This window comes from Thermococcus sp., assembly GCF_015523185.1.
GTDB lineage: Archaea > Methanobacteriota_B > Thermococci > Thermococcales > Thermococcaceae > Thermococcus.
The window spans coordinates 1-49,136 of record NZ_WAKV01000046.1; the positions used below are offsets into that span (position 1 = coordinate 1).

At 51.4% G+C, this 49,136-nt stretch carries 51 protein-coding genes and 1 other RNA gene; 15 read left to right on the plus strand and 37 right to left on the minus strand.

What is annotated here, in order from left to right:
* Nucleotides 1-49: 49 nt before the first annotated feature.
* On the minus strand, nucleotides 50-1,240 hold the full coding sequence (locus F7B33_RS04875) for a class I SAM-dependent rRNA methyltransferase (protein ID WP_297073537.1): 1,191 nt from the start codon (nucleotides 1,238-1,240) through the stop codon (nucleotides 50-52).
* 90 nt (nucleotides 1,241-1,330) lie between these two features.
* Between F7B33_RS04875 and F7B33_RS04880 the strand changes: the two genes are divergently transcribed.
* Nucleotides 1,331-1,636 carry a DUF5748 family protein gene (locus F7B33_RS04880; protein WP_297066351.1) on the plus strand — a complete coding sequence of 102 codons (306 nt, stop codon included), beginning with the start codon at nucleotides 1,331-1,333 and terminating at the stop codon, nucleotides 1,634-1,636.
* Here the strand turns inward: F7B33_RS04880 and F7B33_RS04885 are convergent, their stop codons facing one another.
* Genes F7B33_RS04885 through F7B33_RS04895 form a run of 3 tightly spaced genes read right to left on the minus strand, consistent with a single transcriptional unit; the run spans nucleotide 1,637 to nucleotide 4,697 of the window.
* Complete coding sequence (locus F7B33_RS04885) at nucleotides 1,637-2,761, minus strand: tripartite tricarboxylate transporter permease (RefSeq protein WP_297073491.1); 1,125 nt, start codon at nucleotides 2,759-2,761, stop codon at nucleotides 1,637-1,639. It lies immediately after the preceding gene.
* Nucleotides 2,740-3,903 (minus strand): hypothetical protein, encoded by a 1,164-nt coding sequence (locus tag F7B33_RS04890; RefSeq protein ID WP_297073493.1) that lies wholly within the window; start codon nucleotides 3,901-3,903, stop codon nucleotides 2,740-2,742. The genes F7B33_RS04885 and F7B33_RS04890 overlap by 22 nt, the downstream gene beginning before the upstream one ends.
* A 41-nt stretch (nucleotides 3,904-3,944) precedes the next feature.
* A complete protein-coding gene (locus F7B33_RS04895) occupies nucleotides 3,945-4,697 on the minus strand; it encodes an ATPase domain-containing protein (RefSeq protein WP_297064203.1) in 753 nt (250 codons plus the stop codon).
* Between the two features lie 203 nt (nucleotides 4,698-4,900).
* Between F7B33_RS04895 and priL the strand changes: the two genes are divergently transcribed.
* From priL to F7B33_RS04910, 3 genes are read left to right on the plus strand one after another with little or no spacing between them, the layout of a single operon-like run.
* On the plus strand, nucleotides 4,901-6,109 hold the full coding sequence (gene priL, locus F7B33_RS04900; protein WP_297064200.1) for a DNA primase large subunit PriL: 1,209 nt from the start codon (nucleotides 4,901-4,903) through the stop codon (nucleotides 6,107-6,109).
* Nucleotides 6,102-7,136: a DNA primase catalytic subunit PriS gene (gene priS, locus F7B33_RS04905; protein ID WP_297064197.1), complete on the plus strand. Its 1,035-nt coding sequence runs from the start codon at nucleotides 6,102-6,104 to the stop codon at nucleotides 7,134-7,136. The genes priL and priS overlap by 8 nt, the downstream gene beginning before the upstream one ends.
* A complete protein-coding gene (locus F7B33_RS04910; RefSeq protein ID WP_297073496.1) occupies nucleotides 7,118-7,978 on the plus strand; it encodes a DMT family transporter in 861 nt (286 codons plus the stop codon). The genes priS and F7B33_RS04910 overlap by 19 nt, the downstream gene beginning before the upstream one ends.
* Before the next feature lies 1 nt (nucleotide 7,979).
* On the opposite strand, the gene rnpB is transcribed toward F7B33_RS04910, so the two are convergent.
* The 4 genes from rnpB to F7B33_RS04930 form a co-directional block, all read right to left on the minus strand.
* Nucleotides 7,980-8,301, minus strand: an RNA gene (rnpB, locus tag F7B33_RS04915) — RNase P RNA component.
* Nucleotides 8,302-8,339: 38 nt separating this feature from the next.
* A complete protein-coding gene (locus tag F7B33_RS04920) occupies nucleotides 8,340-9,947 on the minus strand; it encodes a hypothetical protein (RefSeq protein WP_297073498.1) in 1,608 nt (535 codons plus the stop codon).
* 34 nt (nucleotides 9,948-9,981) lie between these two features.
* A complete protein-coding gene (locus F7B33_RS04925; RefSeq protein ID WP_297064189.1) occupies nucleotides 9,982-10,266 on the minus strand; it encodes a hypothetical protein in 285 nt (94 codons plus the stop codon).
* The gene (locus F7B33_RS04930; RefSeq protein WP_297064185.1) at nucleotides 10,266-10,670 is read right to left on the minus strand and encodes a DUF61 family protein; all 405 of its coding nucleotides are present in this window, start codon (nucleotides 10,668-10,670) and stop codon (nucleotides 10,266-10,268) included. Before F7B33_RS04930 ends, F7B33_RS04925 begins: the two co-directional genes overlap by 1 nt.
* A gap of 223 nt (nucleotides 10,671-10,893) precedes the next feature.
* On the opposite strand from F7B33_RS04930, the gene glnA reads away from it, so the two are divergent.
* A complete protein-coding gene (glnA, locus tag F7B33_RS04935; RefSeq protein ID WP_297064182.1) occupies nucleotides 10,894-12,216 on the plus strand; it encodes a type I glutamate--ammonia ligase in 1,323 nt (440 codons plus the stop codon).
* On the opposite strand, the gene F7B33_RS04940 is transcribed toward glnA, so the two are convergent.
* The 8 genes from F7B33_RS04940 to F7B33_RS04975 all read right to left on the minus strand — a co-directional run bounded on the left by F7B33_RS04940 (nucleotide 12,207) and on the right by F7B33_RS04975 (nucleotide 21,544).
* Nucleotides 12,207-13,058 (minus strand): EamA family transporter, encoded by an 852-nt coding sequence (locus F7B33_RS04940; RefSeq protein WP_297064180.1) that lies wholly within the window; start codon nucleotides 13,056-13,058, stop codon nucleotides 12,207-12,209. The genes glnA and F7B33_RS04940 overlap by 10 nt on opposite strands.
* Nucleotides 13,059-13,067: 9 nt before the next feature.
* Nucleotides 13,068-13,832, minus strand: coding sequence for an NAD+ synthase (locus F7B33_RS04945; RefSeq protein WP_297064175.1), 765 nt, complete (start codon nucleotides 13,830-13,832; stop codon nucleotides 13,068-13,070).
* Nucleotides 13,829-14,302, minus strand: coding sequence for a hypothetical protein (locus F7B33_RS04950; RefSeq protein WP_297073500.1), 474 nt, complete (start codon nucleotides 14,300-14,302; stop codon nucleotides 13,829-13,831). Before F7B33_RS04950 ends, F7B33_RS04945 begins: the two co-directional genes overlap by 4 nt.
* A 27-nt stretch (nucleotides 14,303-14,329) precedes the next feature.
* Complete coding sequence (locus F7B33_RS04955) at nucleotides 14,330-15,337, minus strand: ABC transporter ATP-binding protein (RefSeq protein WP_297073502.1); 1,008 nt, start codon at nucleotides 15,335-15,337, stop codon at nucleotides 14,330-14,332.
* A 10-nt stretch (nucleotides 15,338-15,347) separates the two neighbouring features.
* Nucleotides 15,348-16,307 carry an ABC transporter ATP-binding protein gene (locus F7B33_RS04960; RefSeq protein WP_297064167.1) on the minus strand — a complete coding sequence of 320 codons (960 nt, stop codon included), beginning with the start codon at nucleotides 16,305-16,307 and terminating at the stop codon, nucleotides 15,348-15,350.
* A gap of 10 nt (nucleotides 16,308-16,317) precedes the next feature.
* Nucleotides 16,318-17,862, minus strand: coding sequence for an ABC transporter permease (locus F7B33_RS04965; RefSeq protein ID WP_297073504.1), 1,545 nt, complete (start codon nucleotides 17,860-17,862; stop codon nucleotides 16,318-16,320).
* A gap of 10 nt (nucleotides 17,863-17,872) precedes the next feature.
* Nucleotides 17,873-18,913 carry an ABC transporter permease gene (locus F7B33_RS04970; protein ID WP_366927518.1) on the minus strand — a complete coding sequence of 347 codons (1,041 nt, stop codon included), beginning with the start codon at nucleotides 18,911-18,913 and terminating at the stop codon, nucleotides 17,873-17,875.
* 165 nt (nucleotides 18,914-19,078) lie between these two features.
* Nucleotides 19,079-21,544 (minus strand): ABC transporter substrate-binding protein, encoded by a 2,466-nt coding sequence (locus F7B33_RS04975; RefSeq protein WP_297073506.1) that lies wholly within the window; start codon nucleotides 21,542-21,544, stop codon nucleotides 19,079-19,081.
* Between the two features lie 378 nt (nucleotides 21,545-21,922).
* Between F7B33_RS04975 and F7B33_RS04980 the strand changes: the two genes are divergently transcribed.
* From F7B33_RS04980 to F7B33_RS05010, 7 genes are read left to right on the plus strand one after another with little or no spacing between them, the layout of a single operon-like run.
* Nucleotides 21,923-23,146 (plus strand): dihydroorotase, encoded by a 1,224-nt coding sequence (locus F7B33_RS04980; RefSeq protein WP_297062087.1) that lies wholly within the window; start codon nucleotides 21,923-21,925, stop codon nucleotides 23,144-23,146.
* Nucleotides 23,130-23,831, plus strand: a complete 702-nt coding sequence (locus tag F7B33_RS04985; protein ID WP_297073509.1) for a dihydroorotate dehydrogenase electron transfer subunit — start codon at nucleotides 23,130-23,132, stop codon at nucleotides 23,829-23,831. Before F7B33_RS04980 ends, F7B33_RS04985 begins: the two co-directional genes overlap by 17 nt.
* A gap of 47 nt (nucleotides 23,832-23,878) precedes the next feature.
* Entirely contained in the window at nucleotides 23,879-24,784 is a 906-nt protein-coding gene (locus F7B33_RS04990; protein WP_297062082.1) for a radical SAM protein, read from the plus strand.
* 40 nt (nucleotides 24,785-24,824) lie between these two features.
* Nucleotides 24,825-25,823 carry an ABC transporter permease gene (locus F7B33_RS04995; RefSeq protein ID WP_297062081.1) on the plus strand — a complete coding sequence of 333 codons (999 nt, stop codon included), beginning with the start codon at nucleotides 24,825-24,827 and terminating at the stop codon, nucleotides 25,821-25,823.
* A complete protein-coding gene (locus F7B33_RS05000) occupies nucleotides 25,816-27,132 on the plus strand; it encodes an ABC transporter permease subunit (protein WP_297073511.1) in 1,317 nt (438 codons plus the stop codon). Before F7B33_RS04995 ends, F7B33_RS05000 begins: the two co-directional genes overlap by 8 nt.
* Nucleotides 27,133-27,144: 12 nt before the next feature.
* Nucleotides 27,145-27,810, plus strand: a complete 666-nt coding sequence (locus tag F7B33_RS05005; RefSeq protein ID WP_297073514.1) for a hypothetical protein — start codon at nucleotides 27,145-27,147, stop codon at nucleotides 27,808-27,810.
* A gap of 28 nt (nucleotides 27,811-27,838) precedes the next feature.
* Complete coding sequence (locus F7B33_RS05010) at nucleotides 27,839-28,681, plus strand: 7-cyano-7-deazaguanine synthase (RefSeq protein WP_297073516.1); 843 nt, start codon at nucleotides 27,839-27,841, stop codon at nucleotides 28,679-28,681.
* Here F7B33_RS05010 and F7B33_RS05015 read toward each other — a convergent pair.
* From F7B33_RS05015 to F7B33_RS05085, 15 genes are all read right to left on the minus strand, one after another.
* Nucleotides 28,668-29,882: a DHHA1 domain-containing protein gene (locus tag F7B33_RS05015; protein ID WP_297073519.1), complete on the minus strand. Its 1,215-nt coding sequence runs from the start codon at nucleotides 29,880-29,882 to the stop codon at nucleotides 28,668-28,670. The genes F7B33_RS05010 and F7B33_RS05015 overlap by 14 nt on opposite strands.
* 13 nt (nucleotides 29,883-29,895) lie before the next feature.
* Complete coding sequence (locus F7B33_RS05020; protein WP_297073521.1) at nucleotides 29,896-30,648, minus strand: methyl-accepting chemotaxis protein; 753 nt, start codon at nucleotides 30,646-30,648, stop codon at nucleotides 29,896-29,898.
* 9 nt (nucleotides 30,649-30,657) lie between these two features.
* Nucleotides 30,658-31,425: an MBL fold metallo-hydrolase gene (locus F7B33_RS05025; RefSeq protein ID WP_297073523.1), complete on the minus strand. Its 768-nt coding sequence runs from the start codon at nucleotides 31,423-31,425 to the stop codon at nucleotides 30,658-30,660.
* A 101-nt stretch (nucleotides 31,426-31,526) separates the two neighbouring features.
* Complete coding sequence (locus tag F7B33_RS05030; protein ID WP_297073525.1) at nucleotides 31,527-32,171, minus strand: V-type ATP synthase subunit D; 645 nt, start codon at nucleotides 32,169-32,171, stop codon at nucleotides 31,527-31,529.
* 28 nt (nucleotides 32,172-32,199) lie between these two features.
* Nucleotides 32,200-33,591: an ATP synthase subunit B gene (locus F7B33_RS05035; protein WP_297073539.1), complete on the minus strand. Its 1,392-nt coding sequence runs from the start codon at nucleotides 33,589-33,591 to the stop codon at nucleotides 32,200-32,202.
* Between the two features lie 5 nt (nucleotides 33,592-33,596).
* Nucleotides 33,597-35,354 carry an ATP synthase subunit A gene (locus F7B33_RS05040; protein WP_297063017.1) on the minus strand — a complete coding sequence of 586 codons (1,758 nt, stop codon included), beginning with the start codon at nucleotides 35,352-35,354 and terminating at the stop codon, nucleotides 33,597-33,599.
* 6 nt (nucleotides 35,355-35,360) lie between these two features.
* Nucleotides 35,361-35,669 (minus strand): V-type ATP synthase subunit F, encoded by a 309-nt coding sequence (locus tag F7B33_RS05045; protein ID WP_297063019.1) that lies wholly within the window; start codon nucleotides 35,667-35,669, stop codon nucleotides 35,361-35,363.
* Nucleotides 35,666-36,760: a V-type ATP synthase subunit C gene (locus F7B33_RS05050; RefSeq protein ID WP_297063020.1), complete on the minus strand. Its 1,095-nt coding sequence runs from the start codon at nucleotides 36,758-36,760 to the stop codon at nucleotides 35,666-35,668. Before F7B33_RS05050 ends, F7B33_RS05045 begins: the two co-directional genes overlap by 4 nt.
* A 5-nt stretch (nucleotides 36,761-36,765) precedes the next feature.
* Entirely contained in the window at nucleotides 36,766-37,377 is a 612-nt protein-coding gene (locus F7B33_RS05055) for a V-type ATP synthase subunit E (protein ID WP_297063022.1), read from the minus strand.
* A gap of 35 nt (nucleotides 37,378-37,412) precedes the next feature.
* Nucleotides 37,413-37,898, minus strand: a complete 486-nt coding sequence (locus tag F7B33_RS05060) for a V-type ATP synthase subunit K (RefSeq protein ID WP_297063024.1) — start codon at nucleotides 37,896-37,898, stop codon at nucleotides 37,413-37,415.
* A gap of 3 nt (nucleotides 37,899-37,901) precedes the next feature.
* The gene (locus F7B33_RS05065; protein WP_297073527.1) at nucleotides 37,902-39,911 is read right to left on the minus strand and encodes a V-type ATP synthase subunit I; all 2,010 of its coding nucleotides are present in this window, start codon (nucleotides 39,909-39,911) and stop codon (nucleotides 37,902-37,904) included.
* A gap of 1 nt (nucleotide 39,912) precedes the next feature.
* On the minus strand, nucleotides 39,913-40,224 hold the full coding sequence (locus F7B33_RS05070; RefSeq protein ID WP_297073529.1) for a V-type ATP synthase subunit H: 312 nt from the start codon (nucleotides 40,222-40,224) through the stop codon (nucleotides 39,913-39,915).
* Between the two features lie 138 nt (nucleotides 40,225-40,362).
* Nucleotides 40,363-41,046, minus strand: coding sequence for a TrkA family potassium uptake protein (locus tag F7B33_RS05075; RefSeq protein WP_297063030.1), 684 nt, complete (start codon nucleotides 41,044-41,046; stop codon nucleotides 40,363-40,365).
* Nucleotides 41,046-42,566: a preprotein translocase subunit SecD gene (locus F7B33_RS05080; RefSeq protein WP_297063032.1), complete on the minus strand. Its 1,521-nt coding sequence runs from the start codon at nucleotides 42,564-42,566 to the stop codon at nucleotides 41,046-41,048. Before F7B33_RS05080 ends, F7B33_RS05075 begins: the two co-directional genes overlap by 1 nt.
* Entirely contained in the window at nucleotides 42,563-43,471 is a 909-nt protein-coding gene (locus F7B33_RS05085; protein WP_297063035.1) for a protein translocase subunit SecF, read from the minus strand. Before F7B33_RS05085 ends, F7B33_RS05080 begins: the two co-directional genes overlap by 4 nt.
* Before the next feature lie 314 nt (nucleotides 43,472-43,785).
* Between F7B33_RS05085 and speD the strand changes: the two genes are divergently transcribed.
* Nucleotides 43,786-44,208, plus strand: a complete 423-nt coding sequence (gene speD / locus F7B33_RS05090) for an adenosylmethionine decarboxylase (RefSeq protein WP_297063048.1) — start codon at nucleotides 43,786-43,788, stop codon at nucleotides 44,206-44,208.
* 1 nt (nucleotide 44,209) lies between these two features.
* On the opposite strand, the gene F7B33_RS05095 is transcribed toward speD, so the two are convergent.
* The 5 genes from F7B33_RS05095 to F7B33_RS05115 form a co-directional block, all read right to left on the minus strand.
* A complete protein-coding gene (locus F7B33_RS05095; RefSeq protein WP_297063037.1) occupies nucleotides 44,210-44,755 on the minus strand; it encodes a hypothetical protein in 546 nt (181 codons plus the stop codon).
* 23 nt (nucleotides 44,756-44,778) lie between these two features.
* On the minus strand, nucleotides 44,779-45,522 hold the full coding sequence (locus F7B33_RS05100; protein WP_297063039.1) for a KaiC domain-containing protein: 744 nt from the start codon (nucleotides 45,520-45,522) through the stop codon (nucleotides 44,779-44,781).
* A gap of 84 nt (nucleotides 45,523-45,606) precedes the next feature.
* Nucleotides 45,607-46,110, minus strand: a complete 504-nt coding sequence (locus F7B33_RS05105; RefSeq protein ID WP_297063041.1) for a hypothetical protein — start codon at nucleotides 46,108-46,110, stop codon at nucleotides 45,607-45,609.
* Nucleotides 46,111-46,141: 31 nt separating this feature from the next.
* Nucleotides 46,142-46,582: a hypothetical protein gene (locus tag F7B33_RS05110; protein ID WP_297073531.1), complete on the minus strand. Its 441-nt coding sequence runs from the start codon at nucleotides 46,580-46,582 to the stop codon at nucleotides 46,142-46,144.
* 149 nt (nucleotides 46,583-46,731) lie between these two features.
* The gene (locus F7B33_RS05115) at nucleotides 46,732-47,247 is read right to left on the minus strand and encodes a YkgJ family cysteine cluster protein (protein ID WP_297063045.1); all 516 of its coding nucleotides are present in this window, start codon (nucleotides 47,245-47,247) and stop codon (nucleotides 46,732-46,734) included.
* 93 nt (nucleotides 47,248-47,340) lie between these two features.
* On the opposite strand from F7B33_RS05115, the gene F7B33_RS05120 reads away from it, so the two are divergent.
* Both F7B33_RS05120 and F7B33_RS05125 read left to right on the plus strand, forming a co-directional pair.
* Entirely contained in the window at nucleotides 47,341-47,928 is a 588-nt protein-coding gene (locus F7B33_RS05120) for an HdeD family acid-resistance protein (RefSeq protein WP_297073533.1), read from the plus strand.
* A gap of 6 nt (nucleotides 47,929-47,934) precedes the next feature.
* Nucleotides 47,935-48,708, plus strand: a complete 774-nt coding sequence (locus F7B33_RS05125) for a potassium channel family protein (RefSeq protein WP_297073541.1) — start codon at nucleotides 47,935-47,937, stop codon at nucleotides 48,706-48,708.
* Here F7B33_RS05125 and F7B33_RS05130 read toward each other — a convergent pair.
* On the minus strand, nucleotides 48,705-49,136 hold a 432-nt coding region (locus tag F7B33_RS05130; RefSeq protein WP_297073535.1), incomplete at its 5' end, for a GNAT family N-acetyltransferase. The genes F7B33_RS05125 and F7B33_RS05130 overlap by 4 nt on opposite strands.

Here is a 49,136-nt window from a genome sequence, read left to right on the forward strand (position 1 = left end):
CCGTGGGCGTCTCCTCACCGCTCAGAGGAGGTGCTTTCTCGTCATCGTCCTACTCCATGTCCTCAACGTAGAGGAAGAGGCACTTAAGGTATTCGGTGTCCTTCGAGGCCATGAGAATCGGGTGGTCGGGAGCCTGAGTCCTATATGGCTCGAGCATCTTGAGGAACTTCCCTGCCTTGGCCCCCGCGGCGATTACCATGTCCTTGAAGGCCTGCATGTCAACGTGCTGGGAGCAGGAGCACGTAACCAGGATTCCACCCTCCTTGACGAGCTTCAAACCGGCGTAGTTGACGTTGAAGTAGGCCCTGAGTCCCCGCTGGAGGTCCTTCTCGTGCTGGACGAAGGCCGGTGGGTCCAGGATTACGATATCGAACTTCTCGCCCTTTCTGAGGAGTTCCTCCATGACTGGAAAGGCCGAACCTACTATGAACTTCATCCTGTCTTCCACGCCGTTGAGCTTGGCGTTCTCCTTGGCGGTTTCTATGGCCCTGGGGGACTTGTCAACGGCAACTACTTCCTCAGCCCCGGCAACGGCGGCGTGGATTGCAAAGCCACCCGTGTAGGTAAAGACGTCGAGAACCCTCATACCGGGCCTGACATACTTCTCAAGGGCCATTCTATTCTCCCTCTGGTCGAGGAAAAAGCCGGTTTTCTGGCCACGCATGTCGACGATGAACTTGGCCCTGCCCTCCTCTATTATCGTCCTGTACTTCTCCTTTCCAAGGAGGACGCGCTCTATCTCGGGCAAACCTTCCCTTCTTCTTGAGCGCCCAGTGTTCTTCTCAAAAACGGTCTCGATTTCGGGCTCAACTTCCATTATCGCCTCGGCCAAATCGAGCTTAAAGCGCTCCATTCCAATGCTCGAAATCTGGAGCGATGCAATCTCGTTGAAGCGGTCGACTATGAGGCCCGGAAGGTAATCAGCTTCTCCGTAGACCATTCTATAAGCTTTATCGTAGCCGAGCACCTTCTTCCTGTACTCGTTGGCCTTCCTAATCCTTTCGCGGAATAGCTCCTTCGTTATAGGCGTTTCCCTGTCCTTGATGAGCAGGCGGACCATTATGTTTGAGTTCGGATTAACGAAACCCCTCCCAAGGAACTTGCCCCCGCGAGTGTAGACCTCAACGATGTCACCGGGTTCAAAGTCGCCCTCGGTTCTCACCACACCCTTCTTGAAGACTATCATCGCGCCCTTTCCGATGGCCCTCGCGGCCTGAGCGTCAACTATAACCCTCGCCATTCTCACCACCGGAGTCGCTACGCAAAGGGGTTTAAAAAACCGGCGATAGTTATTTAACCCCCAGAGGTCTATATTAGACCGGTGGTTTCTATGCACTTCGAGGTTATAAAGGAGTTCTTGGAAGAGATTGGCGCCGACTGGATAGAGCTCGACGGCGAAATCCACCTCGAGCCAAAGGTCTTCTACGAGGTCTGGCGCTACGTCGGCCAGCCGGAGCTTAAAACCTACGTCGTTGAGGATGAAGTCGTTGAGCCCGGCTCTTATGACCCGCCTGAGATGAAGTACACCGACGTTAAAAAGGTCAAGGTCAAGAAGGTCTACTTTGAGACCCTCGACGGAAAGAGGATAGTGACAGACTATTCCGAGTTCCAGAAGATTGTGAAGGAGAAATCCTGACTAGCGGAGTAGCAGGGGAACCATCAAAGCTCCCATGCAGTTCGTTCTTTTTACTCCTATAAGGGGGGCAAGATAGCCGACTATTGACGAAGCAATGAGCGCGAGAACCCCAAGAAGGCCATCAAAGGCCAAGGCGAGGAAAATGAGAAAAGCCAAGACAGCACCATTGACAACCCTGTAGTTCACACGGGAGATTGCATCGACAAAGAGGCCCGCGAGAAACTCACCGTAAACAAGAACCGAGAGACCAACGAAGAGTGCCACGAGCAGAAAACCGGGGAGAGCTTTAACACCTATAGGTTTCATCATGGCAACGATTCCGTTTCTCATTCTTCCAGTTTCGAGGAAGTTGAGGAAGGCAAAGAGGAAGTTGGAGGTATTCACGGAGTAAACCACTGTCAAAAACGAACGCTCGTCCTTTGAAATGAAAGAGCCAAGGAGGGCCGCCTGAGAGGCAGTAAAGGCCGGAAGGAGAGAGGCCAGCATTCCGAAGAGCGTCCCGAGAAAGGAAAACAGGATGAGTCTTGAATGTCTTATTCTGAGTTCAGAATCTCCCGGCTCAACGCCAGACACATCTGAGAAAAGTGAAGAAACAATCACGGGGACTCCAAACAGGCCCGTGAAGAGGGCATAAAAAGGTTCTTTCAGATTCAGCGAGAGGATTAGCAGGCCGAGACTTCCAGAGAGGAGGAGTATAAAGAAGGTACCAAGCCGTTTTGCTCCACGTTCGGTAAACACGAGGAGGAAAATAAGAAAAACGACGGTTATTTTTCCAATCTCCGGCCTGTAGTAGGGTGCCAGGAGAAGATACATGGGAATCAGCGGAAGGAAGAAGAGCACCGCCAGAAAGCTTGAAAGGATTGCTATCCTAACTACTTCCATACCCCTTCCGGCTATAACGAGCCTGTGGGACGGCAAAATTCCCAGCGCGGTTCCCTCATCGGGAACGCCGAGAAACGTCGAGGGTAAAGCGTCGAGGAAAGTGTGCGTTAGTCCCATAGCAAAGAGCACGACGGAACCCAAGCCGAAGTTCCTCAGCATAGAGGCTAAGGTGTTCACGTGGATTCCGGGGGTTATTCCGGTTAAAGTTCCGAGTAAAAGGCCTAGCAGTGTCTCTCGGAGCATATATCGTCACCTGAACTAACTTTAAAGGCCGGTCTTCCCCTATAGGTCGTGAAAAACCCGTAGGCTGTAACATTCTCGTTTTTCACAATGGACACCCCAAGCCTTGAAGGGAGCTTTAGGAGAATGGAACAGCTCCCGTTCGTGACGTTAGCAATCCCAAAGCCGTTCTTATAGACCCTAACCCACGCCACTCTTCCCGAGATTCTGGCGAATTTGCCCTCTTCAAAGGAGCAGATTGAATTATGCAGTTCCTCCCGGGGCCTTAAAATGGTGCAGTTAAGACAGAGCAAACTCGACTTTCTCCTGAGGGCGTTGAACTTTACGGTGTCCCCCACCCTGGCTGAGAATCCGTAAAGCTTCAGCGATGTGCAGTTCATCCTGAGATAGCGGGAGGTCCTCCAAGTAACGAGGCATTCTCCGGTTGCTATCTCTCCAACTCCGGCCGAGTTAAGGGGTTTTTCCTCAGGGTAACCGAGAATTTGGATTTCTTCATTGGAGTCAACGTAGAGGGTAATCGTTGAATAAAGCCTGACGATGCCGAGAACTCTAACTTTCTGACCGGGCTTTAAGGAGAGACCATGGGGCAGGTAAACGCGAAAAGCTTCGCTTCCGTTCCAGAGCGTTGCTGGGTTTCCGCCGTAGAGAACAACACCTTCGAGGCGGTATGGCATGCCGTTCATGGGCTCCTCAGGATAACCGAGTTTCGTAACTTTAAGGGGATAAAACTTTGAACCATATCTCAGGCCCTCAACTATCACGATAACCCCCTCGGATATGTTCAGAGGATACGCGAGGCGAATACTACCCGGAGTCAGGAGCTGGGGGTAGTAGCTTACCCAGTAGGCACCTTCAACCCGTTCGAGAGGAAAGGTTGCGTTTGCCGGGACTATCGAGGAAGCGTCAATCCACAGGCCCCCCTTGGTCTTCCTCAGTCTGCCCTCCACCCGATAGACGTTGCCGAACTCTAAATGCTCCCTAACGGCAAGACTAACTGAACCGTTGTACAGGACGGAAAAAGAATCCGAGGAGTAAACGCAAAGACCCGTGAAGGAATCGGTTTCAGGGGAGTAACGACTAAGGGCGAGGGAAACGAAGAGGAGAGAGGACAGTAAGACTACTGTCAATGTTTTTCTCGACACCATTGCTTGAAGTAAAAAGAAAGGACTTAAAAAAATTTCGATTGCTAATAAATTTCTCCGCTCGGGTAGACGACTATGCCCTCCTCGGTTATCTCGAAGGGATACTTCTTCATCGAGTGCCTTGTTTCGCGCATCTTCCTGATTAGGAGGTAGCGCTTGAGCTCGACTTCCCTCTCTATGAAGTCCAAGAGGATAACGCCTCTGGAAATGTACTCCTCAACACCATACCTACTGATTTTGCCCCTGCTAGGGTCAGGAGCTTCTGTGGTAAGGATTGAAGTAACGCCCATCTCAAGAAGGATAGTGTTGAGCTGAAGGAGCATCTCCCTGATTTCTTCCTCCTTCTTGAGGCGGAAGGCTATGGAAGGAATCGAGTCTATAACGAGCCTTTTAGCGTTGATTGCCTTAACGACGCGGTAAACGTACCTAAGGAAGTCCTCAGCGTTGAGGTTGCCCTCGAGAACGTACTGCTCCTCGGAGGGAAGTCCAACGACCGCACTAACACCGTCAACTATGGCTATCTTCCCCTCCTTCTCATACCGCTCTATGTCCCAACCAAAAGTCCTCATTTCCCTTCTCAAATCCTGTGCCCTCTCCTCAAGGGTGACTATCACTCCGGGCTCATTGTATAACTCCACTCCCTTGTAAACGAACTGAACTGCGAATGTCGTCTTACCGCTTCCGGTAGGACCGGTTACGAGAACCGTAGTTCCCTCTGGGAATCCTCCCTCAACGAGGTCGTCAAAACCGGGAATCCCGGTCTTGACCCTGCGAACTTGCCACACCTCTCTGGTCATACGAATCACCGTGATGGCTATTGGGACAACTTCTTAATTCATCAGCTATAGCTAAATTGACTGTTTATGGATATAAAACTTTTGGAAGATAGGGGAACTAAAATCATCTTTGATGGAAGATTTACAATAATGCGCCATCAATCCCACTGGGTCGTTGAACGGAAACGTTTTATTGAAAAAAGCAAAGTGTTGACGGTGGAACCATGCTTGACCCCTTCGGGAGAGAGGCCCAGGAACTCATACGGCGCGAGTTCGGTGACCTTCTAGTCCTCCTTGAGAAAATACCGGGCAGTGTGAGCCTCGGGGAGGCGCTGTCCCTCGTCAGGTGGATGCTGGAATCAAAGGAACCCCCGGAAGAGCTCCTGACCGTTGACTCCCTCGATGAACTCATGGATTTGTTCCGGTTCTACGCCCTCCTCGGTGCCCTGGCATTTTCCCCTTACGGCCTCGAAGTCGAGTTCGTGAGGGAGGCAACTTCAAAACTCTACCGCGCGAGGATAGAGAGGAAGCGCTCCCTTGAAGAAAGCCTTCTGAAGGTCAAACCTGCTGAAGGAATTCCAGAAAGGGACAGGAAAATACTGGAGAGGGCCATGGACAGGAGCCTTCCCGAGGAAGAGAGGGAGAAACTCAGGCTCAAATACAGAATACCCCTGAGCGAGTTTATCGGTTTGTGGGAAGGCTCCCTGAAGGATGTTTACATTAGGGGTGGCTATGCCTACCTCCGCTGGAACGACGTTTTAAAACTCTGGGAGATGGCCTTCGAGAGGCGTTTTGACAGGGCTGTAAGCCTTTTATCTGACGTTAGAGATGAGTTGCCAGAGTTCTACGAGAGACTCGCGGAGGAGCTCGAAAAACTAGCCGGGGAGTACTTCAAGGAGAGGCTTGAAAAACTCGGCAAAGTCGGAGCCAAACCTCTTCGCTTTGAACTCTTCCCGCCCTGCGTCAAGGAGGCATTGAAAGGAGTTCCAGCCGGAATGAGGAACTATGCTATAACTGTTCTTCTAACGAGCTTCCTGAGCTATGCGCGCCTCTGCCCGAACCCACCTAGAAAGGACGTCAGGATTAAGGACTGCGTGAGCGATTTGAGGGTTGTTGAGGAGGAGATACTCCCCGTCATCATAGAGGCAGGAAACCGATGTAAGCCGCCTCTTTTCGAGGATCAGCCCCACGAGATAAAGAACATCTGGTACCACCTCGGGTTCGGCTTGACCGATAAACCAACCCTGGAGGACAGCGGGAATTCGACATGGTACTTTCCGCCGAACTGCGACAAGATAAGGGCCAATGCACCCCAGCTGTGCAAACCGGACAAGCACTGCCGTGGAATTAAAAACCCGCTGACGTACTATCTGAGAAGACTCGCAAGGGAAGAGAAAAGTGGAGAAAACCAAGGGGGAGACAACGGTGGCTGAACTCCTGAGAGAGGTTAGTAGGGAGGAGAGGGAGCTCTACTATCGAACCGAATGGAAAGCGGAGAGAATACCTGACTTCATACTGGAGAGCCTTGAGAGGCGCGAGTTCGGCTTCGACCATACCGGGGAGGGACCAAGCGACAGGAAGAACGTATTCACCGACGTAAGGGACCTGGAGGACTACGTTAAAGCCACTTCACCCTACGCGATATACACCTCCGTTGCGCTCTACAGGGAGCCCGCCGAGATGGAGGGCTGGCTCGGGGCGGAGCTTGTCTTTGATATAGACGCGAAGGACCTGCCTTTAAGGAGATGCCTCAACAGGCATCCGAGCGGTCAGGTCTGTCCGCTCTGCCTTGAAGATGCGAAGGAACTCGCGAGGGACACGCTGATAGTCCTAAAGGAGGACCTCGGGTTTGAAAATGTCCACGTTGTCTATTCCGGCAGGGGCTACCACATCAGGGTTCTCGACAAGTGGGCACTGAAACTGGACGCAAAGGCTCGCGAGAGGATTCTTGCCTACATCAGCGCCTCGGAGGAGGTGACCTACGAGGACGTTATGAGCAGGAGGATTATGCTCTCCTCGGGTTACTTCAGGGTCTTTAGGCTTCGCTTCGGTTACTTCATAAGTCGCGCCAACGAAAACCACCTAGTAAACGCTGGAATAAAGAGGAGCATTGCAAGGAAGATACTGAACGAAGAGAGCAGGGAAAAAATCGTAAGGAGCTTCGTGGAGAAGGGTCTGCTCGCGGCATTCCCCAGTGGCGTGGGATACAAAACCCTCATAAGGCTCTTCTCGATATCGGGCACATTCTCAAAGGCCTACTTCGACGGGCGCGTTACCGTGGACGTTAAAAGAATCCTTCGCCTCCCCTCGAGCCTGCACTCAAAGGTAGGGCTCATCGCCACATACATCGGTCCCGATGAGAGAAAGCTTGAGAAATTCAACCCCTTCAACGATGCAGTTCCAGAGTTCAGGAAGGAGGAAGTGAGGGAAGCCTACGAGGAGTGGGAGAGCTCGCAATGAAACCGAGGGGAAAAGTTAAGATAGCGGTTGCAATGCTAATATGGGGAAGCGTTGGCATATTCGGCAGGTTCTCCGGACTTTCCGGGTTAGGAGTCGCTTTCTTCAGGGTCTCTCTCGGGGCACTCGCAATGCTTCTTATATTAGCAGTCAGGAGAAAGCTTGGAAAAACCCTCAGAGCCTTTAGGCCAAACGTTCTGCCTTTAGTGGCGCTCGGGACGGCTTTGGCCTTGAACTGGGTTTTCCTCTTTACGGCCTTCAACTACACGACGATAGCGAACGCGGTTTTGGTTTACTACACCGCTCCTGTTTTAGCGACGCTCATTTCGTGGCGCTTTCTCGGGGAGAGGCTCAACAAGAGAAACGTGATAAGCCTGGGAACTGCCTTCTTGGGCCTCCTCCTCATAGCGTCTTCCCAGAGGGTTAGCCTCTCAGATAGGGACTTCATCGGGGTGGTGTTTGCTTTTCTGGGGGCAATATTCTACGCCCTGATTCCGAACATTGGAAGGTTCCTTCGCGAGGTTAATGGTGAAAGCCTGACATTCCTCCAGCTCGCGATAGCCACCCTAGTCTTATCGCCTTTCATGGCTGTGGAAAAAGCCGGAAATCCAGTATGGTGGGCAATTGGGGTTCTCGTATTAGTCCACACAGTTCTTGCCCTCTACCTCTACATGGACGGGCTCAAAGTGGTAGAAGTGAAAGATGCATCCCTGCTGAGTTATCTGGACCCTCTGAGCGCTATTTTATACGCGTTTCTGGTCTTTGGAGAGGTGCCCGGGTTGAGAACTGTAGTGGGAGGCGCGCTAATACTTCTAGCTTCCGCTTTGGACGTTTTGAGAAGGTGAGGCAAGGGGGTCGTAGCCCGCCTTCTGTATTAAGGGGGCATTCGACTGAGCGGCCTACCACGGGGCTCGCACCGGGAACTCATCGCCCCCTCCTCGGCCTTGCACCCCGCGGGACGGCCGTTTCACCGCATCCCCCGGGATTGTCTGCGGGTTAGCTCGGTGCCCGTCGCCGGGCCCTTCTCCGCTTTCATCCACATCCCCCGGGGGCCGTGTCGTTTCTGCGCCGTTGCCCTCCCTCTCGGGAGGTGCCTTACGGCACCGCGGCCCCGGTGCGGTGGGCGGAACTTCCTCGGGAGGACCCCGAGGGCCCCCGACCCCCTCGCCAAAAAAGAGTATAGAAGGAGGAATAAAAAGGTTTGGTTCACCTTTTCTTGGGTAATGAGTCCCTCTCCTGGAACTTCGGGGGCTTCGGTCTCTTGAACCTGCCAAGGGGTGACTGACGTTTCGGGCCCTTTCTGGTTCTCCGTTCCTTTGGACGGTTCTGGTAGTAGAGAAGGATTGTAAGAGCTATGAGGAACAGTCCCACAACGGGCCACCAGGAGAAGCCGCCGCTTGCGTTTTCGGTTGTGGTTGTCATGTTCAAAGAAGTAGTAGTTGGGGTCTCGGTCTCTGTAGGTGAAGGCTTAGGCTTAGGTGCAGGAACCCAGAGACTACCTTCTTTAACACTCGTCCTGCCGAGGGCATTCAGCTTGAAGGAGTAGGTAACGTTTGTCCCCGTTGGAACAGTGAACGTGAAGGAAAGCCCCTTTTTGCCCGGAGGAATCGTAACGTCGAGGACATCAGAATAGAGGGAAGTCCCGTTGGCCAGAACCCTGTATTCAAGCGTCCCGCTAACTGTCTGGGGAGTCGGGTTGAGGAGCAACACTCTGAGCTCAAGGGTTGAGTTGATTAACTTCGAACCCAGTGAGGCTATAGAGGGTGGGGCATAGACTGTATAACTAACCGTTTCGTTTCCCGCGGAGCGACCATGCACGGAGAGACTTATAACCGTCGAAACTTTACCGGGTTTGGAAGTGGAGAGGAAAATAGAAACAACATCAGTCCCGGGTGAAAGCTCTAAAGTCCTCGTGCTCGTCGAGAAGATTTCGCTTCCATTCAAGAGAGAAACCCAGGAGAGAGTTGCACTAACCTTTCTCTCAGAAATTACAGTAACGTATGCCACGAGGGTGTCGTTAAGCAAAGCACTCTCTTTCTCGACAGAGACACCGACGAGTCTAACTCCCAACGATACCGTCAGTTTTTTTGTGTAGACGTAACTCTGGTCACCATAAGAAAGGCGATAAACGAGCGTATAGTTGCCTTCTGGATAGCCCCACTTAACCGGAAGGGAAAGCTTTATCAGGGTATCCCCCGGAGGAACGGTGACGTTTTTAGAAACAACGGAATACTCTTTTCCATTATTCCTAAGCGCCGAAAAAACCCCGACGGTGACATTGAAGTGTCCGATGTTAACAATGTGGGAATAGACTGTAACGTTCTCCCCGAGAAAAACGTTCGGGACGTCGCCTCTCCCGGGAACGTAGTAGTAGGCACTCGTAAACGTCAGGGGAGATGCAAGGACTTCAACGGGAACCTTGGCCTTCAGTATGTAGACTTCTCCAGAGTAAGTCGCTATAAAGCGGAGGTAGAGAGTATAATTACCCGGTAGAACGTTTTTCGCAACGGTCAAATTGTATTCAACAACCTTAGACTGACCCCTTCCCCAGCTGGGGAAAACCTTTGGAAACATGGTGAAATTGAATCCATCAACACGGTTTCCTTGGGAATCTTCAACCCAGAACGTCTGAAAACTAACAACGGAATAAACAACACCTGCATTGTTGGTGAGTGTTAGAGTTCCTTCACTGTAATCACCGGGCACAACCGTTATAGAGCCGGTAACCGAGATTGTCCCAAACTGGGCACTTGCAAAGGGAAGGAACATCAAGGTTAGCATGAGGACAATAAGCAAAGCTCTCTTCACAATCACCACCCAGAATAATAGGGGGTTTTTGAATTTAAATTTACCCTATGATGGCGAGGTATAGAAGAACCCCTCCTGAGATAGCTATGGAAACCGAGAACAGGATGTAAAGACGATAGAGTCGCAGTCCCGAAAAGTGCTCCCTGGCAACGAGCCCTATCGCAAACAGCATTATCCCGTAGAGGATAGCAAAAGCCCCCAATGCAAGGAGCTTGTTAACCCTGAGGAGTACTAGGAGCCCGAAGACGGCACCCGCAAGGACCGTCACGTGGGGCACCGTAAAGGCGAGGTAGTTTAGGAAGACCCTCCTGTCATCCATGTCCATCACTCCGATATGAAGGCATAGGTTGTCGTCGTCGGTAACTCGCGCCTGACCTTTGGGAGGAGATACCTCGGGTAGAGCCTCTCCTGTGGTTCATCAAGGGGGTCGTAGGAGTCAATCAACTTGTCTATGACCTTGACCGCGGCCCTTCCTCTAACACGGAAATAACCCCTGAAGTCACTCACTATTTCGAGGACTATGGGTATTAGGAGCTTTTCTTCGTCGCCGGGGTCTATAAGGGCTCTAATTTTCTCCAGCTCGGACCTCCTGAAGGAGTGACTACTGCCATCCCTGAGCCGAACAAAAGGTTCCTTCTGTCCGAGGAGCTGTGCCAGCGTTGGCCGCCTTACCGGGAGGTGGTTGTTTATGCGGTAGATTTCCTTTATGAGGGCGTTTTCTATGTTCATACGGGTGTCAATTCGAATTACTGAACATAAACATTATTCTACATTTTTTTGTTAATATCCAGTGAAATAACTTAAAGAATAGACCTGCTTATGGCAAAACGATAAAGCCCCCACACCCGTTTTCGTCATGTTTTCAAAAATTCAAGGGAAAGAGTTAATTAGGAGTGTTTGTTCAGCACTTAGCAGAGATAATTAAACAAATAAACAAAAAGGTGAGGAAAAAATGAACGAAAGTGCAAAGCCTGTCGGAATTGAGACGAAAGGCCCGAGATTCCTTCAGCTCATATTCGTGGACATAAACGGCGTTCCTAAGGGGATGGAGGTTCCCATAGGACGGTACGAAGAAGCCGTGGAGGATGGAATATCCTTCGATGGCTCCTCAATTCCGGGTTTCCAGGGCATAGAGGACAGCGACCTCATCTTCAAGGCCGACCCGAGCACCTACGCCGAGGTCCCATGGGAAGGAATAGCAAGGGTTTATGGCTACATTTACAAGGACGAAAAACCTTACAAGGCTGACCCGAGGGGAGTACTGAAGAGCACGATTGAAAAGCTCGAGAAGGAGGGCTTCAAGGCCTACATCGGGCCCGAGCCGGAGTTCTACCTCTTCAAAAAGAACGGAACCTGGGAGCTCCACATACCCGACAGCGGCGGCTACTTCGACCTGGTAACCCTCGACAAGGCGAGGGAGCTGAGAAGGGAGATAGCGCTCTACATGCCCTCATTTGGCCTCGTTCCTGAGGTTCTCCACCACGAGGTCGGCAGGGCCCAGCACGAGATTGACTTCCGCTATGACGAGGCCCTAAAAACTGCAGACAACATCGTGAGCTTCAAATACATCGTCAAAGCCATAGCCGAGATGAGGGGGTTCTACGCGACGTTCATGCCAAAACCCCTCTACGGATTTCCGGGCAACGGAATGCACCTGCACATAAGCCTCTGGAAGGACGGAGAGAACGCTTTCATCGGTGAGGACGGGCTTAGCGAAACTGCTTTGCACTTCATAGCCGGAATCCTCAAGCACGCGAAAGCCCTAACGGCACTCACCAACCCCACCGTGAACAGCTACAAGCGCCTCGTTCCAGGTTACGAGGCCCCGGTTTATGTGAGCTGGGGCTACAGGAACAGGAGTGCGCTCATCCGCGTTCCTGCTTTCTGGGGCAAGGGTGCGAGAATAGAGTACCGCTGTCCGGACCCGAGTGCAAACCCGTATCTTGCATTTTCGGCCATACTCCTAGCCGGACTCGACGGAATCAAAAGGAAGCTCGAGCCGGAGGCATACGTCGAAACTAACGTCTACGAGATGAGCGAGGAGGATAGGAGCAAAGCCGGCATTGAGACCCTTCCTGGAAGCCTCAGGGAAGCTCTGGAAGAGCTCAAGAGGGATAAGGTCGTCAGGGAAGCCCTTGGCGAGGCCTACGAGAACTTCATCAAATATAAGGAGAAGGAGTGGAGCGAATACGTTGCCTACCTGGAATCGAAGGAGCTCCCCATTGAAACGAAGAAGGTCACGGAGTGGGAACTCGAAAGGTATTTCTACGTTTGACTCTTTTCTTCTCTTACATGAACTAGTATTGAGGCCCCTATTATGAGGACCCCTCCAAGGAGCTGGAGCGGTGTTAGCTCCTCCCCGAAGAGGACATAGGCAAGAACTATGGCAACCACCGGCTCAATCGTTGCCACTATACTTGCCCTGCTGACCTCTACCTCCTTGAGGGCATGGTTGTAGAGGGTATAACCGAGGAACGTTGGAAAGAAAGCGAGGCCCAAAACGTAAGGGACGGCACCGGAAGGTATCGAGAACTTTGAAAAGGGAACCAAAAAGAGCAGACCAAAGAACAGGGTCATGAAGAGCACCCTCTCTGGTCTCTCGTTTCTGACACCGAACTTAGCCAGAACACCATATAGAGAGTAGGTAAAGCCCGTTGCTATTCCCGTCAGAATGGCGACTTTGTTCACGTTGAAGTCCACGTTGCCAGCCACGAGGAGAACACCAACGAGAACCATCGCCAGGGCTATTGCCTTCTCGGTGGTTATCAGCTCTTTGAAAATCAACCTGCCGAGGATTACCGAAAAAGCAGGGGCAGTGTAAACGAGGAGCACCGCAAAACCAACTGAAGAAATCTTCACAGTGTAGAAATAGAGGGTATAGAAGGCGAACACACCAACGAGGCCGTAAATTGCATAGAATATTAGATTCTCGCGCGTAAACGGACTCTCGCGGAGGAAGATTGAGATATAGGTTCCCAGAATCATGAGGGCAAAAAGGACACGCCAGAAGACCATAGTGAAGGAATCAACGCCATAGCGGTATATATACGTTGCAAAGATTCCAAGGGTTCCCCACATTGAGGCAGAGAGAAAAATGAGAATGTAGCCACGCTTCATTCGCCCACCTCAAAAGCTGGGCCCTAGCGGTAGTCGTCTTTTATGCTCGCTCCTCTTTACAAGGGTTTCAACGTACTCGACCCTTTCGATTGGAACTCCGAGTTCCTCCGCTATTCTCTCCGTTGGCATTTTCAAATCAACGAGCCTCCATAGGATTTCGTCGAGGAGACGGTAGCTTATTCCCAGCTCGTCCTCGTCGGTCTGGCCCTCCCAGAGGCCTGCCGTTGGTTTCTTCTCGATTATCCTCTCTGGAACGCCGAGAAGCTTCGCTACCTCCCAGACCTCGGTCTTGTATAGGTTTATAAGAGGTGCGTAATCGCTCGCGCCGTCACCCCACTTGGTAAAGTAGCCAGTCAGGAACTCGCTCCTATTACTGGTTCCGAGGACGAGGTAGTTTTTGGCGTTGGCATGGGCGTAGAGCAGGACCATCCTCGTTCTGGCCATTATATTACCGAGACTCCTCTTATCGGGCTGGAAGCCGAGCTGGGTTACGAAGGAATCAACGATGGGCTTTATGTTTATCTCCCTGCACTCGATTCCGAGGGAAGAGCAGACAAGCTTGGCATCTTCAACGTCCCTGTTCTGATAGTAGGGCATTATTAGGCCGAGAACGCGCTCCTTTCCAAGGGCCCTGACGGCAAGGTAAGATGTTGTAGCGCTGTCAATTCCCCCGCTTATACCAACCACGACACCGTCGGCCCTGGTCTCGTCCACTTTCTCCCGTATAAAGTCCGTAATTATATTAACTACGGTGTCAAAGTCCAGCGCCCTCATTTTCTCCTCCTCCCTTTGAGAGCGTGGGCGTAACCAACCCACAGGAAAACTGTTCCTGCAAAGGCAAGGATTGCCGCTGGTATTGCCAAGTCAGAGTAGGGGTAGCTTATCGCCTTGGCCCTGTAGGTGTATGTGACGGTGCCGTTAATAACCCTTACTTCCGGTCTGTCAGTGGGGATGAATGTAGCATTTCCTGTCAGGTTGTAAACGCCGGTAAAATTACCCCAAGAGAGCTCAATCGTTGCGTTTTTCGAATGGAGGAAGAGAGTTCTGTTGTAGTAGAAGTACCTGTTCTCAAAAGTGCTGTTTCCAAGAGTATGGTTTCCGGGTTCCAGAACACCGCTCGAGCTGTAGGAGGGATGGCCCACATGAAAGACCGCAACGGCCGAGAGAATCATTGCTAGGAACACCATGATGAACCCTGACAGCACAAGTTTTGAGTTCAGAATTGCTTGCAGAATACCACGCATCGGCATCACCAAGAAAAAAGAAAGGAATCAGAACTTGCCAACGAGGTGGCACTCTGCGAAGTGGTTGTGCTCGTACTCGATAAGCTTTGGCTGTTCAACGTCACAAAGACCCTTCTTGGCGTAGATACACCTCGGGTGGAACCTACAGCCGGGCGGGATGTTTACTGCACTGGGAACTTCACCCTTAATCGGGAGCTCCTTGATGACGTTTCTGCGCTCTGGCTTCGGCTCGGGAACAGCCGCCAAGAGGGCCCTCGTGTATGGATGGAGCGGGTTGTCAATGACCTTTTCAGCAGGCCCAATCTCGACAATTCTACCGAGATACATGACGGCAATCCAGTCGGCGAAGTATCTGGCAGTCGAGAGGTCGTGGGTAATGTAGAGGTAGGTAACTCCCATCTTGTCCTTGAGGCTCTTCATAAGCTCAAGGATTTCGGCACGGATTGAAACGTCAAGCATCGAAACTGGCTCGTCCGCTACGATAAACGTCGGGTTAAGGATGAGGGCTCTGGCTATTGCAACACGCTGTCTCTGACCACCGCTGAGCTGGTGCGGGAACCTGCCGACATAGTCCTCGGGCGGGATAATCTTGACCATCTCAAGGGCCTTGTAGATGAGCTCCTCACGCTCGGCCCTCGTTTCACCGATGCCGTGGATGAGGAGGGGTTCCTCAAGAACGTCGAAGATTCTGAAACGCGGATTGAGCGACGCAAAGGGATCTTGGAATATCATCTGAACCCTTCTTCTGTAAGCTAGGAGCTCCTCCTTGGTCTTAATCTCGGTGACGTCCTCACCCTCCAGGTAAATCTTACCGTCCGTTGGCTCAAGGAGCTTAACGATGAGCCTTCCAGTAGTGGACTTACCACAGCCACTCTCACCGACGAGGGCAAAGACCTGCTGCTTGTAGATATCAAAGCTGACACCGTCAACGGCATGGACGAAGCGCTGGGGCTCACCACGAAGGGCCGCCATGAGACCTCTCTTGATGGGGAAGTATTTTTTGAGATTCTCAACCTTGAGTATCGGCTCGGCCATCTTTCACACCTCACAGCAGCCAGCATGCGGCATAATGGTCCTTATCAATCTCCTTCAGCTCGGGCTCCTGCTCCTTACAAACGTCCATTGCATAGGGACATCTCGGGTGGAAGCGGCATCCCTTCGGCGGGTTAATGAGGTTGGGTGGCTGTCCGGGAATGAACTCCAGCCTTTCAACGTCTTCGTGAAGCCTTGGAATGGCCGCGAGCAGTTTCTGGGTATACGGGTGGGCCGGCTCGTAGTAAATCTTTTCGCTGTCGCCTATCTCAACTATCTTTCCTGCATACATAATTGCAACCTTGTCACTAATCTCGGCCAGAATGCTGAGGTCGTGGGTGATGAATATCATCGAGAGGTTGAGTTCCTTCTTGAGCCTCTTCATGAGGTTGATGATTTGTGCCTGAACGATAACGTCAAGGGCAGTAGTAGGCTCGTCGGCTATAACCACGCTCGGTTCCATAAGGAGGGCCATGGCTATGACAACACGCTGTTTCATACCACCGCTAAGCTCGTGGGGATAACGGTAGACTATCTCCGGGTCGAGACCAACGAGTTCAAGATACTTCTGGGCCCTGTCAAGGGCCTCCTCCTTGCTCATGTCCTTATGATAAATCAGGGGCTCAATCATCTGATAACCTATCGTGTAAACGGGGTTGAGGGCATTCATTGCACCCTGGAATATCATTGAAATCTTCTGCCAGCGAATTTCCTTCCTTAGGACGTCCTCCGGGAGGCCAACGATTTCCCTGCCATCAATCTTGATGCTACCATCAACTATCTTACCAGGTGGTGTTGGCATGCCTAAAAGGGTAAAACCGAGGGAGGACTTGCCACATCCACTTTCTCCGGCAAGTCCCAGCACCTCTCCCTTCTTCAGGTCAAAGCTGATGTTATCAACAGCCTTGACGACACCCTTGCTGGTGAAGTAATACATCTTGAGGTTCCTAACTTCGAGGACATTCTTGGTCATCTAAACCACCTCACGCGCGCTTGAGCCTCGGGTTGAGCACGGTATCGAGTGAGACACCAATCAGGACGAATATCAGTCCGACGAAGGCTATTGCAAGTCCCGGCGGGATAACCTGCCACCAGTAGCCGTTAAGGGTAGCACCGTTGGCATTGGCGTTGTTGAGCATCTGACCCCATGTAATCATGTTGTTGCTGGTCAATCCAAGGAAGCTAAGTCCTGCCTCACTGAGGATAGCACCCGGGACGCTGAGGGCTATGCTCGCGAAGGCGTAGGGAAGCAACTGTGGGACGATGTGCTTGAATACTATCCTACCGGTGCTTGCACCGAGCGCTCTAGCGGCCTCAATGTACGTCTGCTCCTTAATCTGAAGTGCCATACTCCTGGCAACCTTTGTTGTCCCCATCCATCCAAAGAGCACTAGGATGAAGACGAGCTGTTTGAGGTTTATCCTTCCACCGAAGTACAGTGAGAGCAGGATGAGCATCGGGAGCACCGGCAGTGTCATCATGAACTCGGTGAACCTCTGTATTGCCTCATCTGCCCAGCCACCGAGGTAGGCGCTCGTAACTCCAATGAGGATACCTATCACAACCGAACTTACTGAAACCGCAAGTCCTATAGCGAGGGCAACACGAATACCCCAGAGGAGACCAACGGCTATTGGCCTGCCGTACTGGTCGGTTCCAAGGAGGCCATAGGTTCTACCGACCATAGCAACCTTGAAGTTCGTGAAATCAACATGAATGTTGTTCGGAGCCTTGATGACCACCGTGAACTTGTAGGGCCCCTGTAGGGACTCGGGCGAGTTGATTATCTGATTGAGTGTCTTGAGCTTTCCGTTGTCGGTAATCTTTCCAAAGACGACCTTCATGGGGTCCATAGACTGGAAGTAGCCGTAGAGGGTTGAGTTCATCTGAATCTGCTGGGTAAGATACATGAGCTTCATATCAAGCGGAAGGTTGTCTGGAACGTTTATAGGAAGCTTAAACACGCCGTTCTTATAGAGCCAGTAAAAGATAAGGCTCTTCGCCTCCTGACTGTAAGCAATCTGAATGACACCGTTTGAGGGAAGCTGGGTGTTGTAAAGGAGTACAAAGGAGTTGTACTTGAGGCCATTCTCGGGGGGCCTATCAACGTATAGCGTAACAAGTGGGTTGTCCTGAGGTCTCGTTGCCGTCGAGTTCAAACCGGTTATAACAATGTCCTTGGGGGGCACGTCATATTTCATATTATACGTGAACGTCAGCTTGTAAATTGTGTAGCTACCGTTCTGAACCTTGGTAAGGTGCATGTTGTCTATCGTGTATTCAGCTTGAGGAGCCTTGGTCTCGCTGGAGAAGTAGTTCTCCCAAGAGGGAGGCGCGTTCTTGGGATTGGTAATCCAAGCCTGTCCAGTCTGCCACTCTTTGGGTATATTTGGGCTTGTAATGTACGGAGCGGCAATTGCGAGGACTATAAGTATGATTAGGAACGTCAAACCAAACATTCCACTCTTCTGGTGTTTGAACTCGTCCCAGAACCTCTTAACGCTGTCTTTGAAATCTACCCATCTCATTCACATCACCTCACGAGCGGGCGGCGGCACCAATCCTAACTCTCGGGTCAAGGTACGCGTACAGTATGTCCGCGAGAACCATCGAGAGAACTGTGAGTATTGCGAACATGTAGTTCAGAGCCATCATTGTCTTAACGGCGTTGAGCTGGAGCGCCTCGTAGTAGAGACGTCCCATCCCCGGCCAGTTAAAGACGACCTCGGTGATTATCGCACCACCAAGTGAACCAATAATGCCGAAGATGACCATGGTGATAATCGGCGGAGCTGCAGCCCTAAGGGCGTGACCATAGATAATTTTATTCTCGGGAACACCCTTGGCCCTCGCTACCATGATAAAGTCTTCCTGCATTGTTCCAATCATGATGTTTCTTGTCGTCCAGGCCCAGCCGCCGAATGACACCAGCACTATTGTGAGCACAGGTAGGCTCATCTTTTTAAGGATGTTAGCCCACCCAGAAACTTCAACCTGGGAGTACAGGGTTATTGGAAGCCATCCAAGGTAAACGACGAAGATGAGTATCATGAGCATTCCAACCCACCACATCGGGAGGCTTGAGGCTATCATAGCGAGTATGGATATAGTCCTGTCAAGGAGGCTTCCCGGACGGCGTGCACTCTTCAGACCCAGCGAGAGACCGATGAGAATAATCAGTATCTCCGATGTCGTGAACAGTAGAACCGTCCTTGCGAGGGCAGTTTTTATCTGGTCTGCAATGACCGTGGTCCCAAAGACCTTCTGGAACGATTGTCCCCAATGGAACGTGAACGTATTTATTGCATACTCCCACGTTCTCTTCCAGTATGGCTGGTCGAGGTGGTAGTATTTGATTCTCGTCTGCCTGTACTGCTCAATCAGCTCCTTGGAAGGCGGAACGTGGTGGGTCTGGGTATAGCTCCTGACCCACATCTGAACCTCTTCATTAACCTGAGCATTCAGTTGTATTGTTGCAAGCTTTGTAAATAAAGCCGACATCAACAGAACTGCCAAGAACAGGATTATCACCGCGTTTATAAGACGGTATGCCACGTACTTTCCAAAGCTCATCCCCATTCTATCCCCTCCAGCAGCGATACTACTGGTCCTCTATGAAGTCAACTTTTACGTGCCAGTTAAAGTTTAAATAGTTTTCCCCAAAACGGGCACAAATGTACACATTTTGAACACGAGAACAGGCATGTCCATCAGAGGGGAACATAGAAAAAGAGAGGAAGGAAGTCACTTCCTCCTCCTGAGGAGGAGTGGGAGCACTGCAAGGCCGACTATGAAGGCCGGACCACAGATTCCTCCGCCACTCTTGGTGGTAGTTGAGCTCGGAGTGCTCGTCGGGGTGCTGCTAGTGGTCTGGCTGGTAGTTGTGGTCTTGCTTGTCGTGGTGGTCTGGCTGGTGGTGGTCGGTGTTCCAGTCTCAGCGGGCATCAGAGACCTCGCTGAAATCCATCCACCGACACCGCTTATCGGGTCAACGAATCCAACCTTTACCTTCTTGTTGAGGAGGAAGAAGTTCCAGGTTTCTGCGGTGTAGATGCGCGGGGCGTTGAGGATGTGGGTACCATACGCGAGTTTGAAGAGGTCCCAGAACTGGTCAAGGTTCTGTAGCTGAATGGTGTCGTTGTTCGGCCCAGTCCACTTAGCATAGGCAAGGAGGTTGGCGAGGTCGTAACCAGTCCAGTCAAGGAGCGGCTTGAGCTTCTCCGGAGTGTTGTAGTACTTAAGACCGATAGTGCTTATGAACTTGGCGAGGTCGCCGTTTGAGATGTTGTTGACGAGGTCCTGAACGGTCACCGGGTTGTGGTAGTCAGTACCCCAGTTCGGGTCAATGTAGACATCAAACGCCCAGGGATCCCAAGCAATGCTCGCAACGTCCTGAATTCCACTGACAACCCAACCCTCAGTGTAAACGTGCCACTGGAGGGTGTGCGGGTCACTACCGTAAACAGCCTTGCTGGCCTGGCTCCTCTGCCACTGGAGGAGGTCAACCTTAAAGCCAGCCTTCTGGAGAACCTGGGCAACGTACTTGCCCTCCTCAAGCCTCTCGTCCTCAACACGGGCAATAACCTTCACCGTAACCGGCTGACCGTTGAAGTACCAGATGCCGTCTTTCTTCTCAAGCGTGTAACCCTTGGCCTTGAGAGCCTGAGCGGCCTTGTTCATGGCATTGTCAATCATCTTGATAGCATAAGCCTCGTCACCCTGCGGGGTAAGACCGAGGGCCTTGGCAACCATCATGTAATTGCTGTAAGCGTCGACCTGTCCGCTGACTTCTGGGCCGAAGAGTGGGGCACCGCTGCCCTGGAGAATCTGGCTGACAATGTACTGCCTGTTGATAAGCCAGTTCATGGCGTACCTAACACCCCTAAGGGCGAAGGGGTTGAACTTAATCTGTCCGCTTGAGTTGACGAGACCGGTCTGCGGGTCGCCAACGAGGTTGAGGTTGAGGCTCCACCAGACGGCGATGGTCTTAATCGGGTTGAGGTTGTCGCCGTACTCCTGGAGGGCCTTGGCAATCTTGTTGTACGGCCTGGCGTACCAGTAGAGGTCGTACTCGCCCTTAGCGACAGCGAGGATTGCAGTATCATCGTTAAGGCTACCGTAAATGTCAATCTCCTTCCAGTACGGCTGCCACGGCAGTGGCTTCCCGTTAACCTCACCCGGAAAACCAATCCTCTTGTTGTTGGCGACCTTAAGAACGACGGTCATGGCCTTCGGGTCATACTTCTCAACATAGTATGGACCGTCGCTGATAATTGCATTGTCGTACTTGTTAATCCAGTTGATTACACTATCATAACCCCGCTTGGCCATGTCAGTGGTAATTCCAGCCTGCTCCTCGCTGATTCCCCACTTCTGGAGGACGTCCTTGGCGGTTGAGAGCCATATTGGTATGGGTTGGTTGTTCATGAGGTTTTCTGCTTCAGCTTTGAAGTACTTCATCTGGTCTGGGTCAATCATGTCAATCTGGTAACCGTTCTGCGGCTGAGTACTCCAAGAGAAAGCCTTACCATCAACACCCTTCGCAACCATCTCACTCATAACGTTGTAGAGCTGCCACGGAACAGAGGGCTTCTCAATGAAGTTGAGGGCTGTAGCCCACTTGCTGTATGGGACTATGTAGTCCTGGTAAATGGTGTACTCGATGTAGTCGTTGGTGAGCTTGTCAACCTTGAGACCCAGTATGCTCTGGAGAGTTTGTTGGTAGTTGTTGGCCCAGGTCTGGTCATAGTACGTGTCGTTCTTGCCGTTCTGGTAGGCCCACTCCCAGGCCATTGCGTAGTCGAAGAGGTAGTCGGCGAGGGTTATCTTCTGCCCGTCAACCCACTCGCCAAGACCACACTTCCAAGTGACCGCGCTGGTAGCGGTCTTGCCCGCGTAGGGGCTGACCCACTTCTTCTGGGTTCCGTTCCAGATTACTGCATCGTCAGGAACCTGAACGTTGTACTTGACACTAACAAGCTCACAGCGGTAGTTGTGCCTCTGGGCATCCGGACCGAGCACGACAGCTGGGTCACTGAGGAAGTACCAGACGCGGTTTGTGTAAACGTCGGTCATTCCGCTCGGGGACGGGTTAAAGACACCCATGAAGAGACTGCCCTGAGCGGCGAGGTACACGATTTTAAGCTTGTCGCCCATTGGGCTCTGCTGGGCACTCGCTGGCTTGGCAACCAAAAAGACGCTAAACAGCATCAAGCCCATAACAAACAGGCTTAGGGCTTTCCTATTCATACTCCACTGCCTCCTTCACTTTTTGGCAACGTTGCCACATACGGCGTATAATGGCATGAGGCTATACATTCGAGCCCTATTTAAGGGTTACGTTAATGTAAAAGGAACGAAGATGCAATCAAAACAACAGCGGAGATAATGGCGATTAAGGAATGCTCCGTTTATAAACATGACAATGCGATGTAAACCATCCCCCAAAAGCCCATGGAACAGCTAGGAGATAAGAAAATTGACATTAACTTCCTTCTGTACCCATAGAAATCCGAAAAAATTATCTCCTCACGATTTCATGACCAAAAATCTTAAAACTCTGACTTGAAAAAACACGTGCGGGCTTCAATGCACGAGCTCGTTCTGAGGGGAAAGTTCGTACTCGACGACAGGATTGTTGAAGGCAGTATAGGAATCGACAACGGAAGGATATCAAAGATAGCGACTGGAACCCTCAAGGGAGAACGGGAACTTGAACTGTCGAGATTTTTAATCCTCCCCGGACTGATAGATACCCACGTTCATCTGCGGGACTTCAAGGAGAGGAAAAAGGAAACCATTGAGAGCGGAACCAAAGCGGCCCTTCACGGTGGGATAACGGCCGTCTTCGACATGCCCAATACAAAACCGCTGATTTTGAACATCAAAACGTTTGAAAAGCGCCTCAAACTCTTTCGGGGAAGAGCCCACACCGATTACGCCCTGAGTTTTCTCATAAGGGACAACTGTGAGGAGGCCAAAAAGGCAAAGGCAGACTTTTATAAGGCCTTCATGGGAGCATCAACTGGTGGGGTTTATTCAGAAAACTTCGAGGCTGACTACTCCTGCTCCCCGGGCGTTTTGAGCGTCCACGCGGAAGAGGCGGAGCTGATAAAGGAGAAACCTGAAAGACCACCTGAGGTCGAGGAGAGAGCCATTGAAAGGGCCCTTGACATAGCGGAGAGGATTAAGAAACCCCTCAACGTCTGCCACGTCTCAACGAGTGGTGGAATAAATGTCATATTGCGTGAGAACCTCCCCTGGGTGAGTTTCGAGGTAACACCCCACCACCTGTTCTTGACTAGAAAGGACTACGAGAAGAATCCGCTCCTCAAGGTTTACCCGCCCCTGAGAAGCGAAGAACACGTTAGAGCCCTGTGGGAGAACTTTTCAAAAATCCCGATAATCGCGAGCGACCACGCGCCCCACACAATCGAGGACAAGGAAAAGGGCTCCGCCGGGATTCCTGGCCTTGAGACAGAGGTTTCTCTACTCCTAGACGCTGTAAACCGCGGGATTATTACGGTCTTCGATATCGTCGAGAAGATGCACGACAACCCCGTGAGGGTCTTCGGGATACGGGGAAGGGACTTTAAGGTTGGCAACGAGGCAACGTTTACCGTCGTTGACCCTAAAAGGCAATGGACTGTCAGGCCGGAGGAGTTCTACACGAAAGCTAAGTGGAGCCCCTGGGAGGGGCGGAAGCTTAAAGGGAAGGTCGTGATGACGATTATCCGGGGAAAGGTCGTTATGGAGGGAGATGAAATCGTAGGAAAGCCGAAGGGGGTTCGTTTAAATGTACAGCGTGGTTGAGCTCAGGGAAACATGGGAGGTCGCCAAAGACGTAAGGGCCTTCAGGCTCTCGAATGGGTTCGACTTCACACCGGGCCAGTTTGTGATGCTCTGGCTCCCGGGAGTCGGGGAAAAGCCCTTCAGCCTGGCCTGGAAAGACCTGCTCGTGGTTAAGCGCGTCGGGCCATTCACCTCAAGGCTCTTCGAGCTGGAGGAAGGCGAAAGGCTCTGGGTTCGGGGCCCCTACGGTAGGGGCTTCGAGAAGAAGTGGAAAAGGGTTGCCCTCGTTGCCGGGGGAATAGGGGTCCCCCCCCTCTACGCTCTTGCGAGGGCCTGGGGGAAGGACTTTGAGGAGGTTACGCTTATCTACGGTGCCCACTCCAGAGAGGAGCTAGCATTAATAGACATCGAGGACTACGTGGACGAGGTAATAATAACGACGGACGACGGCTCCGCCGGAAGGAAGGGCTTCCCGACCGATGTCCTGGCTGAGAAAAAGGGAGAATTCGAAGGGGCCTACGCCTGCGGTCCAGAGCCGATGCTAAAGGCCGTTTTGAGGGTTATGGCTTACCGGAACGTCCAGATTTCTGCGGAGCGCTACATGAAGTGTGGCATAGGGGTCTGCGGCTCCTGCAACCTTGGGAAGTACCTCGTGTGTCGCGACGGGCCTGTCTTTGACGGCTTCCAGCTGAGGGAACTTCTCTGACCAGTGAGCTTTTTAAACTCCTTTTTTCCGCTCCGGGCGGTGGGAAGATGAAGTACAGCTGGGAAGAGTTTGCCAGGAAAATGGGAATCGAGCCCCAGATTCTTGAGAACAGGGAGGCAAAGCTCCTTAAGAAATTTGTTGACGACATGCTCTACCCGAGCCACTGCAAATACTGTCAGGGCCTCGATTTGAGCAACCCTAACCCAGTTCACCACCCAAGCTACGAGCTTACCCCAGCCTGCAACCACGACTGCATATTCTGCTACTCAAACGTCGCTGTGAAGCTCGGAAAGGCCCCTAAGCCCGGCTACTACGGTTGGGAGAACCCGAAGGCAATAACCGTCTCGCAGTACGGCGAACCTTTGCTCAGCAAAAGGATAGTTGAGGTAAACAAACTTCTCCGCGAGAGGTTTCCCGAGGCGAGGCTCGACCTTCAGACCAACGGCTCGCTCCTTACAGAGGAACTCTGGCAAAAGCTCGACTTCGACATCGTCATGATAAGCCTCGATGCCTCAACTAGGGAAAAGCACCGAAGAATTACCAACGCGGACACCTTCGATGCCGTCGTAAACGCACTGAGAATAGTTGGCTCTGACAAAAGCGTCCGCTCCGTCGTGAGGACAATCTTTATGCCCGGGATAAACGATGAGGAGGTACCAAAGATAGCGGAGCTAGCTGCTTCCCTTGGAATAGACGAGATGCATCTCCAGCCCCTAACCATTCACGAGCTCAACGTGGAGCGACTTAGGAGAGCAGGCCTCGACTTCGAGAAGGCCGAAAGCATGAGAGAGCTCCTCAAAACGGCGATGGAAGCCAAGAAATACATAGACGTCAGGATAAGCGGTTGTTTGCTCGCCCAGCTCAAGAGGATGGATGCCCTCACGCTCTTCAGCGTTAAGAGAATTGCGAGGGAAGTTGCTCCGGTTGTGAAGAGGGAGAGAAAAGAAGAATGAACCATAACCCCTTTATTATTCTTTAATGTAAAAACCTCTGATGGCAAGGAATATAGTAAATCCCATCCTCAGGGAGGTCATAGTCTTCGTAACCGTAGTTGTCCTACTCTCTGCTCTCATTGCATCGGCCGAGGCAAAGTTAACAGGAAAAAGTGTCGAAGGTGCACTTCAGCCGGGAAAGTTACTTAACAAAACAAAGCAATACCTCTGGTTCTCGGCCGATGTTTTTAAAAACGAAAACGAAAAGACCATAACGATAACCCGGGGCAACTTCACGTTCACATACTACGTCCCAACTCCCCACGGCCTCTACACATCATCTGTGGGAACAACGCCCGGGAAGTCAATCCTTTTAACGCTGGCCATAATGACGCTCTCTCTTCTTCTGATACTCGTTTTTGGAATCCTGTGGGGGTCGAGGGCAGGCTACAGAGGGGGACTCCTAGACAGGATTCTAAGTGTTCTGGGGCCCAGCTTCTCGGCAATTCCCGGCTGGTTCTGGGCTGTTGTTCTGCTCTGGGTTCTGTGGTGGAAGCTCAGCGTCCTCCCCCTGAGTTATCTGGACTACGTCCATCAGGCAAGCGTCGAGGGAAGGGTGACAATTTTAACATACCTGAAGGGCCTCTCCCTGCCGATTCTTACCCTGGCCCTAGTAAACATTCCAGTCTATGCTATGACCGTCAGGAACCTCGTCATCAGGGAAAAAAGCGAGGATTACATCGTAACCGACATCATGAGGGGCCTCCCGGACAGGAAAATAGAGAGAAAACTCCTCCGCGTTGTCCTTCCAAGCTTTCTGACATTCACGAGCTACAGCTTCCTGAACCTCCTAATGAACGACATGGCGGTGGAAGTCCTCTTTAACGTTCCGGGAATCGGCCGAGCCTTTCTAATCGGCGTGTGGATTCTCCTCTACACGGGGAGAGGCGGCATGCTGTTTTTTGCGAGCCTTGTTATGTCAGTTATGTACTTCCTGAACACCTCGATTTTCGAGGCCCTCTACCTGCGACTCGACCCGAGGGTGAGGCGGGATGCGTAGGCTCTCAGCAATTATAATAGCGTTTTTCGTCGCCTTTGCCATCATCGGTCCCCACACGGTCGTTAAGGAGAACGTTGAGAACTGGAACAACGAAACCTACTGGAAGTACAACCCTACCGGCGTTCCTCCCGGATGGTATGGAGAGCTCCGGGGGCTCCCAAAAACGGAATGGCTACATGGTGTCTACGAAAACGGCAGTTTTGTTTATTACTATGACTTCCACTACAACACTGTTCCTCAGGACATCCTGATAATTCCCAACCTAACCAGGTACCTCAAAATCTCAATCGTTGACCCCTTAGGACGGGAGTATCCTCTCTGGAACGGTATAATCCCGAGTTCCCTGAAGATTGGGACCTTGTCCTCGTCCATAGAGGGAATAGCCGATGAGAAATGCGCTCCAAAACCAACGTGGTCCCAGCTCCTCTTCCATGACCCCCTAAAGGCCATATTCGCAAAACCCGGCACGGACTGCGTTTTTAATTTCGCTCCCCTCAAGGGAACCTACAGGATAGTGATAACGGGCAGTTACGGGGGGCTCCAACCGGGAGACGAGCCGAAGGTTAGAATCCTGGGACTCAGTTATGGCAGACTGGGAACTGACGTCTACGGGAGGGACGTCTGGACGGGTTTTGCATACGGGGCAAGGCAAACGATAATTATATCCCTCCTCGGGGCGGGAATTCTTGCACTCCTCTCCCTCGTCCTCGGTTCTCTAAGTGTTATTTCTACCAAAGCAGGCTCCTTTATAAATGCCCTCTCAAAAATCCTTGCTTCAACCCCTTCATTGCCACTTGCGGTCGTACTGGTCGTGCTACTAGGAAAACTTGAAGACATAGGGGTAGATACGCTTAGAATACGGATGAACCCCTACGCAATGGCCCTTGTGGTGGCTCTAGTTTTCATCGGGACGTCATCAAGGGAGATTCGCTCCATAGTCGAGGAGGAGCTAAGAAGGGGCTACATAGAGTCAAGCAAAGCCCTAGGAGCAAGCCCCCTCCAAATCCTTAGGCTCCACGTGCTCCCGGTTCTAATTCTATACACAATTTACATGTTCTCAATGTCCGTTCCCGGAGTAATCGCTTTCATAACACTTCTCGGGTTCTTCAATGTCGTTCCCGGTTTCAACTGGGGGACGCTGATGAGCACGCCCCTCATGGCGGGAATAGCGAAGTACGCCCCCTACTGGTGGCAGATAGTTCCTCTCGGAATATCCCTCGGTGCGATAGCCTACGCATTCATTGACCTCGGAAAGACCATTGAAAGAAAGTTCCTCGAAAGGCCTAAAACCCTCAAAACACAAAATTAATAGGGTGAGACCATGACAACACAAGACATTATTTCTTTTCTCCTACTGCTGGTTTTCCTTGGGATAAACCTCTGGCTATCCCTCCTGAGGATTATGGGAAAGATAGCTGGGAAATTAGCCAAAAAAGCACTTCGCGTTGAACTCCCAGAGAACGAAAAGAAAAACCTGGAAAGACTTTTCACCCCAATATGGGTCTTAGTGGGCCTCTATGGGCTCTGGAAAGCCAGGTGGGACTATCTGGCCATGCTCTTCGCGTTTCTGGCCTTCAGGAGCGGGGCCAACGTTTCACGGCTCCTTGTATACAGCCACCACGATGGGAAAATCCTTGGCGAGATAAGGGGAAGACTACTGGGAACGCTGGCAAAGGCAACGAAGCTTGGACTGCTCCTCGAGGGCATCTTCGTCCTGGCACTAGCTCTATCGTATAAAGCCATCTCAACGGTCTCAACACAGCGGAGCTCGGCCGGAACTTTCCTAATAGAACTCTGGCTTGCCGGATTAGTCTTCGGCTTTGTCTTTGGATGGGTAATAGCCAGGGACAACAGGGGAATCCTCCTGAAAGACCAGATTATGCTTATCCTCCTTTTTGCCGGGAAGAAAGGAGTTGAAAAGACCGAAGAAACAAAGAACCTAATAAAATCCGGTGGAAGGTCTTTAGCTTCGCGCTTTGAAAAATGATATAAAGGCCTTTTCTGTTTCCCTTTTTATGCTCAAGTGTTCGCTCTGCGTTAACGATGAGAGAACGTCGAGAATAGAGGTAGTGAACGGAAGACCAGTATGCCGCGAATGTCAGGTCTACCTGAGGCACCCAATAGACAGGAAGAAAGTGAGAGAAGAGCTTGAAGGACTCATGATAAACGTTGATAGGGCAATAGTTGCCTATTCCGGCGGGAAAGACAGCGTTGTTGCCCTCTACCTGGCGAAGGAGGTCTACAAAGTTCCGGAACTTGAAGCTGTCATGATAGACCACGGGCTCATGTCGGAAAAGGCCATAAAGAACGCGAGAAGGATAGCGGAACACCTTGACGTTCCCTTCAAGATTCTGCGATATGACTACTCGGACATATTCAGAAACGCCCTTCTGAAGGCCCAGAGCCCATGCAGGGCATGTTCAAAAAGAACAATGGAGAAGCTAAGAAAGTACGCCTTGAAAAACGGCTATAGGTACATTATAACCGGCCACGAGTTACCATTCGGCCACCATCCATACAGACTTATGAGCGGTGGAATCGTTCAGATAAGGCTTCTCTCCATGATGACAGAGGAAGAGCGCTTTAAAATCCTGAAAAAGCTCCCCTTTGAGTTCCCAGAATTGCCTGGATACACCACGAACTGCCTCGTTCTTGGACCTACTCTCCAACTCTACTGGGAAAAACACGGTCACAGCTTTGAGCACAGGCGAATAGCGGCTCTGGTTCGCTACGGCCTCATAAGCAGAGAGAAAGCTGAGAGAGAACTTCAGAAGCCAGAAGTGCCGGAGGAGCAGTGGAAAATCGTCCTTAAAAAACTTGGGATAGAAGAGAACCAGATAGAACTTATACGGAGATGATTTCCCTTAACTTTTCCTTTGCAACGTCGAGAACGTCTTCCGGTTCCGCCTCAACCCTTCCCCTAGCTAGGTTGTCAGTTCCACCGCCCTTCCCGCCGAGCTCCTCGATGACCCTCTGAAGGAGTTCATTCATCGAAACCTCAACTTCCTCGTTCCTGGCGAAGAGGGCGTACTCCTCGCTTGCAAGGAGGAGTATTGAGCCAGGGTTTTCCTTGACGAAGTTTACAGCAAAGGCCTGAGCGTCCTTCATGGGCCACTTCTCGACGAGGGCAACCACGTTGTAGTCGCCTATTTCCTCCGCTTTGTCTATGAGGGCAAGCCCCTTCCAGCGCCAGAGCTCGTGCCTCAGCTCATCAATCTTCCCTTCGAGGGAGTCAATCTCTCTCTTCAGCTCCCTGACCCTGTCAAGGAGGGGCCTGTTCTTGTTGGGCATCTCCTCGAGGGAATTCCAGTAGTCTTCGAGGAGCTCGTTGAGCGTCCTCAGGGCCCTGTTACCGGCGACGAACTCTATTCTCCAGAGGTTCTTGGACTTCTTGTAGAAGCGGATAACCTTGATGAAACCTATCTCGGAAGTGTTCTTAACGTGAGTTCCCCCACAGGGTGTTCTGTCAACGTCACCGATGCTCACTATCCTGACCCTGTCGGTTACCTTGCTCACGTGCTTTCTCAGCGTCTTAACGATGTCATCTGGAAGGTACTTAAACTCTTCAACTGTTACAGGAAGCCCCTCGGAGACTATTCTATTGGCCTCGATTTCGGCCCTTGTAACAACTTCCCAGTCGAGTTCTCCGTTGACCTCAATCTTGTTGTAATGCTCGAAAATCTGGAAACCTGTCGTGTCGAGGTCGTAAAGCTTCTTGAGGACCGCCGAGAGGATGTGCTGTCCCGTGTGGTTCTTCATGTTCTCGTATCTCCAGTCCCAGTCGAGCTTGAGCCTCACTTCCTCCCCCTTTTCTGGAATCCTTCCTTCGATTATCCCCTCATGCCAGATTTCATCGCGCTCCTTAACCTTGGTGACCTCAATCGTGAACCCTTTACCCTCGATAAGCCCCCTGTCCGAGGGCTGGCCACCGCCTTCCGGATAGAATATCGTCCTGTCGAGGAGAACCTCAACGAGGCCGTTCCCGAGGTTCTTAACCTCAACAACTTTGGCAGTCGTTTCTTTAAGGTAGGGGTCAGAGTAGTAAAGCCTCTTCGTCATGACAAACACCCCACTACTTTTCCCTTTGTTCTCTCGCGTACTCGCTGACCATCATCCTTAGGAGAGTGGCCAACTCTTTATTGTACTTGTCCTGCATGTCTGCAAACTTTCTCAATGCAAGAGCTATTCCCTTGAGCCTCTTTATGTCGTTTACAATATCCTCCTGCTCGCGCGAAATTTCATCTAAAACCGTGCTAATCTCGACCATTGCCTCTATATCTCTCCCGAGTATCTCCGTTCCCTCCTTAATCCTGTCCATAACTGCCAGAGCGTCTCGGAGGGTTTCAAGCTGGCCCATTACCCTCGTGTTGAAGTCCTTGATTTCCTTGGCGAGATTCATTGTCTGAACCGCCATCTTCCTAATCTCGTCGGCAACAACCGCAAAACCCCTTCCGGCTTCGCCAGCGCGGGCCGCTTCTATAGAGGCGTTGAGGGCAACAAGGTTAGTCTGCTTCGCCACGCTTGCTATCGAGTCGCTTATCCTCGAAACGTATTCGAGGTTTTCAACGAGAGTGTTAAATTCTTGAGCGAAGACCTCAAAACGCTTAAAGAAGGGTAGAAATTCCTCTTGAAACCTTTCGAGCTCCCTCATGACTTGAGAAAGCTTTTCTATGTTCTCAATAATTACCATGTTGTTCTCAAGGAACTGCCCGCTAATCTGCTCGGCTAATTCGTCTATAATTTTGCTCGATTCCCTGCTGGAGGTTTTTATCCTAACAGACTGGGCAAGTGCGCTGGAGGCTTTCTCGATGCTCCTGACGTTCATGTTATCACCTCATCGGAGCAGGTCAATGCCACACTTCAGGTTTTCGAGAAAGTCATAGAAGCGGGGTATGAACTTTTTAGGAATAATCGCCCCGTGCTGGGGCAGTATGGCCTCAACGTCGAGGAACTTCACTTTGTCAAGCCAAGCCTTTATTGCTCTGTTCGTCGGCATTAGTCTCTCGTGAACGGGTCTCATGGCCTGAATATGCCTCTCAATGTTCTCAACAACAATGTATGGCTCATCGAGGAGTGCTATGCCGATGTCCCCCGTAAAGAGGAACTTGCTCCTGTGGTCGTATATTGAGAACTGTCCCGGACTGTGGAGGAAGTGAGCGGGTATGAACTCCAAAGTAGTTGCACCGAAGGTCATAGTCTCTCCTTCGTCCGGTAGCTCATGAACAACGGAGCCAATGTTTTCAAAGCCGAAGTGTGGCAGAAACCTCGTCCAGAGCCAGTGAACTATGATTTTCGCGTTGCTGACTTCCCTCCAGAGGGGCAGACTACCGGCAACGTCCGGGTCCTGGTGGCAAATGTATATGTACTCGATGTCCCTCGGGTCAATGTACTTAGAGGCGTTTGCCAGTACCTTGGAGAAAATCTTGTATCCTCCGGGGTCTATGAGGATTCCCTTGCCCCTGCTGACTATGAGGTAGCTGTTAACGTCAACGTCCTCCCCTCCCTCCTGGGTGCCGAGGTAAACCACGAGATGCTCATCATCTCTGTAAAGGACGTGGTCCTTCCTGGGGTCTAAACCCGGCTGTATAAAGTACTCCCCCATTGCTCACCCCCCAGCTTAATTAGGAGAAGGGTATATTTAAGCGATTTGCCTACACAAGCACCTACATAAACGCTCCTTAGAAAAAGGGGAACGTAAAGGGCTCAGGAACCGCTTCTGGCCTCGATTAAGGCCTTAACCCTCTTCAGCCTGAAGAAGTTCTCGCGCTCCATCTCGTCTAAGCGTTGCTTGATGAACTTGACGGTAGCTTCCATCCTCGGTATGATGATGTATTCCAGCGCGTTAACGCGCCTTTTGGTAACCTCTATCTCTTTTGCGAGCCTCTTGAGAGTTTCCTCGACCTCGGCAAGGCGAACGGCCAAATCGAGAACCTCCTCGAACTTTTCAGCCACAAGGTCAACCTTGGCCGAGCTCGAAACGAAGGCGTAACCCCTCTCCCCAGCGTTTCTCTTGAATGACTCAGCCTCGATGAGTGGAACCGGAACCCCCATGACGTTCCTCTTCTTAATCTCCACTTCCCTATTCGGGTTCACCGAGAGGCTTATCTCCCTAAGGCGGAGGGTTCCGACGTCAATCTCGGCCATCTGGAGGGCTTCGAAGGCTTCTCTCATCTTGAGGTTCAGTTCCTTCCTAAGGTTGAGGGCCTCGTCGTAGATAGTGAAGAACTCCATCACTAGGGCGTCCTGCTTGTCCTTGAGGAGCTTGTGGCCCTTTTTAGCTAAGGTAATACGTCTCTTCAGGTTAAGGAGCTCCATTCGCGTCGGCTTCACGTTGAGCAGTTCTGCCATCTCGACCACCTAAAAATTTGGTAGGGGCTCACTCGCCCCTCTTTCTGTACTTCGGGTGGTACTTGAGGATGTACTCCTTCCTGACACGCTTGAGCTCGCTCTCCGGAAGTTCCGCGAGGAGCTCCCATCCGAGGTCCAATGTTTCAAAGATGCTCCTGTCTTCATCATACCTCTGGGCGACGAATTCACGCTCAAACCTGTCCGCGAACTTGAGGTACTTTCTGTCAGTCTCGCTCAAAGCCTCCTCACCAACAACGGCGACGAGGTCCCTAAGCGAGCGCCCCTCTGCGTAAGCAGCGTAGAGCTGCTGGGCAAGCTGTGGATGGTCTTCCCTGGTCCTTCCCTTACCGATACCGTCCTTCATCAGACGGCTGAGCGAGGGCAAAACGTCAATCGGCGGGTAGATACCTTTCCTGTGGAGTTCCCTGCTGAGAACTATCTGACCCTCGGTAATGTAACCAGTCAAATCTGGAATCGGGTGGGTTATGTCGTCGTCGGGCATGGTAAGGATAGGCATCTGGGTTATGCTTCCCTTCTTGCCCCTAACCCTTCCAGCACGTTCGTAGATTGTAGCCAAGTCGGTGTACATGTAACCCGGATAACCGCGCCTTCCGGGAACCTCTTCTCTAGCGGCAGAAATCTCACGTAAAGCTTCGGCGTAGTTTGTCATGTCGGTGAGTATAACCAGAACCTGCATGTCGTAGTCGAAGGCTAGGTACTCAGCCACGGTAAGGGCCATACGCGGGGTGATGATTCTCTCGATGGCAGGGTCGTCCGCTAGGTTAAGGAACAGAACGGCCCTCTCTATGGCTCCTGTCTCTTCAAAGCTCTTCTTGAAGAAGTTGGCCTCTTCATAGGTGATACCCATTGCCGCGAAGACCACCGCGAACTGCTCCTCCTCACCGAGGACCTTAGCCTGCCTCGCTATTTGTGCAGCTAACATGTTGTGTGGCAAACCAGAGCCACTGAATATGGGGAGCTTCTGACCCCTGACGAGGGTGTTCATACCGTCTATTGCTGAAATACCTGTCTGAATGAAGTCCCTTGGGTAGGCTCTTGCCACTGGATTGAGTGGCGCACCGTGGACGTCTCTCCTGTCCTCAGGAATTATTTCCGGTCCGCCGTCGATGGGCTTACCGATACCGTTGAATATCCTACCCAGCATGTCCATTGAAACGGGAACCTTAAGGGTCTCACCGGTAAAGCGGACGCGCGTGCTCTTGACGTCCAAATCGCGAGTTCCCTCGAAGACCTGGACTATTGCGAGGTTCTCCCTAGCCTCGAGAACCTGTCCCTTTCTCTTCTCCCCGCTCTCGGTCTCTATCTCAACGACCTCACCGTAGGCCACTCCCTTGACGCCCTCGACTATCATGAGAGGCCCGTAAATCTTGCTAACTGTTGAGTACTCCATTCCCGGCATGAGCATCACGCTCCGTACTTCTTGAAGAGCTCCTCAAACTGGGCATTGGTTTCATCTATGAGGGCCCTAATCTTCTCCACATCCGGCTCGAACTTCATACGACCAATCTTCTCCCTGACAGGGAGCTTGGCAATCTCATCAACCGGAACGCCCTTGTTAACCGCCTCCATGGTCTTCTCGTAGAAGTTGAGGATTACACGCATCATTGTAACCTGCTTCTTGGGCGGGCAGTAGGTGTCGACCTCGTCGAAGGCATCCTGCTGGAGGTAGTCCTCACGGAGCATCCTTGTGACGATGAGTATAGCCTTCTCCCTGTCTGGCAGTGCATCCGGACCTACGATTCTGACTATCTCCTGCAGTTCAGCCTCCTTCTGGAGGAGGGCCATCGCTGTGTCGCGCATCTTCCTCCACTCTGGGTCAACGTTATTGTGCCACCAGTCCTGGACTGCGTCGATATAGAGGGAGTAGCTCCTCAGCCAGTTGATTGCCGGGAAGTGCCTCCTCCTGGCTAAGTCAGCATCGAGGGCCCAGAAGACCTTGACGACCCTCAAAGTGTTCTGAACGACCGGCTCGCTGAAGTCACCACCGGGCGGTGAAACCGCTCCAATGACGGAGACGCTACCAACCCTCGGCTCACTTCCAAGTGTAACAACGCGACCTGCTCTCTCGTAGAACTCCGCTATCTTTGAGGCCAAGTAAGCAGGATAACCCTCTTCACCGGGCATTTCTTCCAGACGGCCCGAGATTTCACGGAGCGCTTCCGCCCACCTGCTCGTTGAGTCGGCCATCAGAGCGACGTCATAGCCCTGGTCGCGGAAGTATTCAGCTATGGTGATTCCAGTATAGATGGACGCCTCACGGGCAGCGACCGGCATGTTGGAGGTGTTGGCTATCAAAACGGTTCTCTCCATGAGGGGCTTTCCAGTCTTCGGGTCCTTCAGTTTGGGGAACTCTTCAAGCACGTCGGTCATCTCGTTACCGCGCTCACCGCAACCAATGTAAACAACCACCTGAGCGTCACTCCATTTGGCCAACTGATGTTGAGTGACGGTCTTACCTGAACCAAACGGGCCAGGGATAGCGGCAGTTCCACCCTTGGCTATGGAGAAGAAGGTATCTATGGTCCTCTGTCCAGTGATGAGAGGAACCTCTGGCGGGAGCTTGTTCTTGTAGGGCCTCTTGACACGGACAGGCCACTTGTGGTACATCTTGAGCTCCTCGATGGTTCCGTCGGGTTTTTTGACCTTGGCTATGACCTCCTCAACGGTGTAGTCACCTTCCTCGGCTATCTCAATGATTTCTCCCTCGACCCATGGGGGAACGAGGATTTTATGCTCGATGATGCTCGTTTCCGGAACGACACCGAGGACGTCCCCACCGGTGACCTTGTCGCCCACCTTAACGGTTGGCGTGAAGTGCCACTTCTTGTCCCTCGGCAAAGCTGGAGCGGTAAGACCTCTCGCTATGAAGTCTCCGCTAAGCTCGCGAAGCTTTTCAAGCGGTCTCTGAATTCCGTCGTACATTGAGGTGAGCAGTCCAGGACCGAGCTCGACGCTGAGCGACGAACCGGTTCCCTCGACGGGTTCACCTGGCTTTATACCTGCAGTTTCCTCATAGACCTGGATAACCGCCTTGTCGCCTTCGAGACGGATGATTTCTCCAATGAGACCCATCTCACCGACGCGAACGACCTCGTACATCTTGGCCCCTTTCATGCCGTCTGCAACGACGAGTGGTCCGGTAACGCGAATTATCCTTCCCATTTCCCTTCACCTCTTAAGCTCAACACCTATTGCCCTCCTGACTATCTCGCGGAGGGCCTCTTCACCAAACTTAGAGCCGGACTTGTCCGGCACCTGAAGGATGATTGGAATTGTAACGTCAGGCAACTCAATCCTCTGGGCAAACCTCTCGGTTATGAGTATAATCCCAACGTCGCCCCTCTCTATGAGCTCGTTAAGCTTGTTCTTCAGCCTCTCCATGTCGAGGGGGCTGTCCTCAAAGGAATAAACCTCGTGAACCCCGGCCAGCTTAAAGCCGAGGGCAGTGTCCCTGTCACCGAGGACGGCTATCTTCATGCCACCTCACCCACGAGTTCCTTTATACGCTCTGGTTTGACTCCATTCTCTATGAGCTTTGCTATGGCCCTTAGCTTCCTCATTTCCCTCTCTTTTCTGAGGATGTAGCTCAGTGGCGTTGCGATGCTGAGCGGATAGAAGCGTTCGAGCTCGGAAATTCTCTCGATTATGTAGTCGCTGAAGGCCTTCTCGAGGACACTCAGGTCCTTCTCGATTTCCTCCCTGACGTCCCTAATGACAGGACCGTACTTTGTAGAGTCGAGCTCAGCTAGGGCCATGTCGAAGGAATCAACGTGCAAAAGCGAGTCGAGCTTAACGGTTCCACCCGGGATTAGCATGGGCTTTATCTCCTCCGCGGAGAGGCCGGCCTTCTTAGCTCTCAGGGCTGTGAGGATGTTAACCCTATCCACCAAAAGCCTCACGAACTCCTCGAGTATGGCCCTCTCCTCGTCTTTTCTAGACTTGGCATAGGCGAGGAGCTTGGCATAGTACATCCTGTAAAGCTCGGTTTCAAACTTGGTGACGTCTATCTCTCCGAGGAGAAGTTTCTGGTAGACATCCTCGTAGGGAGTTCCCTCCAGTATGACAAGGATTTCCTCCAAGGTTTTAGCTTCGGCCATGGCCTTGACCTTGGGGAGCATGGTTCCAAGCTCCACTATATAGTCACTGGCCGATTCGTTAGCGAGCTTCGCCTTGACCACGTTGGCTATGTTTCTCACATCCCAGCCCTCGAGTAGGAGCTCAAAGAAGCCCCTGGAACGCTTTGGCAGTATCTTGAACATGAGCCCGTAGGTTCCAGCGAGGGCCCTCTCCAATGCCCTTTCGATTTCCTCTATGGAGTAGCTTGAAACGTCGGCGAGGTAGTCCTTGTAGTCGGTGTCCTCTAGGTTGACAACGAAGTTCTGGAGGGTTCTGCTCTCGGCCAGCTCGTTGAACTTCTGCTCGCTGAGGAGCTTCGCTTCCATGGCCTTAATCCTAGCGTTGGGGTAGGAGTAAGGGGTATACTTGTAGATGTACTGACCGGTCTTGTAGGTAACCCACGTGAATATAACGGCAAGCGTTGTGTCAAGGATTCCCACTATTGGCTCCATTCGCATCACCCGAAGAGGGCCTTGGCAATCGTAGCCCTCAGCTCGCTTTCAAAGCGTTCTATCCTGGCCTCAAAGGTGTTGTCAACTCTCACACTCCCGTCGGAGCTCTCGACGAGGACACCACCGATTGTCTGGATTGGCTCGCCAATTGTAACTTCAATGTCCTTTCCGAGGGCCTCTTTGAGCTTCTCCCTGAACTCGGAGAGCCTTTCAACGATGAGCTTGAGTGTTCTCTCGTTTGAGCGAACGAGAACCTTATCAACGCCGAGCTCCTCAACGGCCTTGACGGTTAGTTCAACGAGCATCGGGAAGTACTCATCCTCCGGAAGGTCCGCAAGCCTCTTCTTGAGGGACTCGATTACCTCTTTGATGAGCTCCTCTTGAACGGCGAGCTTCTTCTTCCTAACTTCGAGCTTGGCGTTGGCTATGACCCTCTGCTTCTCTATCTCGGCCTGAGTTTTTGCCTTTCTGAGTATCCACTCGGCTTTTGACTCGGCCCTCTTCCTTGCTTCTTCCTTGAGCCTCTCGGCCTCTTCTCTGGCCTCGCTGAGTATGTACTGTATCTTCTGCTCGGCCTCTCTGTTTATCTCCTGGATTATCAGTTCAGCCCCTTCCATCTTCAATCCTCCTCAAGCTGTAAAAAGGAGAGGGCTCAGAAGCCAACGCCGGTGGCTATCATGATGAGCGCACCGACGAGACCGAAGATTGCCATTGTTTCGGCCATAGCCGCGAAGATGATGCCCTGGGTGAAGGTCTTGGGGTTCTTGGCGACGGCACCGATTCCAGCGCTGGCTATGATACCCTGCGGTATGGCTGAGAGACCGGTGAGGCCAACGGTAAGGCCGGCACCGAAGAGGATGGCACTCTTAACGAGGTTGTCTGTCGTTGGCTGTGCGAACCTAAAACCGCCACCGATTATGCCGGCACTGAGCAGTATGAGGAACAGCGTAATGAGACCATAGATACTCTGGGTCATCGGCAGACCTTCGAGTATCAGCGCGTTCTTGAAGTTCTTCTCGTCCTCTGCAACCACTCCAGCGGCCGCGGCACCGGCAACACCGACACCGAAGGCCGAAGCCGCTCCAGCGAGACCGGCCGCGAGGGCCGCACCAAGGGATACGTAAACTATCGGGTCCATCCTTCATGCACCTCCATCAGCTTTCAACTCAAGTTTTGAAACCTCCCTCTTGGCCTTGAAAGGGTTGAAGGGCTTTCCATCGCCCGAGTAAAACGTTCCAAAGAACTCAACATACTGGAGACGGAGCGAGTGAACAAAGGCTCCAAGGGCGTTTATGGCGGTCGAAAACAACTGACCGCCGATAAAGATTATTAGGCCGATTACTATTCCCAGCGGAACGACGCTTATCTTGATTCCCCAGACCATTGCAGCAAGGACGTTAACGACCATCGCTATTCCACTCGTTGCCAGAGCCAGCGCCATCAGACGGGCGTAGCTGAGCCAGGTTCCGACGAAACCAAAGAAGTCCGATATTATCATCAGAGCCGCGAGTCCACCGTTGCTGATTATCTCTCCAATGGCAAAGAGGACTATGCCGACTCCGAAGAGAGCCTTAGCACCAAGGACAAGCGAGGGGTTCTTCGTGACGAAGAAGGCTATGCTGAGTATTATCAGTACCCACGGAAGCTGTTCAAAGACAGCCCCTTTCCTGTCACCGTTCTTCCACTTGAGGTAAAAGCCTATGCTATAACCAACAAAGAGGTGAGCCAGTCCTATTCCCAACGCCGCGAGGAGCACCGGGAGCGGTTCCCTGAGAGGGTCTATTATGCGCCAGGCGTGAGCGTTCGGGTTTCCGGTGATATACTGAAGGACTATATCAGCGGCGTTGCCGAAGTAACTGCCGAAGAGGATTCCCATAAGCATCGTGAAGAACGAGCTTATTAGCAGGGTGTAGGCGAACTTGTAAGTTCCATCGTCGAACTTCTTGTGGCCCTTGACGAGCAGTGCGGCAACTATTCCTACTATGAGGCCGTACATGAAGTCCGTAAGCATGAAGCCGAAGAAGAAAGAATAGGTGAAGGCTATTATTGGTGTCGGGTCTATCTCGTCGTACCTCGGGACACCGTACATCTCGGTCAGCATCTCGAAGGGTCTTGCCCATCTTGGATTCTTGAGCTTTATCGGAATCTCTTCGAGTTCTTCTTTGCTTGGCTCGCGGACGTTTATGTATGCCTTGCCCTTGGTTACCTTCTTTATTCCCTTGAGGACTTTAGGAACGTCAACGCGCGGAAGCCAGCCGGTTAAGGCAAAGGTCATGTTGGTTCTGGCAAGCTTTGGAAGGACGTTGGCCTTGTCACGCTCGTTCTCCATGAGCTCCTGGTAAAAGACAACGTCGTCGTAGTACTTCTCGGCGAGTTTCTCTGCTTCCTTTCTGGCATCGTCAAGCTCCCTGAGCTTTGCGTCAAGCTTCCTCCGGTACTCACCGACGAGCTCTCCCGGAGTTCCCTCGCCCTCTGGAACCTCAATCCTCTCAAAGGAGTGCTTAGCCAGGACGGAGTTTACCTTGTCGTGGTCCTTGGAGAGGTTCGCTATAACGAGGAGTGCCCTGTCACCGGCGTCTTTACTCACGATTGCAACCCTGCCCTCCGTAATTTTTTTCAGGTCATCAAGGAGAGCAGAAAGCTTGACCCTCTCAACGGAACCAACGTTGACTTCAACGAGGCCGCTGTGCCTGAGATACTCAACCGGGAGCCTAAACACGGAGAGCAACTCTAAGGTGGATATTGCCTCTTTAATCTTTTCTATCTCCGTCTGAAGGGAACTGAGTTTTCCCTCAACCGCCTTTATTTCTGGCTCAACTCTGGCCAGAAAATCCTCAACGTCCTTAATGAGCTTCTCAAGGCCCTCATAGCGGTAGGTCCTCTTGGGCTTCTCCTTGGGGAAGAAAAACTCCTTCAGTCCCCCTCCAGAGGTCTTCTTGTGTGCCCTCAGGAAATCAACAAGGCGAGAGATGGTTATGCTGTAGGACGCGGCCTTCCTGTGGTACTCGTTGGGAGCATCTCTCTGGGCTAACTTAACATCGAGCTCGCGAATCTCAACGAGTCCGGCCTCGTGGAGGTAAGTTAGCAGTTCGTCCTTGTAGCGATTGAGTGTTATAACATCAAGCTTGACCATTTCCTCGGGCCTGAACATTTCAGCCCCCTCTCACAAGCTCTATTGCCCGGACTATTGCAGTTTCAAAGTTAGCCTCGGCCTTTGAGCGGAGGGACTCTATTTCATTCTCCCCCTCCTCAAGAATCCGCCTAGCCTCGGCCTCACCCTCTTCCCTAGCCTTTTGGATAAGGGAATCAGCCTCAACCTGAGCTTTGGCCAGGATTTCCTCCTCTATTGCTCTCGCTTCTTCTTTGGCCTTCAGGACTATAGACTTTGCTTCCTCCTTAGCTCGTTCAATGCGCTCCTCTGCTTCCTTTTCTGCATCAACAATCCGCTTGATGACGTCCTCCATGAGCCGTCCCTCCGATGACCCCGAAAACAGCTGAACTTTTCGCCAACTTTGGCTTTCCTAATTGGTTTAAATAGTTTATGGTTTTGAAGTACAGAAATGAAAAAATGATTAAAAGTGTGCATTCATTTTCGTCCAATTTTAGGGCTCGGACCCTCCTTCTAAAAGTTCCTTCACTTCCTTGAGAACCGAGTTCTTGGCAAAGACTATGACCTGGCCCCTTTCGGGGAGCTTTGTATCGCCTGAGGGGATTATGAGGTTCCCCTTCTCGTCGTAAACCGCTATAATCAACGCGTCTTTCGGGAGGTTGAGCTCCTTGACGAGCTTCCCTGCAATCCTGCTGTTCTCGTCGATGTTAAACCTCACTATCTCAGCCCCTTCCTTAGGGAAGAGAACCCTGTCAAAGCCCGGCGTAACGATATTCCTGCTTATGTATTCAGCGGCTATCTCTTCGGGGGAGATTACAAAGTCGAAGTACTTCTTCAGGTCCTTGACCTCTTCGAAGATTCTCCGGTTTTTGGGATTACTTATTCTAAGCGAGGTCTTGACGTTGGGGTTGAGGTTCTTGGCCAGTATGCATGCCAATAAGTTGGCGTCGTCTTTGCCAGTTAAAGCGGCGAAAGCATCTGCCTGCTTTATATTGGCCTCTTCGAGGGTCTTGGGGTCAGTCGCGTCGCCCTCGATAACAAGACCGTTTATCTGCATCGAGAGTTCCTTTGCTCTTTCCCTGTTCATCTCTATTATGGTAACGTCGTGGCCGTCTTCCTCGAGCATCTTGGCCACTAGATAGCCAACCCTGCCGGCACCCATTATGATGACATACATCACTCCTCACCGATGAGGTACTTGGCTATCTCGGCGTAGGCCGGCCTCGTAACGAAGATTCCTATGAGGACACCGATTATGGTCGTTACGGCAAAGCCCTTCAGGGTCCCTACAAAGTAAACGAGGAGGAAGCTCATCGCCGCTATTGTGGTTGCCGCCGAAGCGAATATTATGAAGAACGCCCTTCCTATTCTCTTGAGACTGCTGGCGCGCCTCTTTATTCTAACTGACCTCTCTCCCCCAAGTAGCTCGTCTGTTATAACTATCTGCTGGTCAACACCTGTACCAATCGCGGCTATTATACCCGCTATACTCGGCAGGTCGAGGTTCCACTTTATCAGTGCCGCGATTCCAAGGATTATAGTCACCTCGAAGAGGCTCGTGCTGGCGATGGGGATAGCTATCTTCCACTTCCTGTAATGGAAGTAGACGAGCAACAGTACCATTATCAGGGCGCCTATTCCAGCGTACAGTGCCTGTTTTTTGAAGTCCTGACCCAGTTTTGGTGAGATGAACTGCATTCCTATAACCTTGAGCTTAACCGGGAGGGAACCACTCTTGAGGACAGTATAGACCGTCTTGGCCTCTTGCTCCGCAGTAAGCCTATCAGGGGCCTGGCCACTTATCTGAACGTCTGTCTGGGGCTCCCCATTGGCAAGTCCCTCACCAAGGGAGTAGGGGCCATAGAGACCGAGGACGCTCCTAATAAACTGGGTATCGCTAACGCCACTCTGCCTGGGAACGTAGCGAACGCTCACGTTCATAGACTTAAGGGAACTAACAAGGTTCTCACCAACATCAACTAGAACTATGGGCTTCCCATCGGCCAGCTTTTTGAGCTCCTCTGCACTCTGGTTGGCATAGGTAACGGTAGTTATGTTAAGTGCCTTGTGGATTCTCTGGAGCAGAGTAGGAGCCTGAGGAGCCTGGGCATTGAAGGTTGTGCTATTCATGAGGTCATATATGCTCTTAGGGACTACGAGGAGTGAGTTAGCTGGAGGGTCAAGAAACATGTCAACGGGCCATCCGGCTTTTCCCTTGGCCAACTTTGCGAACTTCTCAGCTGCTACCTTAGATATTCTAAATGGAACAGACCAACTGCCATCGGATTTTATTTGAGGGGGCCCGACGTAAACTATGTCCTTGCCCGTTCCAAAGATTACACCGTCGAACTCCATGTAGAATACACCCTGGCTTTCAATGACCTTCTTGAGGGCATTTGCCTCTTCTGCATTCGTTACGTTGGCAACCTTGACAACAACTATATCGTTTCCCTGCCCCTGAACCTGTATATCCCTCAAACCGAAGGTGTTGAGCCTCTTCTGAAGGGATTCAACAACAAGCTCCATGGTCTTTGAGTCAACGGGATGCTCGGTCTGGGCTATAATTGCAACTCCACCCGCTATGTCAATACCATACGTGAGAGGACGCATGGCGAGGGTCGCCACAGAGCCTACGAGGAACAGGATAAGGAGGATAATCCTCCAGTTGAAAAGGAGCCTCTTAAGCTTCCTGTTCATGCCTTAACCCCCCTTGTTGAGAGATACCACCTCAGAACTCCAGCATTGAAAATCCAGGTGTTCATGAAGTCGGCGAGGAGACCGAAGATGAGGACTATAGCTATGTTGTCTATCGTTGGAGATGTCGAAATCAGCCAGAGCATGAAGAGTGCTCCAAGGGTTGTAGTGCTCATTGTAAAGCCCGTTGAAACGGCACTCAGATAGGCCTCTTCGATGGTGTCCTCCTTTCTCTTCGTCAGTTTTGTCGTGAGAAGTATGTTACTGTCAACGGTGTAACCAATGAGCATCAGGAGCGCGGCTATTGTTGCAGTGGTAAGCTGAATGCCGAAGACACCCATCATTGCAACGGCTATTGTCATGTCCGAAAGGGCCGAGAATATTATCGCCAGAGATGAGACAGGGTTCCTGAAGAACAGGAATACCACAACGGCCATTGCTATGAAAGCAAAGGTTATTGCCTTTATTCCTTGTTTCTTAGCAAGCTCTCCAAACGTTGGAAGGACTTCGCTGTGGGTGTACTCGGCGTTGGGATACTTCTGCTTCAGGATGTTGATTATTTTGACTGGGTCAACTCCCGTGGGAGCGTAAACACGGATTCCCTTGGTCCCCTCAACGCTTGTGAAACTCTCGACGGTGACCTGAACTCCAAGCTCGTTGCTCAGCCACTTTTCAATCGTATCGGGATTGGCGTTCACACCGTAGGCGGTTACCACGACACCGCCCTTCAGGTCAATGCCAAGCGGAGGAAACCGAACTGCCAGTATGAGTAGTGCGATTATGAAAACCGCAAGCGGGTAGATTATCATCTTCTTTGGTTCCATCTCAGCTAAGAATCTCAACTTTTCGCGCTTTTTTGCCCGGAATTCATTTGTTTCACCGGGCTTTTCAGCCTTCTTCCTGGCCATACGTTCACCCCTAAGAGTTTGTAAGCCCAACTTGTGGTTAATTTGAAGGGTGGGTTTTAAAATTAGTGGTTCGCTGGTTTAAGTTGAGCACCGCTCACCAGAAAGGTTTAAAAGATTTCACTCGCCTCAAAGCCAATTTTAGCAGAGGATAACGGGATTATTCAAAAACTACCAAAAACTTTCAGTTTAAATCCATAAAATTCCGTTCCAGTCAGTTCAGAACCGAAACTGCCCGTTTATTCCCGTTCGCTTCCGGGATTAACTTTAAAAAGGGAGCAAACTACCCACCCCTCAGGTGAGAAGCCATGAGCGAGATAGAGACCATCGGCTTTCACTACGTTGTTGAGGCCGCTGGCTGTGACCCGGAAGTACTCAGTGACGCTGACAGGATAAGAGAGATATTCCTCGAGGCGGCGAAGGTCGGCAACATGGAGGTCAAGTCAAGCTACTTCTTCAAGTTCTCACCAACGGGTGTCAGTGGAGTTGTCATCGTTGCCGAGAGCCACATTTCGGTACATACATGGCCGGAGAAAGGTTACGCGGCTCTGGACGTTTACACCTGCGGAACCAAGGCCAACCCGGAGAAGGCCGTTGACTACATCCTCGAGCAGTTCAAGGCCAAGTACGCCCACGTCAGCGAGATAAAGAGGGGCATTGAAGAGGACGACGACACATTCACCCACATGATAATGACATGGGAAGAGAGCCTCAGGAAAAACGGAAACGGGAATGGCTAAGTCACAGGAGCTTTTCTATCTCCCTTATTCTCTCAAGCGCATCATTGAGAACCTTCCTAACGTTCTCGAGCTTTGCCTGTAGCTCGCGGTTCTGTTCTTCAAGCTCCCTGACCTGTTCTCTGAGCTCATTGAGTTTCTTCTCAAGTTCCTCCTTCTCCCTCTTGAGTCTCTCGTACTCCTCAAGCGCAACCAGTTGGCCACCTTTGGCCAGAACCTCAACGTTTCTGACGAGCTCCTCAAGTTTGCCTTGCTTTATAAGCTCGTAAGTTTCTCTGACCAACTGTCCTGCCTTGGTCTCCCCTTTGAGGTGCTTTCTAATAGTCTGCTCAGTCCTGCCGAGTTCCTCTGCAATTTCTCTAACCGTCATTCCAGCCTTCTCCCTGGCTATTGCTCCTGCCGCAACAGCCAAACTGTCGACCCAAGTTAACCTTTCGGCCGGGTCCTTGATTAGCTCTATGACCTCTGGCCTGAACAATGTCGCAAAGAGGAGTATACTCTCAAGCCTGTGTATCTCCTCCCTCCCAATTGGGTTCAGGGGAATCTCCATTCTCTCACCTCCTTTAGGTTTATTCAATATTCAACTATTGTCTTTCTTTTGAGGACTTTATCCGGATAAACCACTATTCCCTTGTCGGTTATCTCAAATGGATGCCGCCTCATTGAATGGCTCGTTCCGCGCATCTTCCAGACTATAAGGCTTCTCTTGAGCTCGCCGTCAATCTCGTCCAAATCAAGGCGGATTATTCCGTCAACGCCATGCTCAACACCCGGCCCGCCAAAACCCCTTTCACCAACACTTATCTGACTCACAAGTATACTAGTGACTCCCAGCCCTGCCAAAACCCTCTTGAGTTGCATGACAATGCTCCTCGCCATCGCGGGCTTATTGATGTAGAGAGTTGTAACGGAGTCTATAACGACTCTCTTCGCACCGATGTCCTTGACGGCTCCTCTGAGGACGTCTATGAACTCTCTAATGTCCGTTAGGTCGTGGACTATGTACTTTTCATATTCTTTACTCTTCCCTATTCCGGCTGTGAAGGCGTCAACCATTGCAAAAAGTCCTTCCTCCTCATACTTTCTCACGTCCCAGCCGAACTGGGCCATGTTCTGCCTCACCTGAACGGGGTGCTCCTCGAGGGCAACGTAAATACCGGGCTCACCCATCTGAAGACCGTTCCATACGAACTGCTGGATGAATATTGTTTTTCCCGTTCCGGGACCACCGCTTAGAAGGACGACGTTTCGCTCGGGAATCCCACCGTGAAGGATTTCGTCCATACCGGGGATGCCTGTTTTAACCCTCCTAATCATGAGTGTCACCTCCTTTAGTTACTTTTAGTTACCATTAAGCTCTACGCAAAAGGTCTTAAAAAGGTTACGTCATGTTAGAAAAGTCTAGCGCCTCCTCCTCAGGAACTCGCCAATGTCGGTGACGTTCAGGATAAACTTTTTCCTACTTGCAGGGTTTATCCTGCCTATGCCAAGGATTATCCCATTCTCATCGAAAATAACGAGCTTCTTAGTCCCCTGCCAGCTGTACTCCTTCACGCCGTTCCTCGGGACGTCTTTACCCGTCGTGAAGAGGAAGCCGGCCTTCGGCTTCAGAACGGCGTAGTTCTTCTGAACATCAACGAAGTAGAAGAACTCAATGTTGGGGTAAAACTTCTCAACGAGGTTGTCCACCTTTATTGTCCCGACAAACGTCCCGTAGGAGTAGGGTTTGAGCTTGAGGGTTTCTATCTTCTCCCATACCATCTCGTTTACAGCGTAGACGTCCCTAAACTTACCCTCGACAACGGCGAAAAAGCTATGCTTAAGCTCGCCGTACTTCTCTGCCTCCCTGAGTATCAAATCGTACTCCCATGCGGAGGCGCGCCGGTAACGGAGTTCACGCTCCATGTTCCTAACCACCAATGGAAAACTTAAAAGCTTAGCCCGTCCCGTTGATGGAAACGTTCTCGGGATGGGCGACTATAATGCCCATGTTTTTGGTGATGCCTTCGCTCATGTGAAGGTGTGCGTAGTAGTCTTCGACAATCCACTGGGCCGTTAGAAAGCTCACAGCACCGGAGAACAGCAGTAAGAGTAGCGTCAAAGCTGTGAAAAGTGGGGAGACGTCCTCCAGGTTCCCGGTGCATAGAATAAGAAACAGGCCAAGGAACGAGGAAAGAGCCCAGAGAACGAAGACAGCTATTAGAACAGGCGTTTCGCCAGTGGGCTCAAAGCAGATTGCCAGGGAACCGATGAGGCCTACAGAGAAGTAGATGGCTCCAAGGTATTTCCCCTGTTCGGCAAAGTGGTTAAGCCTAAGTAATAAAGGGAGAGTGCACCGAGGGAGAAGTACAGGAGAACCAGAAAGGATAGGAGCCACGCTATTTCCCGAAACATGCCCTGCGGAAGGAGAACAGAAAACATCACCGAGGGAATCCCGTAAAAGACATGTTGAGAACGCCATGAACGAGATAAGCGGACGTCAGCAGGAGACCTCTCATAAGGAGTGTTAGGAAGGAAGTTGTATATCTACTTTTCGAGCCCGTCGAGAAGCTTCGCAAAGCCGTTCATATCGGTTCTTTCGAACTCTTGCTCGAACTCCAAGCCGAGTTTCGCTATCTCCTCGGGGCTTATCACGACTTCCGGCTCCTCCGCGTTTATCCCAGGACAGCCCTCGTCGTAATAGAGCCAGAGGGTCTCGCCTTTGTATTCAAACGGCTTCTCCCCATCAACGCCGAGAGGCTTACGCGAGACCATAAAGGGGTAAATCCTGCATATAAGGGGCCTCACCGAATGAATCCTGCACTTTCCAGTCTCGGGGTCGTGGAAAACGCATCCCAAATCCCACTCCCTAATAGCAAGGACGAAGCGTATCTTATCTCCCTCGACAGAAAAGGTTACGAAATCCTGTGGGTCATAGCCAGCCTTGACTATCCCCTCGATGTCCTTGAGAGTAAGGTAAATGTGCCTCCCCCTGCAACAGTCGAGACAGTAGAGGCACCTAAAGTGCACAGGTTTCGTGAAGGGTCTTGGTTTGAAGCGCATGCTCTTTCCCTCCGCAGAGGGCTTTATAAAACTTCCCAGAATTTTTAGTAACATTTCCACAGAAAACTTTTTAAAGTTTTAAAGTAACTTTTCGTGAAAAAATTTGGGGGTGAGAACGTGGAATACGGAGAGGTTAAGCAGAACTGGGTATGGCTTTTGGGACTCGGGATAATCTTCATGACGCTGGGCTTCGCCGGGTTACTGTTGCTACCCCTGGTTAGCATAACGAGTGTCGCCATTTTCGGTGCCTTCATGCTCGTCGGCGGAACACTGCAGGTCATACAGGGAATCGCCAAGGCCAAGGACTGGAAGAGCAGAACCCTACACATCATCATGGGTGTTGTGTACATAATAGGCGGTATAGCAACGCTTGAAAACCCGGTTCTGGCAACGACAGTTCTGACTCTCGTTCTGGGCTTCTCTCTGATGATAATAGGTGCTATAAGGATTGGCGTTGCGTTCCAGAACAGGGACATCAGCCAGTGGGCTCTGATGACACTCTCGGGTGTCCTGACGGTAATCCTGGGGTTCTTGATAGTTATTCAGTGGCCTTGGTCGAGCCTCTGGGCGATTGGGCTCTTTGTATCGGTTGACCTGATAATGAGCGGTGCAAACTTCATAGCGATAGCACTTAGCGCGAAGGCCGAACACGAGGCAACGACCAAAACAGCCGCGGGGTGAACAGGGCTGATAGCCCTTATTTCCCTAATTTTAGCAATCACGGTTTCTCTTATAATAGTCAGGATTGGAGCGGTAGCCCTTGAAATGACGGGCCTCTCAAGGGAAGTCGCCTCCTTCCAGGCCCAGTCGGCCTTTTCAGGAACGGGCTTTACCACAAGTGAAAGCGAATACGTAGTTTCACATTCTGCAAGGAGAAAAATCATTCGGATACTAATCTTTCTTGGAAGTGCTGGGATAACTTCTGTTATAGCAACACTGGTCTTAACATTTGTTGGAAAAGGACGAGAGGAAGCAACAGGGTATCTACTCATCCTAATAATGAGCCTTATTGTTCTCTACATAGTTTTCACGTCCAAAACCGTTGATAGGCTTATGAGAAAGTGGATTAAGAGGTTCCTCCAGAGAGCCTTTCCAGAGCTGAGAGTCTATGACTATACCCAGCTTTTAGGAATAACCCACGGCTACTCAATCTCTCAAATAAAGGTGAAAAAGAACAGCTGGCTTGCCAACAAAAGTTTGAGGGAACTAGAGCTAGACAAGGAGGGCATACTGGTTCTCGGAATATACCGGAAAACAAAAGACGGGGAGGTTTATATAGGGGCCCCCAGAGGCGACATGGTAATCCTGCCAGGGGACGTCTTGGTCTGTTATGGCCCGGAGGAAGCTCTGTTGGAGCTGTCTAAGAGGGTAAAAGGGAAGAAAGGAGACGAGGCCCACGAGGAAGCCGTAAAAAGGGCCCAACTTAGGGCAATGGAAGAGGAGATAAAGGCCAGACCTTAGGTGTTCAAGTGCGCGTCGAACTCTTTACTCTTTTTATAGCCAGCGTAATCCCTATCTAGTCTTTTAGCAACGTAGGGGCCGTTCTTCCGGTAGCCGAACTTACGGTAGTATTCCCTGACTCCGACGCCACTTATAACCAGCATCTTCTTTACGTCGAACTCCTCACGGGCAATCCTTTCAGCTTCACTCAAAAGCTCCCTACCGTAACCTCTGTGTTGCCATTCGTAGCGTGGCTTCCCCCCTATCGGCACGAGAGGACCGTAGACGTGGAGCTCCCTGACTATTGCTGAAGGACAGCAGTTTATTTCCTTCCGATGAGCTTTTTCGCTCGGAATCCTTAGTCTAAGGAAGCCTATGAGGATGTCGTTTTTGGTATCTTCAAAGCTGAGGAATATCTCCCTTCCTCCTGCTGCTTCATAGTCCTCGCG

Excerpts from the sequence above, each read along its gene's own strand:
- F7B33_RS04875 (WP_297073537.1), bottom strand. The coding sequence starts at position 1,240 with ATGGCGAGGGTTATAGTTGACGCTCAGGCCGCGAGGGCCATCGGAAAG.
- F7B33_RS04880 (WP_297066351.1), top strand. The coding sequence starts at position 1,331 with ATGCACTTCGAGGTTATAAAGGAGTTCTTGGAAGAGATTGGCGCCGAC.
- F7B33_RS04885 (WP_297073491.1), bottom strand. The coding sequence starts at position 2,761 with ATGCTCCGAGAGACACTGCTAGGCCTTTTACTCGGAACTTTAACCGGA.
- F7B33_RS04890 (WP_297073493.1), bottom strand. The coding sequence starts at position 3,903 with ATGGTGTCGAGAAAAACATTGACAGTAGTCTTACTGTCCTCTCTCCTC.
- F7B33_RS04895 (WP_297064203.1), bottom strand. The coding sequence starts at position 4,697 with ATGACCAGAGAGGTGTGGCAAGTTCGCAGGGTCAAGACCGGGATTCCC.
- priL (WP_297064200.1), top strand. The coding sequence starts at position 4,901 with ATGCTTGACCCCTTCGGGAGAGAGGCCCAGGAACTCATACGGCGCGAG.
- F7B33_RS04925 (WP_297064189.1), bottom strand. The coding sequence starts at position 10,266 with ATGGACATGGATGACAGGAGGGTCTTCCTAAACTACCTCGCCTTTACG.
- F7B33_RS04930 (WP_297064185.1), bottom strand. The coding sequence starts at position 10,670 with ATGAACATAGAAAACGCCCTCATAAAGGAAATCTACCGCATAAACAAC.
- glnA (WP_297064182.1), top strand. The coding sequence starts at position 10,894 with ATGAACGAAAGTGCAAAGCCTGTCGGAATTGAGACGAAAGGCCCGAGA.
- F7B33_RS04940 (WP_297064180.1), bottom strand. The coding sequence starts at position 13,058 with ATGAAGCGTGGCTACATTCTCATTTTTCTCTCTGCCTCAATGTGGGGA.
- F7B33_RS04945 (WP_297064175.1), bottom strand. The coding sequence starts at position 13,832 with ATGAGGGCGCTGGACTTTGACACCGTAGTTAATATAATTACGGACTTT.
- F7B33_RS04950 (WP_297073500.1), bottom strand. The coding sequence starts at position 14,302 with ATGCGTGGTATTCTGCAAGCAATTCTGAACTCAAAACTTGTGCTGTCA.
- F7B33_RS04955 (WP_297073502.1), bottom strand. The coding sequence starts at position 15,337 with ATGGCCGAGCCGATACTCAAGGTTGAGAATCTCAAAAAATACTTCCCC.
- F7B33_RS04960 (WP_297064167.1), bottom strand. The coding sequence starts at position 16,307 with ATGACCAAGAATGTCCTCGAAGTTAGGAACCTCAAGATGTATTACTTC.
- F7B33_RS04965 (WP_297073504.1), bottom strand. The coding sequence starts at position 17,862 with ATGAGATGGGTAGATTTCAAAGACAGCGTTAAGAGGTTCTGGGACGAG.
- F7B33_RS04970 (WP_366927518.1), bottom strand. The coding sequence starts at position 18,913 with ATGGGGATGAGCTTTGGAAAGTACGTGGCATACCGTCTTATAAACGCG.
- F7B33_RS04975 (WP_297073506.1), bottom strand. The coding sequence starts at position 21,544 with ATGCTGTTTAGCGTCTTTTTGGTTGCCAAGCCAGCGAGTGCCCAGCAG.
- F7B33_RS04980 (WP_297062087.1), top strand. The coding sequence starts at position 21,923 with ATGCACGAGCTCGTTCTGAGGGGAAAGTTCGTACTCGACGACAGGATT.
- F7B33_RS04985 (WP_297073509.1), top strand. The coding sequence starts at position 23,130 with ATGTACAGCGTGGTTGAGCTCAGGGAAACATGGGAGGTCGCCAAAGAC.
- F7B33_RS04990 (WP_297062082.1), top strand. The coding sequence starts at position 23,879 with ATGAAGTACAGCTGGGAAGAGTTTGCCAGGAAAATGGGAATCGAGCCC.
- F7B33_RS04995 (WP_297062081.1), top strand. The coding sequence starts at position 24,825 with ATGGCAAGGAATATAGTAAATCCCATCCTCAGGGAGGTCATAGTCTTC.
- F7B33_RS05000 (WP_297073511.1), top strand. The coding sequence starts at position 25,816 with ATGCGTAGGCTCTCAGCAATTATAATAGCGTTTTTCGTCGCCTTTGCC.
- F7B33_RS05005 (WP_297073514.1), top strand. The coding sequence starts at position 27,145 with ATGACAACACAAGACATTATTTCTTTTCTCCTACTGCTGGTTTTCCTT.
- F7B33_RS05010 (WP_297073516.1), top strand. The coding sequence starts at position 27,839 with ATGCTCAAGTGTTCGCTCTGCGTTAACGATGAGAGAACGTCGAGAATA.
- F7B33_RS05015 (WP_297073519.1), bottom strand. The coding sequence starts at position 29,882 with ATGACGAAGAGGCTTTACTACTCTGACCCCTACCTTAAAGAAACGACT.
- F7B33_RS05020 (WP_297073521.1), bottom strand. The coding sequence starts at position 30,648 with ATGAACGTCAGGAGCATCGAGAAAGCCTCCAGCGCACTTGCCCAGTCT.
- F7B33_RS05025 (WP_297073523.1), bottom strand. The coding sequence starts at position 31,425 with ATGGGGGAGTACTTTATACAGCCGGGTTTAGACCCCAGGAAGGACCAC.
- F7B33_RS05030 (WP_297073525.1), bottom strand. The coding sequence starts at position 32,171 with ATGGCAGAACTGCTCAACGTGAAGCCGACGCGAATGGAGCTCCTTAAC.
- F7B33_RS05035 (WP_297073539.1), bottom strand. The coding sequence starts at position 33,591 with ATGCCGGGAATGGAGTACTCAACAGTTAGCAAGATTTACGGGCCTCTC.
- F7B33_RS05040 (WP_297063017.1), bottom strand. The coding sequence starts at position 35,354 with ATGGGAAGGATAATTCGCGTTACCGGACCACTCGTCGTTGCAGACGGC.
- F7B33_RS05045 (WP_297063019.1), bottom strand. The coding sequence starts at position 35,669 with ATGAAGATAGCCGTCCTCGGTGACAGGGACACTGCCCTCGGCTTTAAG.
- F7B33_RS05050 (WP_297063020.1), bottom strand. The coding sequence starts at position 36,760 with ATGGAGCCAATAGTGGGAATCCTTGACACAACGCTTGCCGTTATATTC.
- F7B33_RS05055 (WP_297063022.1), bottom strand. The coding sequence starts at position 37,377 with ATGGAAGGGGCTGAACTGATAATCCAGGAGATAAACAGAGAGGCCGAG.
- F7B33_RS05060 (WP_297063024.1), bottom strand. The coding sequence starts at position 37,898 with ATGGACCCGATAGTTTACGTATCCCTTGGTGCGGCCCTCGCGGCCGGT.
- F7B33_RS05065 (WP_297073527.1), bottom strand. The coding sequence starts at position 39,911 with ATGTTCAGGCCCGAGGAAATGGTCAAGCTTGATGTTATAACACTCAAT.
- F7B33_RS05070 (WP_297073529.1), bottom strand. The coding sequence starts at position 40,224 with ATGGAGGACGTCATCAAGCGGATTGTTGATGCAGAAAAGGAAGCAGAG.
- F7B33_RS05075 (WP_297063030.1), bottom strand. The coding sequence starts at position 41,046 with ATGTATGTCATCATAATGGGTGCCGGCAGGGTTGGCTATCTAGTGGCC.
- F7B33_RS05080 (WP_297063032.1), bottom strand. The coding sequence starts at position 42,566 with ATGAACAGGAAGCTTAAGAGGCTCCTTTTCAACTGGAGGATTATCCTC.
- F7B33_RS05085 (WP_297063035.1), bottom strand. The coding sequence starts at position 43,471 with ATGGCCAGGAAGAAGGCTGAAAAGCCCGGTGAAACAAATGAATTCCGG.
- F7B33_RS05095 (WP_297063037.1), bottom strand. The coding sequence starts at position 44,755 with ATGGAGATTCCCCTGAACCCAATTGGGAGGGAGGAGATACACAGGCTT.
- F7B33_RS05100 (WP_297063039.1), bottom strand. The coding sequence starts at position 45,522 with ATGATTAGGAGGGTTAAAACAGGCATCCCCGGTATGGACGAAATCCTT.
- F7B33_RS05105 (WP_297063041.1), bottom strand. The coding sequence starts at position 46,110 with ATGGAGCGTGAACTCCGTTACCGGCGCGCCTCCGCATGGGAGTACGAT.
- F7B33_RS05115 (WP_297063045.1), bottom strand. The coding sequence starts at position 47,247 with ATGCGCTTCAAACCAAGACCCTTCACGAAACCTGTGCACTTTAGGTGC.